The organism is Clostridium magnum DSM 2767, assembly GCF_001623875.1.
Lineage (GTDB): Bacteria > Bacillota > Clostridia > Clostridiales > Clostridiaceae > Clostridium_AM > Clostridium_AM magnum.
This window is the reverse complement of the sequence record NZ_LWAE01000009.1, coordinates 115343-173013: the sequence shown is the minus strand read 5'-3', so window position 1 is coordinate 173013 and position 57671 is coordinate 115343. Positions and strand designations below refer to the sequence as shown.

Annotated in this window: 44 protein-coding genes, 4 pseudogenes and 1 riboswitch (2 of these 49 running past the window's edge); of the genes and pseudogenes, 36 read left to right on the top strand and 12 right to left on the bottom strand. The window is 29.9% G+C overall.

Annotated features, from left to right (window positions below; all coding sequences use genetic code 11):
* Positions 1–118, bottom strand: the 5' end (the start) of a protein-coding gene (locus CLMAG_RS25545) for a hypothetical protein (RefSeq protein ID WP_066629452.1). The gene continues 1124 nt to the left of window position 1, outside the view; only the first 118 of its 1242 coding nucleotides appear in the window; its start codon is at positions 116–118; its stop codon lies beyond the left edge, outside the window.
* 457 nt (positions 119–575) lie between these two features.
* A complete protein-coding gene (locus CLMAG_RS25540) occupies positions 576–1778 on the bottom strand; it encodes a pyridoxal phosphate-dependent aminotransferase (RefSeq protein WP_066629449.1) in 1203 nt (400 codons plus the stop codon).
* 323 nt (positions 1779–2101) lie between these two features.
* Here CLMAG_RS25540 and CLMAG_RS25535 point away from each other — a divergent pair.
* The 4 genes and pseudogenes from CLMAG_RS25535 (at position 2102) to pepF (ending at position 8283) form a co-directional block, all read left to right on the top strand.
* A pseudogene (locus CLMAG_RS25535) lies at positions 2102–5349 on the top strand (DEAD/DEAH box helicase).
* Positions 5350–5427: 78 nt separating this feature from the next.
* A complete protein-coding gene (locus CLMAG_RS25530; protein WP_066629445.1) occupies positions 5428–6042 on the top strand; it encodes a site-2 protease family protein in 615 nt (204 codons plus the stop codon).
* 152 nt (positions 6043–6194) lie between these two features.
* Complete coding sequence (locus CLMAG_RS25525) at positions 6195–6356, top strand: zinc-ribbon domain-containing protein (protein ID WP_066629432.1); 162 nt, start codon at positions 6195–6197, stop codon at positions 6354–6356.
* Positions 6357–6489: 133 nt separating this feature from the next.
* Positions 6490–8283, top strand: coding sequence for an oligoendopeptidase F (pepF, locus tag CLMAG_RS25520; RefSeq protein WP_066629429.1), 1794 nt, complete (start codon positions 6490–6492; stop codon positions 8281–8283).
* 18 nt (positions 8284–8301) lie between these two features.
* Here the strand turns inward: pepF and CLMAG_RS25515 are convergent, their stop codons facing one another.
* The gene (locus CLMAG_RS25515) at positions 8302–9138 is read right to left on the bottom strand and encodes a DL-endopeptidase inhibitor IseA family protein (protein ID WP_066629426.1); all 837 of its coding nucleotides are present in this window, start codon (positions 9136–9138) and stop codon (positions 8302–8304) included.
* Between the two features lie 305 nt (positions 9139–9443).
* Between CLMAG_RS25515 and CLMAG_RS25510 the strand changes: the two genes are divergently transcribed.
* The gene (locus tag CLMAG_RS25510; protein ID WP_066629423.1) at positions 9444–10469 is read left to right on the top strand and encodes a C40 family peptidase; all 1026 of its coding nucleotides are present in this window, start codon (positions 9444–9446) and stop codon (positions 10467–10469) included.
* A 117-nt stretch (positions 10470–10586) separates the two neighbouring features.
* Here CLMAG_RS25510 and CLMAG_RS25505 read toward each other — a convergent pair whose 3' ends face one another.
* A complete protein-coding gene (locus CLMAG_RS25505) occupies positions 10587–10904 on the bottom strand; it encodes a hypothetical protein (RefSeq protein WP_066629420.1) in 318 nt (105 codons plus the stop codon).
* A gap of 128 nt (positions 10905–11032) precedes the next feature.
* Here CLMAG_RS25505 and CLMAG_RS32020 point away from each other — a divergent pair, with 128 nt between their 5' ends.
* Positions 11033–11170, top strand: coding sequence for a hypothetical protein (locus CLMAG_RS32020; RefSeq protein ID WP_139264212.1), 138 nt, complete (start codon positions 11033–11035; stop codon positions 11168–11170).
* Positions 11171–11282: 112 nt separating this feature from the next.
* On the opposite strand, the gene CLMAG_RS25500 is transcribed toward CLMAG_RS32020, so the two are convergent.
* Positions 11283–12074 carry a polysaccharide deacetylase family protein gene (locus CLMAG_RS25500; RefSeq protein WP_066629523.1) on the bottom strand — a complete coding sequence of 264 codons (792 nt, stop codon included), beginning with the start codon at positions 12072–12074 and terminating at the stop codon, positions 11283–11285.
* A 196-nt stretch (positions 12075–12270) separates the two neighbouring features.
* On the opposite strand from CLMAG_RS25500, the gene cwlD reads away from it, so the two are divergent.
* Positions 12271–13011, top strand: coding sequence for an N-acetylmuramoyl-L-alanine amidase CwlD (gene cwlD / locus CLMAG_RS25495; protein ID WP_242873134.1), 741 nt, complete (start codon positions 12271–12273; stop codon positions 13009–13011).
* A gap of 362 nt (positions 13012–13373) precedes the next feature.
* Here cwlD and CLMAG_RS25490 read toward each other — a convergent pair whose 3' ends face one another.
* Positions 13374–14147, bottom strand: coding sequence for a LysM peptidoglycan-binding domain-containing protein (locus CLMAG_RS25490; protein WP_066629414.1), 774 nt, complete (start codon positions 14145–14147; stop codon positions 13374–13376).
* A 4-nt stretch (positions 14148–14151) separates the two neighbouring features.
* A riboswitch (cyclic di-AMP (ydaO/yuaA leader) is annotated at positions 14152–14279 on the bottom strand.
* A 168-nt stretch (positions 14280–14447) separates the two neighbouring features.
* On the opposite strand from CLMAG_RS25490, the gene CLMAG_RS25480 reads away from it, so the two are divergent.
* The 6 genes from CLMAG_RS25480 to CLMAG_RS25455 all read left to right on the top strand — a co-directional run bounded on the left by CLMAG_RS25480 (position 14448) and on the right by CLMAG_RS25455 (position 21288).
* Positions 14448–15158 carry an SIMPL domain-containing protein gene (locus CLMAG_RS25480; RefSeq protein WP_066629410.1) on the top strand — a complete coding sequence of 237 codons (711 nt, stop codon included), beginning with the start codon at positions 14448–14450 and terminating at the stop codon, positions 15156–15158.
* Positions 15159–15536: 378 nt separating this feature from the next.
* Positions 15537–16367 carry a YitT family protein gene (locus tag CLMAG_RS25475; protein WP_066629409.1) on the top strand — a complete coding sequence of 277 codons (831 nt, stop codon included), beginning with the start codon at positions 15537–15539 and terminating at the stop codon, positions 16365–16367.
* A gap of 26 nt (positions 16368–16393) precedes the next feature.
* Positions 16394–17245: a GNAT family N-acetyltransferase gene (locus tag CLMAG_RS25470; RefSeq protein WP_066629408.1), complete on the top strand. Its 852-nt coding sequence runs from the start codon at positions 16394–16396 to the stop codon at positions 17243–17245.
* A gap of 31 nt (positions 17246–17276) precedes the next feature.
* Complete coding sequence (locus CLMAG_RS25465) at positions 17277–19016, top strand: ABC transporter ATP-binding protein (protein WP_066629406.1); 1740 nt, start codon at positions 17277–17279, stop codon at positions 19014–19016.
* Between the two features lie 191 nt (positions 19017–19207).
* Entirely contained in the window at positions 19208–20521 is a 1314-nt protein-coding gene (locus CLMAG_RS25460; protein WP_066629397.1) for a M48 family metallopeptidase, read from the top strand.
* Between the two features lie 71 nt (positions 20522–20592).
* A complete protein-coding gene (locus CLMAG_RS25455) occupies positions 20593–21288 on the top strand; it encodes a metallophosphoesterase family protein (RefSeq protein ID WP_066629394.1) in 696 nt (231 codons plus the stop codon).
* A 93-nt stretch (positions 21289–21381) separates the two neighbouring features.
* On the opposite strand, the gene CLMAG_RS25450 is transcribed toward CLMAG_RS25455, so the two are convergent.
* From CLMAG_RS25450 to CLMAG_RS25440, 3 genes are all read right to left on the bottom strand, one after another.
* A complete protein-coding gene (locus CLMAG_RS25450; protein ID WP_066629391.1) occupies positions 21382–22503 on the bottom strand; it encodes a DegT/DnrJ/EryC1/StrS family aminotransferase in 1122 nt (373 codons plus the stop codon).
* 31 nt (positions 22504–22534) lie between these two features.
* Complete coding sequence (locus tag CLMAG_RS25445; protein ID WP_066629389.1) at positions 22535–23713, bottom strand: DegT/DnrJ/EryC1/StrS family aminotransferase; 1179 nt, start codon at positions 23711–23713, stop codon at positions 22535–22537.
* Between the two features lie 266 nt (positions 23714–23979).
* Positions 23980–25179 (bottom strand): MerR family transcriptional regulator, encoded by a 1200-nt coding sequence (locus CLMAG_RS25440; RefSeq protein WP_066629387.1) that lies wholly within the window; start codon positions 25177–25179, stop codon positions 23980–23982.
* Positions 25180–25346: 167 nt separating this feature from the next.
* On the opposite strand from CLMAG_RS25440, the gene CLMAG_RS32685 reads away from it, so the two are divergent.
* Positions 25347–25508, top strand: coding sequence for a hypothetical protein (locus CLMAG_RS32685; protein ID WP_161487032.1), 162 nt, complete (start codon positions 25347–25349; stop codon positions 25506–25508).
* 93 nt (positions 25509–25601) lie between these two features.
* Positions 25602–26186: a UbiX family flavin prenyltransferase gene (locus CLMAG_RS25435; protein ID WP_242873136.1), complete on the top strand. Its 585-nt coding sequence runs from the start codon at positions 25602–25604 to the stop codon at positions 26184–26186.
* Between the two features lie 130 nt (positions 26187–26316).
* On the opposite strand, the gene CLMAG_RS25430 is transcribed toward CLMAG_RS25435, so the two are convergent.
* Entirely contained in the window at positions 26317–27183 is an 867-nt protein-coding gene (locus tag CLMAG_RS25430; RefSeq protein WP_066629378.1) for a 50S ribosomal protein L11 methyltransferase, read from the bottom strand.
* 231 nt (positions 27184–27414) lie between these two features.
* On the opposite strand from CLMAG_RS25430, the gene CLMAG_RS25425 reads away from it, so the two are divergent.
* The 8 genes and pseudogenes from CLMAG_RS25425 (at position 27415) to CLMAG_RS25390 (ending at position 41580) form a co-directional block, all read left to right on the top strand.
* Positions 27415–30528, top strand: coding sequence for an efflux RND transporter permease subunit (locus CLMAG_RS25425; RefSeq protein WP_066629374.1), 3114 nt, complete (start codon positions 27415–27417; stop codon positions 30526–30528).
* Between the two features lies 1 nt (position 30529).
* On the top strand, positions 30530–31747 hold the full coding sequence (locus CLMAG_RS25420) for an efflux RND transporter periplasmic adaptor subunit (RefSeq protein WP_066629372.1): 1218 nt from the start codon (positions 30530–30532) through the stop codon (positions 31745–31747).
* A 279-nt stretch (positions 31748–32026) separates the two neighbouring features.
* Positions 32027–32362: pseudogene (locus CLMAG_RS25415) on the top strand (toprim domain-containing protein); the annotation flags it as partial.
* A gap of 390 nt (positions 32363–32752) precedes the next feature.
* Positions 32753–34183, top strand: coding sequence for a tyrosine-type recombinase/integrase (locus CLMAG_RS25410; RefSeq protein ID WP_066629366.1), 1431 nt, complete (start codon positions 32753–32755; stop codon positions 34181–34183).
* A gap of 23 nt (positions 34184–34206) precedes the next feature.
* The gene (locus CLMAG_RS25405; RefSeq protein WP_066629364.1) at positions 34207–36615 is read left to right on the top strand and encodes a tyrosine-type recombinase/integrase; all 2409 of its coding nucleotides are present in this window, start codon (positions 34207–34209) and stop codon (positions 36613–36615) included.
* The gene (locus CLMAG_RS25400; RefSeq protein WP_066629361.1) at positions 36615–38681 is read left to right on the top strand and encodes a P-loop NTPase family protein; all 2067 of its coding nucleotides are present in this window, start codon (positions 36615–36617) and stop codon (positions 38679–38681) included. The genes CLMAG_RS25405 and CLMAG_RS25400 overlap by 1 nt, the downstream gene beginning before the upstream one ends.
* Positions 38669–39217 carry a hypothetical protein gene (locus CLMAG_RS25395; RefSeq protein WP_066629359.1) on the top strand — a complete coding sequence of 183 codons (549 nt, stop codon included), beginning with the start codon at positions 38669–38671 and terminating at the stop codon, positions 39215–39217. Before CLMAG_RS25400 ends, CLMAG_RS25395 begins: the two co-directional genes overlap by 13 nt.
* Positions 39218–39393: 176 nt before the next feature.
* Positions 39394–41580: a DNA topoisomerase III gene (locus CLMAG_RS25390; RefSeq protein WP_066629357.1), complete on the top strand. Its 2187-nt coding sequence runs from the start codon at positions 39394–39396 to the stop codon at positions 41578–41580.
* 89 nt (positions 41581–41669) lie between these two features.
* Here the strand turns inward: CLMAG_RS25390 and CLMAG_RS25385 are convergent, their stop codons facing one another.
* Entirely contained in the window at positions 41670–41891 is a 222-nt protein-coding gene (locus tag CLMAG_RS25385) for a helix-turn-helix domain-containing protein (protein ID WP_066629355.1), read from the bottom strand.
* A 133-nt stretch (positions 41892–42024) separates the two neighbouring features.
* Between CLMAG_RS25385 and CLMAG_RS25380 the strand changes: the two genes are divergently transcribed.
* The 8 genes and pseudogenes from CLMAG_RS25380 to CLMAG_RS25350 all read left to right on the top strand — a co-directional run.
* Entirely contained in the window at positions 42025–42744 is a 720-nt protein-coding gene (locus CLMAG_RS25380) for a topoisomerase DNA-binding C4 zinc finger domain-containing protein (protein ID WP_066629354.1), read from the top strand.
* 324 nt (positions 42745–43068) lie between these two features.
* A complete protein-coding gene (locus tag CLMAG_RS32680) occupies positions 43069–43209 on the top strand; it encodes a hypothetical protein (RefSeq protein WP_161487031.1) in 141 nt (46 codons plus the stop codon).
* A 270-nt stretch (positions 43210–43479) separates the two neighbouring features.
* Positions 43480–43818 (top strand): hypothetical protein, encoded by a 339-nt coding sequence (locus tag CLMAG_RS25375; protein WP_066629353.1) that lies wholly within the window; start codon positions 43480–43482, stop codon positions 43816–43818.
* A 224-nt stretch (positions 43819–44042) separates the two neighbouring features.
* Positions 44043–44285, top strand: coding sequence for a type II toxin-antitoxin system MqsA family antitoxin (locus CLMAG_RS25370; protein WP_066629352.1), 243 nt, complete (start codon positions 44043–44045; stop codon positions 44283–44285).
* A 26-nt stretch (positions 44286–44311) separates the two neighbouring features.
* A complete protein-coding gene (locus tag CLMAG_RS25365) occupies positions 44312–44557 on the top strand; it encodes a helix-turn-helix transcriptional regulator (RefSeq protein ID WP_083595801.1) in 246 nt (81 codons plus the stop codon).
* Between the two features lie 567 nt (positions 44558–45124).
* On the top strand, positions 45125–47425 hold the full coding sequence (locus CLMAG_RS25360; protein WP_066629351.1) for an AAA family ATPase: 2301 nt from the start codon (positions 45125–45127) through the stop codon (positions 47423–47425).
* Complete coding sequence (locus CLMAG_RS25355; RefSeq protein WP_201787674.1) at positions 47425–49344, top strand: UvrD-helicase domain-containing protein; 1920 nt, start codon at positions 47425–47427, stop codon at positions 49342–49344. The genes CLMAG_RS25360 and CLMAG_RS25355 overlap by 1 nt, the downstream gene beginning before the upstream one ends.
* A gap of 673 nt (positions 49345–50017) precedes the next feature.
* Positions 50018–51880, top strand: a pseudogene (locus CLMAG_RS25350) (DNA topoisomerase III); the annotation flags it as partial.
* 41 nt (positions 51881–51921) lie between these two features.
* Here the strand turns inward: CLMAG_RS25350 and CLMAG_RS25345 are convergent.
* Positions 51922–52155, bottom strand: coding sequence for a helix-turn-helix domain-containing protein (locus CLMAG_RS25345; RefSeq protein ID WP_066629349.1), 234 nt, complete (start codon positions 52153–52155; stop codon positions 51922–51924).
* A 121-nt stretch (positions 52156–52276) separates the two neighbouring features.
* Between CLMAG_RS25345 and CLMAG_RS25340 the strand changes: the two genes are divergently transcribed.
* The 5 genes and pseudogenes from CLMAG_RS25340 to CLMAG_RS25320 form a co-directional block, all read left to right on the top strand.
* Positions 52277–53920, top strand: coding sequence for an ATP-binding protein (locus tag CLMAG_RS25340; protein WP_066629346.1), 1644 nt, complete (start codon positions 52277–52279; stop codon positions 53918–53920).
* Between the two features lie 102 nt (positions 53921–54022).
* Positions 54023–54235: pseudogene (locus tag CLMAG_RS25335) on the top strand (PD-(D/E)XK nuclease family transposase); the annotation flags it as partial.
* A 1343-nt stretch (positions 54236–55578) separates the two neighbouring features.
* Positions 55579–56184: a recombinase family protein gene (locus CLMAG_RS25330; RefSeq protein ID WP_066629342.1), complete on the top strand. Its 606-nt coding sequence runs from the start codon at positions 55579–55581 to the stop codon at positions 56182–56184.
* A gap of 235 nt (positions 56185–56419) precedes the next feature.
* Positions 56420–57388 (top strand): Hachiman antiphage defense system protein HamA, encoded by a 969-nt coding sequence (locus tag CLMAG_RS25325; protein WP_066629340.1) that lies wholly within the window; start codon positions 56420–56422, stop codon positions 57386–57388.
* Positions 57363–57671: the start of a DEAD/DEAH box helicase gene (locus tag CLMAG_RS25320; protein ID WP_066629330.1), read on the top strand. The gene runs 1770 nt beyond the window's last position; 309 of the gene's 2079 nt are visible here — the first part of the coding sequence; the start codon lies at positions 57363–57365; its stop codon lies beyond the right edge, outside the window. The genes CLMAG_RS25325 and CLMAG_RS25320 overlap by 26 nt, the downstream gene beginning before the upstream one ends.

Below are 57671 nucleotides of genomic sequence, written 5' to 3'. Positions count from 1 at the left end.
AATCTTTTAATTGGTCATAGCCATTTTTAGATACTACCTCAGCCAAAGCTGTTGTAGCAAACATTGTAGTGCCTAAAGCAAAACTTATAAACATAGCTGTTTTTTTCTTAAACTTCATTTTGAATAATCTCCTTTTGATTCTTATTTTTATATGAAAGCCTTTCATAATACTATTTTAAAGGGTAGCTCTCTATTTTCTCTAAACTAATTATAAACAAAATATAAATTTTTTACAGGATATGTGGAGAAATAAAAAAATCAATTTTTAAATTATACTTTGAGCTGACTCTATTTTCTAAATTACGTAGTTTTCTATATAATAAGAAAACGTGCTAGTTTATTAGCACGTTTTCTTGTTATAGTTTTTAAGTTTTATCCGATGACTATCCGCTCTAATACTCCCATCTTTATACGAAACTCCTCATCCTATCGTCAGAGGAGTAAGCGATTCGCACCAAATCATAGATTTGGGCTCTCTGCTTAACTGTACGTCACGAGCGGTTATGTCCCTGGATTCGTTCAACTAAGAATCAGATAGAGTTTGAAACTCCATCTGATTCAAGTTTTCACTTCATCTAAAGCACTCTACCTGGATACTGCTTAAGTGCTTCCTCTAGAATTTTCATTGATTTTATTAGATCTTCTGCTTTTAGAGCATAAGCTATTCTAACTTCATTTACTCCTCTGCCTGGTGTTGCATAGAAGCCTTCTGCTGGAGCCATCATTAAAGTCTCTCCATCTATATCGAATTCTTCTAAAAGCCAGATTACAAACTTCTCTGAATTGTCAACAGGAAGTTTTACTATGTAATAAAATGCTCCTTCAGGTTTTCTACATACAACGCCTTCCATGTTGTTAAGAGCATCGAAAACAATATCTCTTCTTTTCTTATACTCTTCGTTAACTTCTTCAAGGTAACTTTGAGGAGTTTTATATAATGCAGCTGAACCTATTTGTTCTAATTCAGGAACAGATAATCTTGCCTGACAAAGCTTATATAACTGAGCCATAAAATCTTTGTTCTTACTTAAAACAGCACCAATTCTAGCACCACAAGCGCTATATCTCTTGGATACACTGTCTATTATTATAACTCTATCTTTAACATCTGCTTTTGCTTTAGATGCAAAGCTCTCATATTCAAGACCATCATATACGAATTCCCTATAAACTTCATCAGAAATTATAAATAAGTCTTTTTCTTTAGCAACAGCTGCTAAAACATCTAATTCTTCTTTAGTATAAGTTACTCCAGTTGGGTTTGCTGGATTTGAAATTAAAAGAACTTTTGTTTTAGGAGTAATAACTTTTTCAATTTCTGCTTTTGATGGAAGATGGAATCCGTCTTCTATTTTAGTGCTTATAGGTACAACATTTATTTCTAGTACCTGAAACATGCTGTTATAGTTTGCATAGAATGGCTCAGGAACTACTATTTCATCACCCTTATCTAGTAGTGTCATAAGAGTAAAGAGTAGAGCTTCACTTCCTCCATTCATAATTAAAACTTCATCCTTTGAAAAGTCGATGTCATAATTTTTATAATATTGAATCATAGCATCAATTAATTCTGGAATTCCGTTTGATGGAGAGTAAGTTAAAATATCTCCGCTAAAATTTTTTACAGCTTCGAAAAATAATTCAGGTGTTTTTATATCCGGTTGACCTATATTTAAATGATACACTTTTTTGCCTTTTGCCTTAGCTCCGTTAGCATAAGGTATAAGTTTTCTTACTGGAGAAGTTTCCATTGACATAATTCTGTTAGAAAATTTCATTTGTATGTTGCCCCCTATTCAATTTTTATATAATTGTCCTTTATGCAATTATATAAATAATTAAATTCATTTGCAATATGTTGAAGAAATATCAGAATTGTCAATAAAAAGAATTGCGGCAATTTAGCTGGTTTCAATTGAAAAAATTATATTTTTAGTATATACAAATTGATAAAAATTTCAGCTGAATTATAATTATAAGAGGATTATAGGCCATAGCCGATTTTCTAATTATAATATGTTTTAGTTACAGTTGCATCTATAATTGAAATTTATGCTATAATAAAAGGATTGAAAAACTTAAATTATTAGGGAGAAATACGTTGAGAGAAGATAGGTTATTACAAATATTTAATGAAGAAACTAGTGGTAAAAACTATGCTAAAGGTCAAAGGGTTCTTAATAATGATTTAGTCTCTTCTCTAGACATTACTAGTGAAGAGACTTTAATATGTATAAATGGTAATGTTATTTCCGAAAATCTTTTTAATGAGTATAATACAAGAATTGAGATGGATTCAAAGAAAAAAAGTATTTTTTCAACCTTTTGCAGCTGTTCAGATTATGAGAATAATGAATTTAAAAAAAGGAATTATTGTTGCAAGCATCTGGTTGCAACCTATTATAAAGCATTAGAGAAGCTTATTAAACATCCTCTTTTAATAGGAGAAGAAGAGGATGAAGAACAGTCGATATTTAAAAATAAAAGTAATGTGCTATACATGCTTTTAGGTGATGAAAAAGACAAGGAAGAAATAAAAATAGAGGTTTATATAAATAAAAACCAATGGAATGATAATATTACAACTGAGTTTAAAATAGGGCTTAATTCTATGAGTTCTAGCAATCTCTATATTTTAAAGGATATTAATCATTTTTTAGCAGCTTATTATAATAATGTACCTATAAATTATAGTAAAAATTTCACTTTTCATACGAAAAATCAAAGATTAAGTACAAAGGATAAACGGCTTATAAATTTTATTGAGATGCTAAAGGAGATGGAGGGAAAATACAAATATTCTAGCAGTGGTAGAGATGGGGTTGTAAATGGAAAGTACATAAATATTCCTAAATATCTAGTTAGAGAGTTTTGTGAAACTATAAGAGATCACAGAGCCTATTTAAATGAAGGATTTTTCTATAGACCTGTGGAAACAGAGATTTTAGACCAGGCTCCACCTATAGATTTTGATCTAAAGGTTATAAAGGATAACTATGTGCTTAAATCATCAGGGGAATGCCAACAGTTTTAGGTGCAAAGAATAATGTTTTTCTGTATGGTACAATTATATATCTTCCAGAATATCAATTTTGTTATAAGATAAGCCCGTACCTTCAGGTGTTTAATGAGGCCAAGGTGGTGACTATTTCAAATTTAGAGGAAGAAAATGTATTGAGGAGACTAATTCCAGATTTAAATTTTCTATCAAACAATGTTACGTTATCTAAGGCCATAAAAGACAAAATAGTAATAGATAAATGTCATTTTAGCTTCTATTTTGATAAGGAAGATAATAATATTACATTAACTTTGAAGGTCAAATATGGAGCTTTTGAGTTTAACGTATTTCAAGATTATAAAGAAAAGATTGTTTACAGGGATACTAGGAAGGAAGCACAAGTTATTGCAGAGCTAAGAGCATTAGGCTTTGAAGAAATAAAATACAAATTTTATCTTATAAAGGAAGATGATTATATATTTAGATTTTTTAAAAAGGAAGTAGATAAGCTTCGGGAAATGGGAGAAGTTTATTATTCAGAAAACTTCAAAGGAATAAAATCTATTGGTGCTAAGGGTATCAAAGGAGATATTAGAGCAGGTAAATATGATTATTTCCAGATGAATTTTAAAATAGGAGATATTCCACCACAGGAAACTGCGGATATATTAAGAGCCTTTAGAGATAACATTAAATATTATAAATTAAAAAATGGAGAATACCTTGACTTAGAAGAATTGGAACTCAATAGATTTTTAAAGCTTTTAAATGTAGTTTCTTCTGAAGATATAAATGATAATCATATTGAAATAGCTAAAAATAAAGGAGCCTTTCTTGATAATTATTTAGACGAAAATAATATTAGATATATAAAAGGAAAAACAGCATTAAAAGAGATAAAAGATAAGTTTAGGAATATAGAAAAGCTGAAGTATAAAGAGCCACAGGACTTAAAGGGTAACTTAAGAGGATATCAAAAGATAGGATACAGTTGGTTTAAAACTTTAGATTATTTGGGTTTTGGTGGCATTTTAGGTGATGAAATGGGTCTTGGAAAAACCCTTCAAACCATTACCTTTATATTATCTAATAAAGGAAGTAAGTCCTTAATTGTAGCGCCAACATCACTAATATATAACTGGATAAGTGAATTTGAGAAGTTCGCACCTACGGTATCTATAGCTGCTGTTAACGGATCAAAGGAAGATAGAGAAGAGATAATTAAGAATATAGGAAATTATGATGTTATTATAACCACCTATAATCTATTAAAAAGAGATTTAGAAAGCTATAATAACATAGACTTTGATTACTGCATATTAGATGAAGCACAAAATATAAAAAATCCAAATTCTCAAAATGCCATTGCTGTAAAAGATATAAAGGCAAAGAGAAGGTTTGCTTTATCCGGTACACCGATAGAAAACTCTCTTATGGAGTTATGGTCAATATTTGACTTTATAATGCCAGGATATCTATACGATGAAAAGAGGTTTAGTGTAAGGTATCATAAGAAGCTTAGGGAAAGCCCAGAGGTGTTAGAAGAACTAAATAAACTTATAAAACCCTTTATTCTCAGAAGAAGAAAAAAAGATGTTATAAAGGAATTGCCGGATAAGATAGAGAAAACATTGGTGGTTACATTAGATGATGAGCAGAAGAAAGTTTATAGTACCTATGCAAGTTACGTAGTGGAGCTTATTGAAAAGAAGGTAAAGGATTATGAGTTTCAAAATAGCAAAATAGAAATACTCTCTTATATAACTAAGCTAAGACAACTGTGTTTAGATCCGTCTGTATTAATGAAGGATTATAACGGTGGCAGCGGAAAAATAGAGGCGCTTGTAGAACTTCTTAATAAGAGTATAAACGGAGGGCATAGAATACTAATTTTTTCTCAATTTACATCTGTACTTAAGAATATTGGAAAGAGAATTAGCCAAGAAGGGATCTCCTTGAGTTATTTGGATGGTTCTATACCTTCAGAGAAAAGAATGAATATGGTAAAAGCCTTTAATAAAGGAGAAAACTCTGTATTTTTAATAAGTTTAAAGGCTGGAGGAACAGGATTAAATTTAACATCGGCAGATATAGTAATCCATTTTGATCCTTGGTGGAATCCAGCAGTAGAGGAGCAAGCCACAGACAGGGCACATAGAATAGGTCAAGAAAATGTAGTAGAGGTTATAAAAATAATAGCTAAGGATACAATCGAAGAAAAAATTGTAGCACTTCAAGAAGAGAAGAAAAAACTTATAGCGGGATTAATGGGAGATGAACTGTCTAATGGAGAAGTTTTTTCAGGATTAACAGAGGAAGAGATATTTGGATTATTCCAAATAGACTAAAAACAATAGTTAAAACTCATAAAATGAAAGCCATAAACATAAATATATGGTGTATGACTTTCATAGGAGGTAGCCTTTGTGAACTTCATCAGAGTTTTAGCTATTATGTATATATCATTGGCGCTGCATGAATTTGGACATTATATTGCCAGCAAAATATTTAATTTAAAGGTTAGGGAGTGCTGCGTTGGCACAGGACCTTATATATTAAAATTTTGTTTTAAAGAAACAAAGATCTATTTGAGAGTAGTTCCAATCGGAGGCTATGTAGGAACTGATGAAGAGGAATTAAATAAGGTAAATTTAGTACAGTATTGGATTATAATATTAGCAGGTATCTTAATGAATTATATGGTATGCCTTATATCTATGTATATACAAGCTTATAGAGGCATATCTTATTCCTTTAAAGTATTGATTGAATCAATAAGAAACTTTTTATCTGTAACTTCATTAAGTAGTCATTATTTACAAGGAAATATGAAGAATTTTATAGATAGTGTAAATAACATATTGATTGGTCTTAGTATATGGGAAATTCTTTTTTGTGTAAATGGGGCACTATTAATAGTTAATTTGGTTCCAATACCATTTCTAGATGGTGGTCAAGTTTTAACTATTACATCAAAAAGCATATTAGCAAAAATGAAAAATTGCTCATTGAATACAATATTTCTTAAAGATGAAAAATAATATGGACTAAAGTAAAATATTATGATATACTAATTCAGTAATAAATAGTAAGGGATTTAATATCATAAAAAACATTCTCCGCTTTTTAGTTTGGAAAATGCTTTGATTGTGAATTGTTAGATACCCAATTTAAAAAACGGAGGTACGTTTAAATGGCAGATAAGACTTTAACTTGTAAAGATTGTGGTAAGGAATTCGTATTCACAGAAGGAGAACAGGCTTTCTACAAAGAAAAAGGTTTCGAAAATGAACCACAAAGATGCCCAGATTGCAGAAGAGCAAGAAAACAACAAAGAAATAATAAGAGATACTAATCAGTATTTTCTATAGCTACTAGCTTTGCTAGTAGCTATTTTTGTTTTTGTGGTATAATAAATAAAGTAAATTATGGGAAAACTTCTTTTAGAAAATTAAACAAAATCTAATAAGTTAGGAGAGATTGTTACTATGTCAGAAGTTAAGGCTTTAAAAAGTAGAAATGAAGTAGAGAAAAAATATAAATGGAATGTTGAAAAAATATATGCAGATAACGATAAATGGGAAAATGATTTCAATGAGCTAAAGGGTATGGTGCCGCAGTTATCAAGCTATGTTGGAAAACTTAATAATGGAAAGGAACTTCTAGAATATCTAAAACTAGAAGAAAAGGTATCAAGACTTGCTGGAAAACTGGCAGTTTATGCTCATTTGAGAAGCGATGAGGATACTGCAAATCCAACATTTCAGGCTCTAAGAGATAAAATATATACCTATTTTGCTGAAATACAAAGTATTCAAGCTTTTTTCGTTCCAGAGATATTAAGTCTTTCAGAGGGAACTATTGAAAAAGAAGTAGAAAGGGTACCTGAGCTTAAAATGTATAAATTTTTACTTGAGGATATTCTAAGAAAGAAGCCTCATACCTTAACAAAGGAAAAAGAAGAACTTATAGCTGGAGTATCAGATTGTCTTCAAGCACCTGATAAAATATTTAGTATGCTTTCAGATGCAGATATGACTTTTCCTACCATCAAAGATGAAAATAATAATGATATAGAGCTAACGGAGGCCAACTATGGAAGGTTCATACAATCAAAGGATAGAAGAGTGAGAAAGGATGCATTTAAAGCATTATTTAATACTTACAAAAATTATAAGAATACCTTTGGAGCATCATTAACCTCCTCCATTAAAAACTTTGTATTCATATCTAAAGTTAGAAATTATAGCAGTGCTTTAGAATGTTCCTTAAAGCCTAATAATATTCCACTTGAGGTATACCATAATACTGTAGACACTATTAATAAAAATATAGAAGCGTTGCATAGATATGTTAAAATAAAAAAGAAGCTTTTAGGATTAGATGAGATTCATATGTATGATTTATATGTTCCCATAATAGATAGTCCTGCTATAAGTATAGAATTTGAAGAAGCACTAAAAACTGTAAAGGAAGGATTAAAACCTTTAGGTGAAGAATATTTAAATATTTTTGAAGAAGGGGTAAAGGAAGGCTGGATAGATATTTATCCTAATAAAGGTAAGAGAGGCGGCGCATATTCTTCCGGTGACTATGATACTATGCCTTATGTGCTTTTGAATTATGATAACAAATTAAATGATGTATCTACATTAGCTCATGAAATGGGGCATTCTATTCACTCCTATTATTCAAGAAAAACTCAGCCATATGTTTATGCTGACTATTCTCTCTTTGTTGCAGAGGTTGCTTCAACTACAAATGAGAATCTGTTGATTAATTACTTAATTAATAAGGAACAGGATAAAAATAAAAGACTTTACCTTATAAATCAGCAGCTAGAGCAAATTAGGACTACAGTATTTAGGCAGGTTATGTTTGCTGAGTTCGAAAAGGTAACTCATGAAAATATGGAAAAGGGAATACCTCTTACCTCAGAAGATCTATCAAAGATTTGGCATGAATTAAATGTGAAGTATTTTGGTCCAGAAATGATTGTAGATGAAGAAATAGATATTGAATGGGCGAGAATTCCACACTTCTATAGAGATTTTTATGTTTACCAATATGCCACAGGTTATGCAGCAGCTAACTCTTTTGCCCACGAAATACTTGAAAAGGGTGAAACAGCAGTGGAGCTTTATAAAGGATTCTTAAAGAGTGGTTCAAGTGAGTATCCTATAAATGTTCTTAAAAAAGCAGGGGTTGATATGACTACGCCTAAACCATTAGAGGACACTATAAGAAGGTTTAATCAGTTGTTGGATATGATAGAGAAATAAGTAATGGGGCTTGCCCCATTACTCAAAATTGCTATTGTAGTCTACAAGCCATCTGCCATCTTCATATTTAAGTTTATAAGTAGAGTAGTAATGTTTTGGATTAGGCTTATTGTCTATTGAGTAATTATTTTTATTGAAATAATCACAGGTAAATTGGAGTGTATTACTATCTAGATATTGTTTATTGATTAGGGCAATAGACTTCCAATCGGTGCTTTCCCCCCAGTCACCACAAAGTTCAGCATAACTATTATTTACGTATCTAGTTCCTAAATAGTTCATCATTACTTTACTCATTTTATCGGTATAGTAGTTTCTTAAGAATTTATAGACTCTTTCTTCGCTGTTAAATTCATCTGTAAAGGCAAGGTAGGCTTTACCATCTGAATTTAAAATTTTATCATTTTTTCGTGAATAGCACATCTTAATAGTGTTATCTTCTACGTTTTTCAAAACATCTTTTATTTCATTATCCGTTAAGTACTTCTTTATACTAAAATTAATGTTTTTTTCCTCATTCAAATGCTTATTTTCTACTGAATGAAGATTCGAAGTTATTTTTAATTTATAAGACTCATCTATGTTATATCCTGTTGATGGAGGACTAATTAAAATGGATTTGGTGTCTTTACCTAGGGATAAAGTTACAGGAACTAAATTTCCTTTACTATCTAATACTGATATAGAGCTTTGGGTCAATTTGTCAAAGTTGATTTTTTCATTAAACTTTATTGTCCATATCTTGAAGGGATCGGAAGATACTATATCTTTTATGGAAGCCCCATGAACATCATTATATATTGGCAAAAGAAAAAAACATATTGCAATTAAAAATTTAACGTTTTTTTTCAGCACAATAAAAACCTCCTTAGTAAGTAAATATAATTTATTATATTGTTAAAAGATAATTAATATGTTTGAAAGTTAGTTTCTGCTATAATATATAAGGGCAGATGCTTTAGCCAGTGATTACCATATAAAACATTATTTTTGATACAGAGTTTGCACAAAAGATATGTTATAATAATTGAGGTTATTATATGTAATATAAAGTAAAATATTTGTGATATGTTTTTAAGAATTGATATATACATTAAAAGGGGTATTTTAAAGGCATAAAAATATAGAATCTTTATTAAAAGAATGAAAGGGAGATGTTGATGAATAGAAGAGTAGGGGTTATTGCAGCAGCATTAGCTTTTAATTTTATGTTTAGTTTAACTGTATTAGCCGCTCCTGATACTAATAATAGTAACCAAACCGTTCAGGTTAACGGTGGGATAGAGGCTCAAATTCAAAACTTAGAAAGCAGTATAGAAAAATTAGATAGCCAAATAGAACAAACATTAAAAAATATAGATGAAAATAATAATGGAATAACTAAAACTGAAAATGATATAAAAAAGTTACAAGATCAGATAAATTATGCAGAGAACGATATAAAAGATCACAAAAGCGTGTTAAACAAGAGAGCTAGGGCATTTTATATTAATGGCATTAATGGATATATGGAGATGATAATGGACTCCAAAAATTTTGATGATTTTATATCAAGAGTAGATTCTATTAAAAGAATTATGAGTTATGATGAAGATATTATGAATGATTTAAGCAAAAAAAAGCAAGAGATAGTTGAACAGAAAGAAAAACTGCAGCAGGAAAATAAGAATCTGTTAGCATTGAAGGCAGACAATGAAAAAAAATTAGCCAAGCTTAATGAAGATAAAGAGAATCAGAAAAAATTAATTGAACAGCTAAAAATAACCGCATTAAATGATCAGTTAAAAGGAAAGCTTGCCAGTCTAAATATATCTTTGGAGTCTTTGCCATCTAAAGATAACGAGATTATTAGTTATTCATATAAGTTTTTGGGTATACCTTATTTATGGGGAGGAACTACGCCTAGTGGCTTTGATTGTTCTGGTTTTGTTCAATATGTTTATGCAAATTTTGGCGTTGGAATTGGAAGAACAACTTATGATCAGATAAAAGATGGAAGAGAAATACCAGTAAACCAGCTTCAACCTGGTGACTTAGTATTTTTTGGAACCTCCAGTGATCCACATCATGTAGGTATGTATATAGGTAACGGAATGTATATACATGCACCCCATACTGGAGATGTAATTAAAGTTTCACAGTTATCAAATCGGGGTGATTACTTAACTGCCAGGAGAGTTAAATAACATATAGAAAATAAGCACTAGTAGAGGTACTGGTGCTTATTATTAGAGTATTTAATGAATACAAGATCTACTTCAAGCTCACCAGGAATAACTGGTGAGCTTGAATTTTACATGATATTAATCCCAGTCATCGTAGTATGAGTAGATAAATGGAAAGATGTATGGGTAGATATATGGTCTTGGATAATAATATGGATATCTGCGTCTACGCCTACGTCTTCTACGACGTCTTTGTCTGTATCCTGGATCGTCATCAAATTCATCTAAATCATCATCGTATTCATCTGAGTCGTCCCATTCACTCCTCATAGACATTGAATCGTTGCATAGGGGACAATAATACATAGGATAAGTAGGGTAATTGACATTTGTATCCTGAGAGTAGTCTTCTACTACTTCCTCAGTATTGTCAGTGTTATAGTCAATTGTACTCATTTCATGCCTCCATAAAATTTACTACACTATCATATTATGAAGAACAAGAAAAAGTGTTAACAAAAATTAAAAAAGTATATACATAAAAAGTTTACTTACACATATGCTAACCATTAGAGGTGATATTAATGGTTAACAAACATAAAGTAAAGGATAAGCAATATGCAAAGTTAGGAATAAGAAAAAATTCAAATGGGGATTTTGAATATATAAACCCCAATGATAAGAATAAATCAAAATATAAACCAGTTAGAAATGAGTCTTAGTTGAAGCTAAGCTCTTTTTTTCTTTCTTAGCAGTCTAAAATTACACATTTAGCAGGCATTTGTTTAAGATAAAGTGAAAAAGATTAACTTTCTTTAAAGTGATAGGTCTTAATTATTTGCTAGTCATGATATCCCAAATGCTTTTTAGTGTTCTTTTTGATGGTGGGAAATAAAGCTCCGGGGTATCTTCTGTAATTGGTTTGAATATATAACCTTGCTGCTTATAATAGTCTATTATTTCTGGTAAGGCTTTGCAAGTATTCTTGTGCATATAGTCACAATGCATTAGTAAAATAATAGGAGAAATTGAATCATTGTCTGCAGTAGCTTCTTTGAAGAGTTTATTGGAAGATAAATTAGGATTAATTCCGTCAGACACCTGAAGATTCCAATCATATATTTTAAAATTTTCATCGTGCAATCTGCAGAGAAATTCATTATTTAGATGTTTTCTACTTCCGCCTGGAAATCTAATAATATTTGGGTTAACACCAGTAATGTTATTAATTTCATCACTACAATGCTTCATTTCTTTAATAAAATTATCATTATTATTGTATATACGCTTAAATTTATGAGTATAGGTATGTAAACCAATACTATGGCCTTCTTTATGAATCCTCTTTACAGTATCTTCAAATCCTACAATTTGATTTCCTATGAGAAAAAAGGTTGCCTTTACGTCTTTTTCTTTTAGAGTATCCAAAATTTTATTTGTAGTAACACTAGGCCCATCATCAAAGGTTAAGTAAATGATTTTCTTCTCTATATTTTGTTGATTTGTCAAAGATATATTTGTGCACATTTTACCAAATGAAGGGGTAACTATTTTCTCACACATAGTCTGTGTGAGAATTAAAGCTATAACTAGAAAGACTAAGGGATATGAAAATTTTTTCAATATACACTTCAATAAACTCACCTCTAATTAATAAAAAATAAAGTATATCCTGCAGTAAACTGTAGAACATGTCTAATTTAGTGTTCTCATAACCTATGGGTTTAATAGCTTGAAAATTTTACAATTGCTTACCATACCAAATAAAAAATACAAACCTACATAAAATACTCCATATAAGTTTATGTTGGAGGTGCAGCTTGTGTTTAAAATTAAAAAAATTGTATTAAGTATTCTTTTAATATCTATAGCAATAGTACTTGTATTACTAAAAGACATTAATTATCAATCAATAAGTTGTATGACACCTGTTCAAGCAGATGATGAAAAAATTATATTAATCGACCCAGGACATGGAGGTATTGATGGGGGAGCTGAATCTAAAAGAGGTACCATTGAGAAAGATATTAATTTAAGTATAAGTCTTAAGCTTAGAGATAGCTTGAATAAGTTAGGTTACACTGTTCTCATGACCAGAGAGGAAGATAAAGGTCTTTATACCGAAAGTGGAAGTATGAATAAGAAAAAAATTGAAGACTTAAATAATAGGTGTAAAATTAAACGAGAATCTAATTGTGATATTTTTGTAAGTATTCATCAAAACTTCTTTGATGAAAGCTATTATAGTGGTGCGCAGGTTTGGTATTCAAAAAATGAAGATAGCGGAAGACTAGCCCATATTATTCAACAAAATTTTAAAAAAGATTTAAATAATAAAAATAAAAGAGTAGAAAAATTAGGTAACTCATATAAGGTGTTAAGATGTTATTGCTCTATACCTTCAGTAATCGTGGAATGTGGCTTTTTAACAAACCCCCAAGAGGAGAGAGAACTAATGAAAGATGAGTATCAGGATAAGATAGCAGAATCTTTATCTAAATCTATTGAAGAATATTTTCAGGAGGTCAATAAAACTAGGGCCATTTGGAAATTTAAATTCTAATATCTTGGCAAAAGGTTAGCACAACATTTGTGGTACTGCATATAATATTATTAAACGAGGGATAAAAATAAGAAAAGTGCTAGTACTAATTTTATTGAAATAAAGGGGCGGGGGAAAACCTCTGCCCTTAATTTATTATATAGTTTAAATATAAACTGAATTACAAAATTCAGTAACATTGTACAAGCCTTATCATATAATAATATTAAACAAAGGATAAAAATAAAGAAATTACCGGTATATTTTTTTATTGTAAATTATAGGGCAAAGGTGTCATTTAACCTTTGCTCTTTTTTAATTTAGTAGCTTCTGAAAAAGAAAGGGGGCTGCTGGATAAAATTCTATCCAGCAACCCCTGTATTTTAATAAAAAGAGAACACCATTCTATCTACTCTAAGAGCAACAGTTTTAGACCAAAGCCATTTGTTAGTTGTACTATCATCGAAGTAGTATAGAGCTCCATTAGTAGGATCAGCCCCTCTTATGGCCTCTAAAGCTGCTTTTCTATCCTCATCAGTTGCAGGTTTGTTAATCATTCCATTAACAACTGGTGTAAACTGATGATAGCCTCCGTCTACTTGATATATTACCTTAGTAATTGTATTAGGAAAACGAGAATCTTGAACTCTATTTACAACAACTGCGCCAACTGCAACTTTAGCACTGTAAGGTTGACCTTCTGCTTCTGCTTTTATTAATCTTGCAAGCAAATCTACTTCTGAATCTGTATATGAAACAACTGCACTAGGTACAGGTGTAGATTGTCCATTATTAGCAGATGAACTAGGAATGTATAGTGTTTGTCCTGAATAAATTGCGTTATCCCATTTGTTATTCAATTGTCTCAATGAATATAGGGATACGCCAAATTTCTGTGATATTAAATAAAGGCTGTCCCCATTTTGAACAGTGTATGGTTTACTTGGGATATTTAATGTTTGACCAGGATATATCATAATACTTGAAAGATTATTATTTTGTATTATTGTATTTACGCTGGTATTAAAGGTTTTACCTATCTGGTACAAAGAATCACCAGGAGCAACTGTATAGCTAGCAGCTTGTACAGATTGCATTGAAAGAAACGTTAAAGGCATAGCCAGTAACAAAGATTTTAATTTTTTAAATTTAAGCATTTATTTTTTCCTCCTCTTTTGCCTCCGAGGTTAGTTGACGGGTTCGGGTTGAGGTCCCCTACTTTATAAAAAAGATTCACCCCTATAATAAGATCCCCCGTACTCCATGTGGAGATTCGGCTTGTTTTCAAGTGTAATTCTAACAGGCATTCTAGGTCAGTTCTATAGCAGATTAGAGGTAAAACTGGATTTATTATGGCGTAGAGTTATAATAATGAATAATCTTTGTAACATTTTGCAAAAAGAATCATATTATAAAAGGGAGCTTTGTTTAATATTTACAACAAAGGGGGAAAGTGTATGATTTATGTATCACCATTTGCATCTAGATGCGATTGTAACTCTCAATATCCATATTCTTATAACTTTAGATCAAATACAAGTAATTACCAAATGAACATAAGTGGAAAAGGAAGTGTTATGGTTACTCCTGATATAGCTACGGTTTCATTAGGAGTTATAACAGAAAATAAAGAACTAAAGGTTGCTCAGGAAGAGAATGCTGTAAAGTCAACACAAGTGGTTAATAGCTTAATTAATAGTGGAATTGAGGAAAAAGATATAAAAACTGAAGCTTATACAATAAATCCAGAATATGATTATATTGAGGGTAAACAAGTCTTTAGAGGATATAGGGTTACACATACTTTTAAGGTTATAATAAAAAATCTAAAAAAGGTTGGGGAAATAATTGATTCTGCAGTTGCCAGTGGAGCTAATACAGTTAGCAATATTAATTTTACTATTTCAAACCCTTCAATATACTATAAAAAGGCATTAAATCTTGCAATTGATGATGCAGTAAGAAAGGCAGAAAGTATGGAATCCAGTTTGAAAATTACCATTAATAGAATACCTATTAGCATCGTTGAAGAGGGGCAAAGCTATACTCCTATAGCCGAAAAGGTATTGTATAGCGCGCCTGCTGCAGTTACACCAATAAAAGAAGGACAAATTGAAATTATTGCAAATATAAAAGCAGTTTTCATTTATTGGCCAAAAGCTGTCTAACTCTATACTAGATTTAAACTGTATATTGAATTCGTTTTGTCATCTTCTACATGAAAATCTTTGTTTTATTGCAAAAAAATGATATTATAAAGTAAGGTTGTTAAATAAAGTCCGCAGACTTTATTTAAGAATCTTACTTTCAATGTAAAAGTGTATTAGGTGATTGAAGCAAGATCTTAATTCAGATGGGGATTCTTTTACCCCATCTGAATTTTAGAGCTGCGAATGCATGGCTTACTTGGCGTTGAACTCCCACTTGAAGAAGTGGGAGACTTACGCCAAGTTAGTCAGGTTAAACTTCAAAGGTTTTGGAAGGACAAGTACTTTCAACAGTATTGATCTAATATTTGAAGTTTTATTATCAGGGAGGTTTAAAATATGAAAAACAAATTATTAAATTTAGCGATGATTGTATGTGGAATTTTTCTGTTTTCTTTTGCTTTAAATGTATTTTTTTCTCCTTATCATATTGTACCAGGAGGAGTTTCGGGACTCGCAATAGTTCTTGAATACATAACACACGTAAGAAAATCAATTATAATAGGTGTTCTTAATATACCGATTTTTTTATTAGGTCTACTTATACTAGGTAAAAAATTTGTTGCTAATACAGTACTTGGTGTTTTTTTAGTTCCAGTATTTGTTGAATTGACTAGTTCCATTGGAATCATAACAAAAGATGTATTATTGGCAACAATATTAGGTGGTGTTACTGCTGGAGTTGGAATAGGTATGTTACTGACTAATCAAGCATCACTAGGAGGTACTGATACAATAGCTAAAATGATATCTAAATATATACCTAAGCCTGTTGGTAAAATAATGATGTCCATGGATCTTTTAATAGTTTTATCTACACTTTTGGTATTTGGAATAGAAGAAACATTATATGGGATTGTGGCTGTATATATAATTTGCAGAGTCCTTGATATATATATAAAAGGATTTAAAGATTCTAAAACAGTATTTATAATATCAGATAAAATTGAGGATATTAATAAATCTATTTTAGTAGAACTGAATGGAAGAACAACAAAGCTTGAGACTAGAGGTGGGTATACAAACAAAGAAAGCATAGTTTTGATGTGTATTGTTAGTAATAGTGAACTAATCAAGTTAAAACAGATTGTAAAGAATATTGATGAAGATGCACTGGTTCTAGTTCAGGATTCCTATGAAGTTTACGGCAAAGGCTTTGGACTAGCATAATTAAAGAATAAAAAGGGGAAATGAAGATGATAAGCTATAAAAGATGTTCGGAAATAGATGTAGACTTAGTTTATGATGCTTTTCAAATTGGTTTTTCTGATTACATTATAAAAGTCCAAATGCCAAAAGAACTTTTTATAAATAGATTTTTCCATACAGAGGGAAATAGTCTTGAGAGATCTTTTATTGCCCTGTACAAAAATAAAGCTATTGGAATCGTTCTTGGTGGAATTAAGCAGTATGAAGGGATAAAGACAATGAGATGTGGAACTTTGGCTATAGATCCTCAGCACAGGGGAAAAGGTATAGGACAAAGATTAATGAAGCTTCATAGGGAAGAAGCTATAAAACACAAATGTAAGCAATTATTTTTAGAGGTTATTAAAGGAAACGACAGAGCCATAAGCTTTTATAAAAAAATAGGATATGAAAATATTTTCAATTTAACATATTTTTCACTTAGTACATTTGATGTCCTTGACAAAAGCAATAAGTTAGGGGTTAATATAAAACAAACAGATATAAAAGAACTAAAACTAGTAAGAGAAAAAATAAAGGATATACATGTCAATTGGCAAAATGATATTGAGTATATTGAAAAATCCAAGGGTCAAATAACATTGGCTGCATATATTAAGGAAAAGATAGCTGGTATTATTAGTATAAATGAAAATACTAGAATCAATTTTTTATGGGTGGAAAATGGATTAAGACATAATAGAATAGGTACAAATCTAATTGCTAGAGCAGTGAAGGAGCTAAATCTTTCTAAGGTAACAATAGGTTTTCCTAATAATGCTTCAATACAAGGCTTCGTTAACTATATGGGATTTAAGAGAGAGGCCATTGCTCAATACGAAATGTATTATACTTTATAACGTATCCTAAAAGGAAGGAGACTTTTAACTAATGAAAATTTTACAGAAATTTATAAGTTATTATAAGCCATATAAAGGAATGTTCTATATGGATATGTTTTGTGCATTTATGCTATCACTTATAGATCTAGCTTTTCCTGTTATGGTAAGCTTTATGGTAAATAACATATATACAAGAAGTCAGAGTGAGATATTAAAGTATGTAATCTTAATCGGGACAGGTCTATTTTTGATGTATATAGTCAGATATTTTTGCCAATATTATATAACTTCTTGGGGACATATTATGGGTGCAAGAATGGAGGCAGATATGAGAAGTGACATATTTAGTCACTTGCAGAGATTGTCTTTTTCTTATTATGACAACACAAATACGGGAAAACTTATGTCTAGGATAGTTACGGACTTGTTTGACATATCAGAACTTGCCCACCATGGACCAGAGGATTTATTTATATCCCTACTTAAGATAATAGGTTCTTTTGTGATACTTATGAGTATAGATGCTAGGATAACGACCATATTGTTTTTAATAACGCTCTTCATGATATATTCTTCCTATTTTTATAATAAAAAAATGAAATCAGTGTTTAAAAACAATAGAGAAAAAATAGCTAGTGTAAATGCTCAAATTCAAGATAGTCTTTCAGGGATAAGAGTTGTGAAATCATTTTCAAATGAGCACATAGAAAATAAGAAATTTGAAAAGGGAAATGATGCTTTTCTGAAGACAAAGGAGAATAGTTATGCTATCATGGGAAAATTCTTCAGTATGAATGGATTTTTTCAAGGAATTTTGTACCTTTCAGTAGTGATTTTGGGAGGAATATTTATAAGCAATGGAAATTTTCAGGCTAAGGATCTTATGGTTTATATTCTATATATAAACATTTTTCTGAATCCTATAGACAAGCTTGTAAACTTTACAGAGCAATATCAAAGGGGAATAACAGGTTTTGAAAGATTCCTAGAAGTTATAAATACTCATCCAGATATTGTAGATAAAAAGGATGCGATAGACTTAAAAGCTCCAAAGGGAGAAATTACTCTTGAGAATGTGTCATTTAGCTACGATAATAAAAATTCAGTTCTTGAAAATATTAGCATAAATATAAAAGCAGGAAAAACAGTCGCTATTGTAGGCCCTTCAGGAAGTGGTAAAACTACTTTCTGCAGTATAATACCAAGATTTTACGAAGTAGATAAAGGATCCGTAAAGATAGATGGTATTGATATTAGGGATATCAAGATAAAATCACTGAGAAGTAACATAGGAATAGTCCAACAAGATGTATATATGTTTGCAGGAACAATTAAAGAAAACATTGCCTATGGTAATCCAAAGGCTACAGATGAACAGATAATTGAAGCAGCTAAAATGGCAAATGCCCATGAATTTATAATGGGACTTGAAGAGGGGTACGATACTTATGTAGGTGAGAGAGGAGTCAAGCTATCAGGTGGGCAAAAGCAAAGAATATCAATAGCTAGAGTTTTCCTAAAGAATCCTCAGATATTAATTTTGGATGAGGCTACATCTGCCCTTGATAATGAGAGCGAGAGATTAATACAAAGATCACTAGAGCTTCTTTCAAAGAATCGCACAACTATTGTAATAGCTCATAGATTAAGTACTATAAGGAATGCAGATGAAATAATTGTGCTTACTGATGAAGGGATAAAAGAAAGAGGAAATCACGATGAACTTATAAACAGTAAAGGGGAGTATATGCGCCTTTACAATATGCAGTTTGAGCAAGCCTTAGTATAGAAGTTATAAAAGAATATAAAACTTGAACACAATATAATAAGTACATTTTAACACCTGCCTGTAAGCAGCTTCAATAGCTGCCTACAGGCAGGTGTGCTTTTTTCTTAATATAGAAAACTGCAGATGGATAAACAACGAAGTGTCTACATATATTATAATATAGTTAATTAGCAAGGTTTGGGGGGATAATAATGAAAAAAGAACTTTCAGCATCAATAATTATATTTATAATAATAATGATAGGGTTTATATTTAGTGTAAGAGTCTCAGAACAACAAAATAATAAGTATTTGAGAGAGAAATATGTTCAATCTACTGAAATTAAGGAAAATACAGCCACAACTATAGCTGCACCTTCGGAAAAAGCCATTGATTACCAACAAAAAAAGGTGATTATATGGGTTACCAGTATCATTTTAGGAATGGTAGTTCCAGCATTTTTTTTGTTTTCAGGACTTTCCGTTGGAATAAGGAATTGGGCACAAAGTAGAAGTAAGATTGCCTTTATAGCGTTTATATTATATTTTATTGTTTACTATTCTATAATTACTCTGATAAGTTTACCGCTTGATTACTATAGTAGCTTTGTACTTAAACATGCTTATGGACTTTCAAATCAAAGTTTTGGAAAGTGGATTGGAGATTTCCTTAAGAGTTTTGCAATAGCAATTGCTGTAGGGTCAGCTCTAATTTATATACCTTATGCATTAATAAAAAGATCTCCTGGGTATTGGTGGCTATATTTTGGTTTGTTATTAATTCCGGTTTTATTCTTTATAACCTTTATATCGCCAGTATATATTGATCCCATTTTTAATAAATACGAAAAAGTTCAAGATACAAAACTTGAAGCAAGAATATATGATTTAATAGATAAAACGGATATTAAAAATGTTAAGGTCTATCAAGTGAATAAGAGTGTAGATACAAAGGAAATGAATGCATACATGACAGGTGTTCTGAACACTAAAAGAATAGTTCTTTGGGATACTACAATTAAAAATCTTACGGATAGAGAAACTCTTGCTGTAGTAGCACATGAAATGGGGCATTATCTAATGGGGCATGTGTGGAAGGCTATTGTGCTGGGGGGGATACTGAATGTATTTATATTTTACTTAATAAATAAGATAGCACTTTGGGTAATTAATAAATCTGGAGGGACTTTTGGCATTACAAAGCTTCATGATATAGCATCACTGCCTCTATTAATGCTGCTATTAAGTATAGTTATGTTTATAGTAACTCCAACTATAAATGCTTATTCTAGATATACAGAAACAGAAGCGGATAGATTTGAGCTTGAACTTACAAAGGATAACGAAGCATCTATGTCATCAATGATAAAGCTTCATCAAACCAGCTTAGCACTGCCAACACCAGGTATTGTATATAAGCTTTGGAATTATGATCATCCTACCTTTGAAGAAAGGGTGGACTTTGCAAAAAACTATAAACCTTGGGAAGAAGGAAAAGCTTTAAAATATGAAAAATATATTAAGTAATTTATAATGGGGTTTTGTCCATATTATGGTATAATTGTCATGTGAAAAATCTACAGAATGGAGGAAAAAACATGAAAATAGCTGTAATATCAGATATTCATGGAAATTTAGAAGCACTAAAGAAGGCAATTGAGGATATTGAGAAAAAAGAAGCAGATACCATAGTTTGCCTAGGAGATCTTGTAGGATATGGACCATATCCAAATGAAGTTATAAAGTTTATAAGAGATAGAAAAATATTAAATATACTTGGAAACTATGATGCCGCAGTTTTAGAAGAGAAGTTTAATTATATAAGAGATAACGATGTTAACAAATTCTCTATGCCCTGGGCTGCAAAGGAACTAAAAGAAGAAAACCGTTCATACTTAAGATCTCTTCCAAGACAAATAGTTTTGCAGTTTGAAAACAGAAAACTATACTTTGTTCACGGAAGCACCAGATCTATAAATGAATACCTAAAAGAAGGTTCAAAAGAGATAGAAGATGTAATGGCAGAATTTGATGGAGATATATTAGTTTGCGCACATACCCATATACCTTATAAAAAATTCTTTGGTAATAAGCTTTTATTAAATGACGGAAGTGTAGGAAAACCTAAGATTGGAAGACCAAACGGTACTTACCTAATTATTGATATTCAGAAAGATAGTACCGAAACTGAAATAATTGAATTTACCTATGACTACGAAAAAACAGCAAAGGCTATGGAGGAAAAAGGGATACACAAAAGTTGTATTGCCAACATAAGAACTGGAGTGGAGTAACTATAAAGTTAAATTTTTTATAGATACTTACAACAGAAAGCGGGCTTATCCCGTAGGATAAGTCCGCTTTCTGTCGTGTTTATCTATATAAATTTACTTTCTGTAGAATTTCTTTATTGTTTCACAAACAAAATCTACTTCTTCTTCTGTTATTTCAGGATAAATTGGAAGGGCAAGTATTTCGCTTGAAATCTTCTCTGAAACAGGGAAGTCACCTTTCTTATGTCCTAGATAACTGAAGCATTTTTGTAAATGTAATGGTATTGGGTAGTATATGCTGTAGCCTATTTCATTTTCTTTTAAGAAGTCAGCTAGTTCATCTCTTTTTTCTGCTAGTATATTAAATACATAGTATACTGGCTTTTGATCGCCCTTAATCTTAGGGAATCTTACATATTCACAATCAGATAATTTATCCATATACCAATTAGCAATAGTTTCTCTCTTTTTAATAGCTTCATCTATGTATTTTAGTTTAACAGAAAGTACAGCAGCTTGAATTGAATCAAGTCTCGAATTATATCCTATGTAATCATAGTGATATTTTTTAGAGGCTCCGTGAACTCTAAACATTTTAGTCTTTTGAGCTAAATCATCATTATTAGTAACTATCATACCGCCGTCACCATAGGCACCTAAGGTTTTTGTAGGGAAGAAGGAAAATATACCAAAGTCACCAATAGTACCAGAATGTTTATAGGAATCTCCATTACCTTTCCATCTCATACCAAAGGCCTCAGCAGCATCTTCTAAAACTCTTAAGTCATTCTTAGATGCTATTTCCATTATCTTATCCATGTTGTTCATTTGAGAGAAAAGATGTATTGGTATTATTCCAGCTGTATTTGAAGTTATCTTTTCTTCTAGTTTACTTGTATTTATTTCAAAAGTTTCTTCATCAATATCTACAAAAACAGGTTTTGCATTATGCTTTGCAATACAGGATGTTGAAGCTAGGAATGTAAAAGGTGAAGTAATAACTTCTTTACCATCTGTAAAACCTAGTATGTGAGAAGCAATTACTAAAGCGTCTGTACCAGAAGCTACTCCGATAGCGTGTTTAGCTCCAGTATAGTTTTTAATTTCTTCTTCAAACTTTGTAACATTTGGGCCTAGTATAAAGCTTCCTTTTTCTATAACGTCGAATATTGCCTTATCAAATTCAGCTTTCTTCTCATTATACTCTCTTTGGGAAGTATAAAAATTAACTTTCATAAATTTTACCTCTCTTATTCAACAAATTTAATTAACCTCTAACTTGTTCTACTGCCTTAATAAGCTCTTTAACCACATATTCTGCATCTTCTAATGTAAGAAGAGAGTAAAGTGGCACAGAAATTTCATTTGCATATTGTGCATAGGCATTTGGATAATCTTCAATTTTATATCCAAGATTCTTGTAAAGAGTAAACATTGGCAAAGGAATAAAGTGAACATTAGTAGCTATATCTTTATCTGCTAATATCTTTATAACCTCAGCCCTTTGTTCTTCATTGAAGTCTTTAACACGTAGTAGATATAAGTGATATGAAGTTACAGTATCACCTTCTTTTTCAAATGGAAGTATAGCCCAATCTTTTTCTCCTAAATATTTAGAGTAAATGTCAAATATTGCTTTACGCTTTACTAGCATTTCTTCATATCTTGCTAATTGTACAAGACCAATAGCAGAAGCCATATCTGTAAGGTTGCATTTGTATCCATCTGTTACTATATCGTACTGCCAAGCTCCCGCTTTCATTTTTGAAAGAGCATCCTTTGATTGACCATGTAGAGATGCTAGTTTAAATTCTTTATATAAATCTTCTCTGCCTTTAAAGTTATTATTTCCAAAGCTTAAAGCACCACCTTCTGCAGTTGTAAAGTTTTTAACTGCATGGAAGGAGAATATGTGAAAATCAGCCTGGCCGCCAACTCTTTTACCTTTATATTTTGCACCAAAAGAATGAGATGAGTCAGATACAAAAATTATATCTTCACGGTTTTTAGCTTTTAAAATAGCACGGACTGCATCATAATCTACAGGTACGCCAGCAATATCTACAGTATAAATTGCCTTTGTTTTAGGTGTTATAGCTTCTGCTAATTTGTCTATGTCTATTAGAAAAGTATCTTTCTTTACATCTACGAATGTTGGTTTGATACCTCTATGTAAGCATATGCTAGCAGTAGCTGTATAAGTATAAGGAGTAGTTATAACTTCATCTCCTTCTTTTATATCAAAAACTTTTAATACAAGCTCTAATCCTGCAGTGGCACTGTTTAGAGCTACTGCTTTACTAGTTTCTAAGTATTCAGCAAGTTTAATTTCAAACTCGGCAGTTTTAGGACCAGAAGTGATCCAACCTGATTTTAAAACCTCAACAACTGCATCGATTTCAGCTTGAGTAATATCTGGTGGTGAAAATGGAATTTTTTTATTCATAAAAAATCAATCCTTTCATTCTTCAATTTATCCGATGACTACCCGCTCTAATACTCCCATCTTCTTCAAAGTGAGAGTAAAGAGCGGCTACGTCCCTGGATTCGTTCAACTAAGAATCAGGTGGAGGTTAAATGCCTAAATGGCATTTAACGGGCAAAGCCCCGGGTCGTAGACGAAACCCCATCTGATTCAAGTTTACACTTCATAAAATATATGTAAAGTGATTTTTTCAGTATAAGGCTATGTAAGGTTTTATACTGAAAAAATCACTTTCTTGCTTCAAAAAAACCTGTGTCCTTAGTTATATATATTCCTCCAGATTTGTTTATCTCTTCTTCTAAAAAGCCTACAAGCTTCTGCAGATTGGCTTCGGTTAAAAAGTCTTTTGTGTTTCCTGGCATGGAAAATATATAATCTACGAGAGGCATTGCATTTGTGACATTCAAATTATCATTATATCTTTTTAGTTTTACCTCTTTGAACCATTTTGAAACCTGCTTAAGGCCATTTTCAAGCTGAAAGCTTTCAGTAGCATTCCAGCTTTCGGAAGTTATACTCTCAGAGTTAAATTTAGCGATTATATCTCTCATTTCCTTCATATGATTCCTTCCTACAGTAGAGGCATAAAAATATCCATTTGGTTTTAGAATTCTTCTTATTTCAGAAAAAGTTTTTTCTTTATCTGATACATGATAGATCATATTGTTGGCAATTACTAAATCAAAGGTACAATCTTCAAAGGGTATGCTCTGAGCATCTACCAGTTTAAATTTAAACCTTTCAGACTTGTTTCCCAAATTCTTTTTGGCATCTTTAAGCATTCCTTGGGAGGAGTCTGTTAATGTAATTCTCCAATCTTCTCGAATCCTATTAAAGTTTTTATACCATAGGCTGCCATCGCCACAGCCTAGTTCCAGTATAGAAGCTTTATCAGGAAGATTAAGCTGATCAAAAAACCAGTTCATCCATCCTTGTTTATTGGTACTGAAAAGTTCATGAATTCTTATTCTCGCCTTTAAATTTGAGGCGTTTTCATATTGCTCTATCCATTTCTTATCTATATTGATTACGTTGATTATATTTATGAACTTATCCCAATTTAAAGTATGATTGTTATCAAGCATATGAACAGCTTCGTCAATGGCCTTTATAACCATTTGAATATGATGAATTTTTTCTTTCATTATTTCTTTTTGTATTTCAAGAGGCTTTTTTAAATCATTATCGCTTAAATCATATTTCATTATATTTGCTATATCCTCTAAGGAAAGTCCTATGAATTTTAAGGTTAAAATCTTTTGAAGTATTCCGAAGTCCTCTTTACTATACAGTCTGTGTCCAGATTCATTATAAGAACTTGGCTTCAATAAATCTATTTTGTCGTAATATCTTAATGTTCTTAAAGTAACACCAGCTTTGTCAGCAAATTCACCAATGGTGAACAATGAATTTTCCTTTTCAGACATAATATCACCTCTGCACAAATTATTTTAACACATGACGTAAGGTAAGGTGCAATAGTTTTTTTGTTCAAGGATGTTAATTTTACATTAATTTTAATCACAATTATAACTTTCTCCAAGTACAATGAAACTATAGAAATATATTACTTAGGAGGATAAGGAGGGATTTTATGAGTTGTTATAGAAAGGGCTGTAGATGTTGTAAATACAGATATTTTGGTTGTTGTGACTTGTGTAATATACTTGGTTTAGGACCAGATTCAGAATTGCTTTTAATAATAGTTATAGGGAAGTTTTGGTGTAAATATAGGGGATTTAAAAATATGTTTTAACTGACTAATGTATAAGCTTCACTTCATGCATTAGACTAAAATTATAATCATAGATTTATTATATAGATAAATACTCTAATATTGAGGTGATGAATTATTAAAAAATATATAGTTGGAATTACTGGGGCAAGTGGAAGTATATATGGAATAAGACTGTTACAAGAATTATTGAAAAAGAATATGGAGGTACACCTGATTATAAGTGACAATGGAAAGAAAATTATACAAGATGAAATTGGTAAAACTGCTGATAACATTATTGATGAATTAAAAGATAACTACAGTAATCTTACAACACATGATATTAATAATATGGCATCATCTATAGCTAGTGGGTTCTTCAAAATCAATGGTATGATTATAATGCCCTGTTCAATGGCAACACTTGCTGAAATTGCCATGGGCATATCTAAAAATCTCTTAGGAAGAAGTGCAGAGGTTTGTCTTAAAGAAAGAAGAAAGCTAATTATAGTTCCAAGGGAAACTCCATTAAACAATATACATTTAAGAAATATGCTTTATTTGAGCGAAGCAGGAGCTGAAATTCTTCCGGCTATGCCGGGATTTTATCATAAGCCTGAAACCATTAATGATATGGTAGATTTTATTGTAGGGAAAGTATTAGAGAATCTAAATATAAGAAATAATTTACTAAAAAACTTCAGCGAAGATCAGTAAGTGGATTTGCTACTAATGAAGTGGGACTTGAATCAGATGAGGGATAAATGCAATTTAGGCATTTATCCCTCATCTGATTCTTAGGTGAACGAAGAATTGTTTTGTTCTTACCTAATATTAAGTTAATAATCTACAATTTTGATAAAAGAGCAGAACACCATTCATTAGTTTGCTTTTTTTCTTTCAGTTTATATCCGTATTTTGTGATTTTATCTAATACATTTTCAAAGCTCCATTCAACAAGACCTGATACTAGTAGCATTCCATCTTCTTTAATATGTGAGTTTATAAAATCCATGAAACTTAGTGTTTCTTCACCACCGATATTTATAAAAATATAGTCATACAGTTCATCAAATTGAACTTCCCCTGTAAGAGCGTCACCAACGGCAACTCGGATATTAGTCAGTTCGTTTAATGAAGCATTAAATTCTACTTCCTCGTGTACGTCCCTCAAATCTAGAGCAGTAACTTTTTCTGAACTTTTAATTGCGGCAGCTATGGACAGTATTCCTGAACCAGTGCCTATATCTAAGACATTTTTATTCTTAAAATCTTCATTTAATATTAATCTTAGACAGTCTTGTGTAGTTTCATGAAGACCTGTGCCGAAAGCCCCTTGAGATACAAAGTTAATTTTATTTTTTCCTTCTTCATTATAGCTAGGATCAGCTATTAACCATCCGTTATTTAAATCTATTGGATCAAAGGAAGTCTCAAATTTAATATTATCAAGCTTTTTCACTTCAATAGGATCTACCATAAGATACTCTTTTATTATATCTACATGTCTATTTAATTCTTCCTCTTCATCACTTTCTACTATTATCTTTAGGTCTACTATTTCATCCTTCTTCTCATAATAGCCGTAGCCATATTCTGTTGTTGTAATTGCAATGGGAGTTTCATAAAAGACATTATATACATCTGCTAATTGAAGTTTTTCAATTGCGCTATCTACATCTTCAATTTTATATTTAAGTATAATTTCGTACATTTGTTGATTAGCCTCCTGGTTACTAATTTGCTAGCAACAGTTTATCATAGAATGTTTTTAAAGTCTATTATTCACTAAAATGAATACTTTTTCATGGATTAAAAAGTTATACTGTGAAAAATTATGAATAAATAGTAAAATTATTAAACTTATTTAAAATATTTGTTGATATATTTATAAGTATAATTTACGATATAATTTATGAGAACTAAATATCAAGGAGGTTAAAAAATGAGCGTAACCGAAATATCAGTAAAAAGGCCTGCTGCTATCACCATGGTAATAGTATTGCTGGTTGGTCTGGGGATATTGGGCTATACAAAGCTAGGGGCAGATTTATTGCCATCCATGACTATACCTGTTATTACTGTATCAACTTCATACAGTGGTGCTAGTGCAGATGACGTAAAAAAAGATATTGTAAAACCTATGGAGGATGCCGTTTCTGGAATAGCTGGAGTTGACACTATTAACTCTACATCTAGAGAAGGCAGTGGAACTGTTATAATTCAGTTTAAACAAGATGCCGATATGAACACAGCATTTCTAGATGTTCAAAAGTCGGTGTCTAAGGCTCAAGGGAAGCTGCCCAGCGACGCGGGGACTCCAGTTATCAGTAAAATAGATACTAATGCTATGTCTGTAATGACACTTGCCCTTTCAGGAACTGCTTCTTTTGATGAAATATATAACCAAGCAGATAAAATAAAAACAGAACTAGAAAAAGTGCCTGGTGTAGGACAAGTATCCCTTGGGGGTGCAGATAAAAAGGAATTAATGATAAAACTTGATAAAACTGCAATTGAGTATTATGGAATAACTATTAACTCAATATTAAGTAGACTGAAAAGTGATAACGTTAGTATGCCTGCCGGACAAATTAAGCAGGATAAGATAAGTCAGTCAATCAGAGTTGTTGGAGAGTTTCAGAATATTGATGAAGTAAAGAATGTACTTATATCAACTAATAATGGAGGTAAAGTACGTTTAGGAGAAATAGCTGATATTAAATTAGAATATCCAGAGGCTACTTCATTAACCAAGTTGAATAGTAAAAAAACTATATCTCTTGATATTCAAAAGCAGAGTGATGCAAATGTAGTTGAAGTTGTAAACAATATAAAAGATAAAATGACTGAATTAGAAAAAACTATGCCGAAAAACATGAACATAATAACTGCAAGTGATACTACTGTATTTATAAAAAACTCATTAAGTGAAATAAATCACAGCGTTATAGAAGGTATTATAACAACCGCAATAGTTTTATTATTCTTCCTTAAGAGTTGGAGATCTTCTTTAGTAGTTTTAGTTGCTATACCTACATCACTTATTTCTACATTCTTCATGATGTATGAATTAAAGTTTACATTAAATATGATGAGTTTGATGGCATTGTCCTTATGTATAGGTATTCTGGTAGATGATTCTATAGTTGTACTAGAAAATATACAAAGGCATTTGGCGCAAGGGAAAAATCCTATAAGAGCTGCTATTGAAGGAAGAAAAGAAATCGGAATGGCAGCAGTGGCAATTACTCTTTGCGATGTAGTTGTATTTTTACCAATTGCCTTTATGTCTGGTGTAATAGGGCAGTATTTTAAACAGTTTGGGTTAACTATAGTTTTTGCAACTTTGTTCTCGTTGTTTGTATCCTTTACTATTACACCTATGCTTGCTTCTCGCCTTCTTAAACATAATAAAGATAAGAAAGAGACGAATTCAAAGCGTAAGAATAATTTTATTGGAAAAATATCTGGGAAAGTTAACAAATTTATGGAATCTGCCAATGAGTCCTATAAAAAATCCCTTGTTTGGTCTTTAAATAATAGACTTAAAGTAGTAAGTGGTTTAATCGCATGTATTATTGCAAGTGTGGCACTGGTTCCATTAGGATTTATAGGTACAGAATTTATGTCAAACTCTGACCAAAGTGCTTTTTCAATTTCAATGTCACTTACTCCAGGAACAAACTTAAAACAAACAGATGAGAAAGCCGCACAAGTTGATAATTATTTAAAAACTATTAAAGAAGTTAAGTACTATTATACACAAGTAAGTGAAGCCTCAGTAAGAATTAATGTTACATTAGTACCTAAAGAAGAGCGTCAAAAAAGCCAAACTCAACTTGCATCGCAAGTACGTAGCTGGGGAAAGAAGCAGCTTACTGGTGTAAGGTTTACTGTGTCTGAGTCTCAAATGGGAGGCGGCGGAGGCGGTGGAGGCGGCTCAAGCTCTGCCATAAATATTAAGATAACCGGTGATAACGCAGATACATTAAAAGATTTATCTAAAAAGGTTGAAGAGGAAATTAAATCTGTTAAAGGTACTGTAGATATAACTAATTCATTAGATGCAAATGACAGCGAGCTTAGAGTTAAAATTGATAGGCTTGCAGCAGCTCAATATGGAGTATCTGCTTCAGATGTGGCATCAGCTCTTAGAACTGGTATACAGGGATCAGCAGCTGGTACATATAGAGGAGATGATGATGAGTATGATATGACCTTAAAATTCATGGATGGACAAATAAAAAGTGCATCTGATATAGGAGGTATAAAAATACAAAATTCTTCTTCACAACAAATTTCATTAGATCAAGTTGCATCTATAGTAGATGCGGATAGTCCTAAATCTATCAGAAGAGAAAACAGACAGGATATAGTTACAGTATCTGCAAGTCTTGATGGTAGAGATTTAGGAAGTGTTAACAACGATATTAGAGCTAAAATTGCCGCAATGTCTATTCCGGTAGGATATTCAGTATCCTATGGGGGAAGCCAAAAACAAATGGCTGATACCTTTGGGACTTTAGCAAAAGCTATAATTGCATCTATAGTTCTTGTATATATGATACTGGTAGTATTATATGAATCCTTCTTAACTCCTCTTGTAAGAATGCTAGCATTACCTTGTGCTGTAATAGGAGCTTTAGGCATTTTAGCCATAACAGGAAACAGTTTAAATATGATGTCTTTGATAGGGTTTATAATGCTAGATGGATTAGCCTCTAAGAATGGTACACTGTTAATTGACTATACCAATACTCTTATGAAACAGGGAATGAACTTAAAAGAAGCTTTAATTGAAGCTGGTACAACTAGATTAAGACCAATTATTATGACTTCTTTAACAATGGTTGTTGGGATGCTGCCATCTGCATTAGCTTTAGGTGAAGGAAGTGAAACTAGAGCAGGTATGGCATGGGTTATAATAGGCGGAATGATAACATCTACAATACTATCACCTATTATTCTTCCTGTAGTCTACACAATGATGGATGATTTTAAGCATAAAATTTTTAAAAATCGTAATAAGAAATCATATGTTACGGAGGTAAATTAATATGAAGTTCAATAAATTCAATAAGAAGTGGATTATCTTAATTGTAATTGTAGCACTTGTAGGTGTAGGCATAGCTAAACATGGAAAAAAGAAAGTTCCTCAAGTAAATAAGGAAGTTCCAAATGTTAAGGTGCAAAAGATAGCTACACAAAATATATCTTCAGAAGTTCAATATGCTAGTAAATTGGAAGGAGTTCAATCAGTAACTGTAAGTCCTAAAAGTTCGGGGAAGGTTGCAACAGTAAATGTTAATGTTGGTGATAAAGTAACTGCTGGTCAGGTACTATTTACACTTGATACATCTGAACTTTCAGCAACTCTGCAGAGTCAACAGGCTGCTCTTAATGTATCAAGGGCTAATGTAAATGACTCAATACTAAAATACCAGCAGAGTGTGGAAAAGGCACAAATTACTTATAATGATGCAAGTAGCAATTATGAGAAACAACAAAAGTTATATGATGCAGGAGCTATATCTAAGCAGGAATTAGATAAAGCAAAACTGACTCTTGATACTGCTTCTTTAGAACTGAAAAATGCTCAAGATAACTTGAATCTTTTACAGCAAAATTCAGGATCAACACAAGCGGTGGCAGCGGTAGCACAGTCACAAGCTAACCTTAATTCTACACAAGTGCAAATAAGTAATGCAACTATTGCATCACCTATATCTGGAGTGGTTTCAGCTAAAAATGTGGATGTAGGGTCCATTGCTTCAGGAACCTCAGGAACTGTCACTATAATAGATATATCATCCTTAAAAGCGCAAATAACTGTGCCTGACAAAGTTATTGGAAAACTTCAAATTGGACAGACTGTACCAGTTGTTGTTAGTGCAGCAGGAGATGAAACTATCAACGGTGTTATAGATACTATAAGTCCAGATGTAGATTCAAAAAATAATTCATATATAGTTAAAGTTAAAATAGATAATTCCAATGGAAACTTAAAGGCTGGTATGTTTGCAAAGGTATCAATACCAGATCAACAAAAGGACAATGCTACAATAGTTCCAAATGAAGCACTTAAAGTGGAAAATGGAGTTAAATATATATATACAGTAGAGTCAAGTAAGATTAAAAGGGTTGTTGTACAAACAGGTATAGCTAATGATAAGGTTACTGAAATAACAACAGATACTGTAAAAGCTGGAACTGAAATTGTTACGGAAGGACAAAGTCTTTTAACTGATGGGGAAAAGGTTAATATAGTCAAGTAACTTACAGACACCTACGACCGAAAGTTGACTTATCCTGCAGGATATAATACCAATCTTCAGTACGTTAAATATTTAAATCTACCTTCAAATTGGTATTACGCCCCTCCGAATAAGTCAACTTTCTGTTATAGTTGTATAAAACTTGTTAACTTGTAATAGAACACAGTATACTGTATAATAAAAATGTAATATTAAAGATGAACTAGGGATTAAAAGGATAGAGGTATTGGCTATCCTTATTTTTATGTTTACCTAGTATAGATATGGAAGGGATTAAATATGGGAAAAATATTAGTTTTAGCAGAAAAGCCATCTGTTGCTAGAGAAATTGCTAGGGTTTTAAGATGTGGCAAAAAAGGCAACGGATATATAGAAGGAGATAAGTATATTGTAACTTGGGCACTTGGACACTTAGTTACATTAGCAGATCCAGAGGTTTATGATGATAAATATAAAAGTTGGAAGTTAGAAGATTTGCCAATGCTGCCTAAACATCTAAAGCTTGTAGTTATAAAGCAAAGTGGCAAACAATTTAATGCAGTTAAGGAGCAACTAAATAGAAAAGATGTAACGGAAATCGTAATTGCTACAGATGCTGGTCGTGAAGATATGCTTACTTAGATAAATGAGTAATAATACTAGCATATTCAATACAGTATTTATTAGTTCATAAATTTTTAAGTATATACTTACTTAACAAAATGTGTAGTAGTATTAGTAGAAGCAATATTTAATTAATGAAAGTCAATATCAATTCAGTACAGGAAGAATTGTTGAAATATTTGAAATTTTATGTTAGTATCTATTTTAAACTACATGAAGTTTAATGTAGTATTATAAGACTAGTGTTTAAAAGCAAAGTTGGATTTTTGCAAATTTTTATTGTAAATCCAGCTTTTTTTGTTTTATAAAAGGTTTGATTAATTATGTAATGAGGAATAAGCCTTAGCAAAATTATAATAAAGAAAAAAATGAAGAGAATTATTAGTAATTAGAGGGACTTATATGAAGATAGTGAAGGAAGTAAAAGGGTGTTTTCGTAGTAAAAATTATGAGATTTATATAGACAAAAAATTAATACATACTGTGAGCATAACTATAATTAGCAAGAAATACAAAGAGTTTCAATATGTATTTTTACTTGATTCTGATGGTAAAGTTATAGATGATGTTTTTGAATTCTTAAATGATTATTGTAAGAATGAACAAGTAACTGCAAGAGAACAGACTGCAAGTGCATTAAAAGTATTATATTCTTTTTGTGAGGTTATTTTAAAGAAAATAAAAGAATTCAATTTAACTGATGTTAACAATCTATCTAAATTTATACTTGGTCAAAGTATAGAGGGAAATGTAGAAAGTCACATATTAACAACCAGTCGTGATATTTCAACTCACGATCAGTATTTTGATAATATTAGAAAATTTTTAAATTACATTAATATTGATAATGAAGTTTTTTTTGGAAAAATTAAGGTGACTGCAACAGATAATAGTGAAAAAAGTAAGGATGTGGAGAAATATTTAACTAATCTAGGAAAATCAAAAGCTGGATATATGCAAGTTCCTTCTTATATTTCTTTAAATGAATATCACAAAATTATTAAGCAGATTGAAAAAGGTAATAACAGATATAAACTAAGAAATATATTAATTGTAAATCTCATGTACATCTTAGGATTAAGATTGGGAGAAGTCTTAGGGATAACGTTAGAAGATATTAAAGCTCACCCCAACAATAGTGAAGCTGGGATTATTTGCTTAAGAAATAGAGTAAGTGATAGAAAAGATCAGCATGCAAAAACATGTATGAAGGTATTTTCAAGAGATGACTATGGAACTAAACGATACAAATCAGAAAAGAAGGGAGGATATCAAAGTATAACAATTCCTACTTTATTAATGAAACAGATTAAAGAATATATAAATGAATCAAGGGAGTTAATTGATGATGTGATAGATAAATTACCAAAGGAAAGAATTGATACACTAATAAATAATATTAAAGCTGATTGCGTTGAGGAGAATACAAGAGAAAATTATTATTTGTTTTTAGGTAAGAATTTTACGCCACTAACGCAAGGGGGGTGGAGTAAAGCTCTTAAACAAATATTTTTAGGCGTAGGAATAACTACTGATAAAGGTGTGAGAGAAGAAAATTTAAGTCACAGATTTAGGCATGGGTTTGCTATGTTCCTGTTAGAAGTTATTGAAAAAGATATTTTTTATATTAAAAGAAAAATGAGACACAAAAGCATACAATCTACATTAATATACCTTAAACCAACACAGGAATCAATATTACAGGATACGGAAATGATTATAAATTCAGTTTGCAAAAAATACGATATTAGTCGGGAAGAAAAGCTAAATCCGGGCGAATTATTGGATGAGTCAGAAAATATTATAAAATCAATAGAAATTCATAAAAGTTAATTAATATTATAGAAAGGGTTATCATGAAAAAAGACTTAAGTGTTGAAAGAGATTTTTATAAGAAAATTGTAAGAGTTACTAAGCTAATAGTTAACGATTGTCAGTTAAATGCTGCCTTACTTGAATTTATAGATACGGAGTTTTTAGCAAATGAATTTATGGAATTAAGATCAATTGATAGGAGAGTCGGATGGATTTTCTTAATTATAAATCTAAAAAATAAAAGTATTAATGATTTAGACTGGGGGTTAATTTGTAATTTACATAATGTCAATTTAAATGAAGAATTCTACAGAGATGTAGAGGGGTTGGGGATTGTTAAAGAAAATATAAATAGTTGTTACTATAGTATAGGTGGCAGAACTGGATGGGAAAGTTTATATGATCTTTTAAATAGATTTTATTTATATTTAGTTTATAACATTAAATATAATAATAGTAATAACATTATGCAAATAAAAGACTATCAGCACTTATTAATTGAAACAAGGAATTCTTATACTCCGAGATTAAATGGAGACAAAAAGTATAACGAAATATATAAAACTATTCTGAATAATTTCCCATTAAATTCAAAAAAAGAACACATAACTCAAGTTGAATATAAAACTATAAATGGTACAAAAAAAATTAATTTTAATACGAATACAGTTAACAAGTTTATAAAGAGCTTACTGATAGAGTTCTTATCAACTTTTACTAAAGCTGATGATATAACTAGAAAGGATTTAAGAATATTATTATATTATTTTGTTGAAAGTATGCACAAGGAAATACCACAAAAATATGAAGAATTTAATGAGAATATCTTTAAGATACAATACAGATTTTATAAAAACCTAGGAAAAGAACTAAAAGAATATCAAGTCTTATGCTCTGATAGGAGGTTAAAAGAATTACTAGTTGCTTTTTATCGCTATCTAACTAGAATGGTCAAAGAAAAATATGGATTAGATATTTTTACACTACGGTTTATACAAGTAATTAATTTAAAAAGCTTCTATAAGTTTTATGAAAATGGATTTCAATTTGTTTATCATAATAAACTTGAGGTTCCACCTATAGGATATAAATTTTGCATTTTACCTTCGATACAGACTTTGAATAATAGTAATTCTGACAATGATAAATTAATGACCGTTAATTTAGAACTTATAAATGGCCGATATAAAGAAGATGTTAAGGAATTTATTTGGTATGCTGATGGATATACAAGAAATTTGGTTGGATACTTATATAAATTAGAAGAATTTTTGGAAATGAAAGTTACTTATGATGAATTAAACAATAATGTTGTTAAAATATTTTCTAACTCACGTGAGGAATTTGAAGATGATTTCATTTTGGAATATAGAAGTCAAATTGAACTAGATTGTACTACAAATGGTCATTTAAAGGGCACATTAAAAATTATAAGAAAATTTCTCAAATATTATAAAAAAAAATATAATGTATGTAAAAGGGTCTTAGATATTTTAAATCTAAAAGGGTTGGGGAAATTTGAGGGTGGAAAACCAATTAAAGATAAAGATTGTATTTCAATTTACGAGGAATTTGAAAAATTAGAAGGGCAAATTTATAATGGAAGATTATATACCATTGTTTTCGAGATATTTCTATGTTCAAATCTAAGAATTGGAGAAATATTGAATTTAAAATATGACTGTTTAGATAGAGACACATCTACAATTAAGTATTTTTCAAAAATAGGTAAGGGTAAATTGGTTAAGAAAAAAATAAATAAACAAATTATAATATTATTAGAAGAAGCAATAGATCTGACAAAACCGCACGCTAAAGGAAATGATTTGGTATCGAAATATATTTTTACAGAACCTTATTGTGCAATACATAAAACTAATAAAAGAATAGACTTTTACGATTATTTTAAATCCATTGTAGAAAACATAAAAGAAAAGTTGGAGATTAAGGATTATACACCATATAATATTCGACATACATTTATAAACAATGTATTTAACGAAGGTATAAAAAATGGATTGTCACTTTTAAAGATGGCTGCTATTACTGGAAATAGTTATAAAACATGTAGGATTCATTACTTAGATCGGAATGCTGTTGAATTATATGTAGAAACTTTAGCAAAAGTAACAATTACTGATGTAGATATTTTAGGAAATATACTGATACATGATGAAAATAAATATAGTAAAGTGGTAAAGGGAGAGCTAGGCAAATGTAATAAAGAACATTGCGTTTTTGATATGGCTGAATGTTTTTTGTGCAACCATTTTTTTACTTTTATAAATAGAATTCCTGCCTTTGAGAAAAGGATATTAAGCATAAATACTGAAATTGAAAATTCTTCAAATCAGATTCAAATAGAAGAATTAATTACAGAAAAAAAATTAGTAGCTAAATATCTATCTGAAATGATTAAGTTATCTCAGGAGAAAGGAAGAAATAATTAATGAAAAATGCTATATTTATAAAATATTTGGATCAAAGTGCTAGAAGAGAATTTAATAAATTAAAAAAAATAAAAAAAGAAGAGAGAGAACTGTATAATTTTAAAATTTCCACAAGTATTTGGTTTAAGGACATGATTTGGAATTTTAATTATGCAAATGAAAAAAATCGAATAGCATACAAATATAGGTTTGATTATAACAAAATACCTGCTCCATATCAATTTTACGTAAAAGCTACTATTTTAAATAAGTTACTTTCTTCAGAAAATAGAATAACAGGTGCTTATGACATTTATGCACATCTAAAAACTATAACAAGAGCGTTATATTTTAACAATATTACTGATATAAGATTAGTAAGTTTAAATGAAGTAAAGAATTATATAAATAGCAAATTCGTGAAATGTGGAGATTCACATATAGCAGTGTTAGTAGTAGACTTTAAAAAATTTATTGAAGCAATAGATGAATTTGAAGAATACAATTACGAGGATATTCTTGGATTTTTAAATAATACTATAAATAAATGTTGGAAAAGTAGACCGCAAAAAGCTGAAAATGATTATATTCCATTTATATTTTTAAATCAAATTGTTTCGCTTGCAATAAGGGATATTGATAATGAAAATTTAAAAATGGATGATAGAATTGTTGCAAGCTTAATAGTTTTAATGGCTGAAACTGGAATGAGAGCAGAAGAGGTCACACTAGTGGAAACAAATAAATTAGATTCTGTTGAGGTGAATGGTAAAGAAATATGCTATTTAAAATTCTTAACCTTTAAAACTCAACAAAACGAATATGAAGGACGAGAAACATATACATGGCTAACTGAAAAGGCATTAAAGGCTTATAGAATGTGTGAAAGTTTCGTAAACACAATTGTTGATAATTTAAGTGAAGAATCAAGGCTGAGAATACTTATATCACTACATAATAAGGAAAAATTAAAACAGAGATTTAGAATTAAACAACTTAGAGAAATGGCATCTAAAATTGATGATAATGAGGTTAAGCAACTTGAAAAAGAGATGAGGAGGTATCTTTTCATTAGTGATAAATATGGAACTCAGAAGAGAGGTTCTGAATTGTTTAGAGAAAATATAGAAAAATTCTTTGTAAGGCATGAAGGAGATTTTGATATTGAAAATATCAAGCCACATGAATTGGGGTATATTAAACAATTTAATATTTCAAGTAAAGCAAAGTATGAAAAGTTTTTTTCAGTTGAACAGAGGAAAAAAGTTCAGTATGAAGAGGTAAAAGATAAGAAATATTTATATGTAAATCCTCATATGTTCAGAGTAACTGTATGTACAAAGTTATTTTTACAAGGTGTCCATATAGATTTTATCATTAAACATATGAATCACCTAGAGGAGGATATGTCATTATATTATTATAAAAGCGAAAAATTTGTAGATGAGCTAGAGGAAGGCGCAGAAATATTATCAGGGATGTTAAATAAAGAAGGAGTAATAATAACTAACCCAGATTTAACAAATGATAGCTTTATAAAAACAGTAGTGTCCGATAAAAATATAAGAGAAAAAATTGAAAAAATCAACAGTTTTCTAGAGAAAAGTGAAAAAAATAATCATTTAAATATAAAAGATAATTTCAAAAATACTATAAGAAAATTAGAGAAAACTGACACACCAATTGTTGAAAATGAGTTTGGTGTATGTGTTAAGAGTGTTATTTTTGGCATTTGCGAAAAAAGAAAGTATTTTAGTACTCTTTCAGATAACTACTTTATAGGAATACAATTACCAACCTATAGGTATATTCATTATTCCTATGAGAGATTTAGACAAAAGGTAGAGGGGATAGAGCATAATAGAAAAATTGCAGAAAAGGACGATAGATATTCAGTAGAATATGAGAGAGAAAAAAAAGTCTTGGCAGCATTTATAAAGAAAACATTAAATACTGAAATTAATTTGTTAGATAAAGATATTCAAGATTATGGGATAGAAATGGTAATTGAAAAACATCCAGATTTAAAATCAATTATAGAGAATCTTGAAAAAATAAGAAAGGAAATACAACTATGGATGCTATAGAAATGAATAGTTTAAGAAAAAATATCGATCTAAAATTGAAAAACTATGGGTTATCTTTATTTGATGAATTAGATAATAAGTCACAAGAACGTTTGATTCAGATTGAGGAGTTTATTATTAAAAATCGCGAGGAAGTTGAAAACTATATATTACAAGCTAAGAAGTTAAAATTGAGTATTAGCAGTGTTGCAGATTCACAAGACACTAAGTTTACAAGAAAAACAGTATACAACGACGCCATATTAAAGAAGTTTTTAGAGAAATCTATAGAAGATGAGCCTGATTATTTCAATGAAATGAAACTTAAAAAACTTACTGAAAAATTAGGTGCTTTAAAAGAACAATATGATAAAGTAATTAATAATATCTTAGATGTAAAGATATTGGATTTAACTATAAAGGAATATAAAAAGGAAATAAATAGATTATGTGATATAAATCAAGGATTAAATTCGGTATTATCAGAAAAAGAAAGAACTATTCAATATTTAAAAAGTAATAATAAGCATGTATTAGATAATATAAATTTTAGATGATAGTAATTTATTATATAAATAATTGATTATTTTTTCATAAACTTGTCAAGATGCTTATATGAAATATATAATAGATAGAGAAACCAATTAATAAGTATTTAAAATAAGGATAGAGATTAAATTTATCTATCCTTATTTTTATGCTAGTATAACTTATGGAAGGAAGTTAAATAAGTATGGGAAAAATATTAGTTTTAGCAGAAAAGCCGTCTGTAGCTAGGGAAATTGCAAGAGTTTTAAAATGTAGTAAAAAAGGTAATGGATATATAGAAGGAGATAAGTATATTGTAACGTGGGCACTTGGCCATTTAGTTACTTTAGCTGATCCAGAAGTTTATGATGATAAATATAAAAGTTGGAAGTTAGAAGATTTACCAATGCTACCTAAGCACTTAAAACTTGTAGTTATTAAGCAAAGTGGTAAACAATTTAATGCAGTTAAAGAACAATTAAATAGGAAAGATGTAATAGAAATAGTGATTGCCACTGACGCCGGGCGCGAGGGGGAACTAGTGGCAAGATGGATATTAGATAAAGTAAGAGTAAATAAGCCTATAAAAAGACTTTGGATTTCTTCACAAACAGATAAAGCTATCAGTGAAGGATTCAGAAATCTAAAGCCTTCAGCACAATATGATAATTTATACAAAGCAGCACAATGTAGAGCAGAAGCGGATTGGGTTGTAGGACTAAATGTTACAAGAGCTCTTACCTGTAAACATAATGCACAGCTTACAGCAGGACGTGTACAATCAGCAACCTTGGCTATGATAGTTAATCGTGAAGAGGAAATAAAAAACTTTAAGCCAAAGGATTATTTTGTAATTAGTGCAAAGGCAAAAGGTTTTACACTTCAATGGAGAGATAAAAATAATAATAGTAATATTTTTGATGAAGATAAGGCAAACAAAATCTTAGCAGCTACTAAAGGAAAAGAAGGCAATGTAGTGGATGTCACAGAAAGTTACAAGAAGCAGCATGCTCCTGCACTTTACGATTTAACTGAGCTGCAGAGAGATGCCAATAGAATCTTTGGATATTCAGCGAAACAGACATTATCCATAATGCAAAGATTATATGAAAACTATAAAATATTAACTTATCCGAGAACAGATTCAAGATATATTTCTACAGATATAGTGGCTACTTTACCAGAGCGTTTGAAAGCAATTTCTATAGGAAACTATAGGGCCTGTGCAAGTGAAATATTAAAAGGTAAGATAAATGGTCATAAAGGTTTTGTAGACAACAGTAAGGTAAGTGACCACCATGCAATTATTCCAACAGAAGAAACAGTTAAGCTATCCCTTTTAAGTAATGAAGAAAAAAATGTTTACGACTTAGTAGTCAAAAGGTTCTTATCTGTTATGCTTCCTCCTTTTGAATATCTACAAACTACTATAACTGCAGATATTAATGGAGAAACCTTCGTAGCAAAGGGTAATGTTATAAAAGCAAAGGGCTGGAAAAAGGTGTACGACAGAGCTAGCGATTTAACTGAGGATGAGGACGAAAAGGAAAGTCAGGAATTACCTGTGATAAAAAAAGGTGATAAATTAAATATTACAGCAGTTGAAAGTAAAAAACTAAAAACTAAGCCGCCAGCAAGATTTAACGAAGGAACTTTGTTATCTGCTATGGAAAAACCACAGAAATATATTAGTATAGATAAAATACATGCTAAAACACTTGGAGAAACTGGAGGAATAGGAACAGTTGCTACAAGGGCAGATATAATAGAAAAGCTGTTCAACATGTTCTATCTAGAGAAAAACGGAAAAGAAATCATTCCAACTTCAAAAGGAAAACAACTTATAGAACTAGTACCTGACGAGCTTAAATCTCCATTGTTAACAGCAGAATGGGAATTGGAACTGGAGCTTATAAGTAAAGGAAAAAAAGACCCTAGAGCATTCACAGATAGAATGAGGAAATATGCAGCAGAGCTAGTTGATGATGTTAAGGGAAGTAGTGATAAATTCAAACATGATAATTTAAGTGGTACAAAATGCCCCGAGTGCGGCAAATACATGCTTGAAGTTAAAGGTAAACAGGGCAGAATGCTTGTATGCCAGGATAGGGAATGTGGCCATAGAGAAAATTTAGCAAGATTAACTAATGCAAGATGTCCTAATTGTCATAAGAAGCTTGAGATTAGAGGGCATGGAGAAGGACAAATATATGTTTGTACAACTTGTACCTTTAGAGAAAAAGCAGCCTCTTTTAATAAGAGATTTGATAATAAGGAAGGTAAGAATAGTAAGAGAGATGTAGCAAATTACATGAAAAAAATGAAAAAAGAAAGTGAAGCGCCAATGAATTCTGCCTTGGCAGATGCTTTGGCTAAATTGAATTTGAAATAGCAACTAAAATAGATAGTCAGTAATGAGTTTAATTTACTTATTACTGACTTGTTTTATATTAAAAATAAATATAAAAGTACAAATGAAATTTATTTTTTAAATAAATCATCAATAGAAACTTTAAGGGCTGTAGAAATGGCTTTAATTTCATAATCTACTATTTCTCTAGAACTATTTTCAATTTTAGAAATCATAGGCCTATCAATATCAACACCTAAAACATTAAGTCTAGCTGTAAGATCTTCCTGTGTTATACCAGCTTTAACTCTAAGTTCTTTTATTTTCTTTCCAATAATATTTCTATTGCGCATATAATCCACCCTTATTTTACTAGATTAGTATGAATAAATTTTAATAGAAAGAAAACAATAAAATGTGTGGTAAATACACAATTGTCAAATATGTAAATTTATTTACATAAAATTTTAATAGGAGATAGTAAAAATGGTTGTAAATAATACGGAAGAAAATAAGGTGTGCCCTAATTGTAAAAATACCATGGTGTTAAAAGAAGGAAAATACGGTTTGTTTTGGGGGTGCTCTAAATATCCTAAGTGTAAGGGAAGTATAGATGCTACTCAAACTAGAACTAAAACTAAACAGTTGGAGTTAATAAATATAGATTATTTCAAATTACTTGAAAGAGGAGATATAGAAAAGATTATTTACGAATGCGGAAGCAGTAATGAAAATGCTAATGATTTAATACAAGAATATATAGGTAGTTATAAAGAGTTTGTGGGAAATAATAATCTTTGCTATAAAGTTTTAGAATATTTACATAAGAAACATAGATATATAGATATTTCAAAGTTTACTTATGTAATTTATTTAGTCAGAGGAGAAGTACCTGAAAACTTTAGATATTGGATAAATAGCTTAGATTATAGTAATAATTATTATGAAAAAAACATACAAAGTGCAATTGTAAAAAATTGGAATGATAGTTTGTTTAATGTATTAAATTTGAAATATATTGATCAAGAAGTTTTTATAGGTAGCATTGAGGATGGAGGAGGAAAGGTTGATATTTTGGCATCAGATACTAGTGATAATATGGATGTGTTGATTGAAATTAAAGGACCTAAAAATAAGGCTAGAAATGCTTGGGGACAATTGAGCGCTTATATTAAAATATATGAAAATTTCATAATAAGTATGTAAAACCAATGATAATATCTAAAGGATACTCTTCAGGTATATATGATGATGCATTTCTACTAGTCGGATATACTATAGAAGGTAATAAAATAGCATTTATACCATGGAAGACTTAAATACCATTATATGAGATTAGAAACATAATAATAATTATACTATAATAATTGTTTTAAACTTTTCAATATAAGTTTGAGGTGTCTTAAAATATACACTTAAAATGGGTTTTAATTTAGTAAAACTTGAATAGTTCTCTAATTGATTTAAGGATTATATTAATTTTAAAAAGCACTGGGAGAGATATGAGAAATAGAGAGCTAACTGATAAAATTGAAAAAATTAGAAGATGAACTAAATAATTCTATAGGAATAAATAGACAAACTGTAGCAGTGATTATAGATAAGTCTCAAGAGGTTAATCAATATCTGAATATGTATAAAAAATCAAAACTAAGATTCCCAGAAAATTAATATAAAGAATAAACATGTTTTAAAATAGATGTAAAAATGATATTAAAATAGAAGTTGAAAATGAAGCTAATATATAGAATGCATCGTATATTAGCTTTAATTATTGAGGGACTAAATAAATTAAATATCTAAGTATTAAATAAAAATGAATAATTAGGTGAGAGTGAAAGGAAGTAAACCCATAGGTTGACAAAATGCAAAAAATTATATAAAATTATAATGTAGAGTTGTCTCTACGTCAGTAATATATTAAGAAAGGATGATCTAAATATGGTTTCGTCTCAAGACATTACAAACTGTATAAGAGAAGGCACTAAAAAGACACTATGGACCCAACATGCTTTAGACAAATGTGATATTTATGGATTTGATGAAGAAAACATACTTGACGAATTTATAAGAATCGGAGAGTGTATCCAATTTCATTATTGGGAAGGATATGGAGAAAAGATATGCATATTTGTAGACAGTGAAACAAATGGTAGATATCATGTAATAATAATTCATGAGGAATCAAATGATAATATTATAATTAAGACAGTCTATAAACCAGATCGAAGATTTAAAGAAGATGGAAGAACGGTTTCAGATCCAAATAGAATATTATAAATTAATAGTAATAATAAATTAAAAAGTAATTGATGGAAATTAATAAAAATAAGTATATATGATTTATGATAAATATATCTAAAAGTGATTAAATTAAATTATATTAGATTAAAATATGATAATAACAAATGTAGAGGAAGATCACCAACTTCTTCTACATTGATAAAAAATACAAAATAAAATTTTAAATATTATATCGATATTTTAAGGAGGTTGCAAATCTTATGAATTGCACATTTTGTGACACCAACAAAATTAAGGAAACAACAACTAATTACGAACGAAATATTAAGGGCGTTAAATACATTATAAGAAATGTTCCAGCTCTATTTTGTGAAACCTGTGGTGACTATTATTTTGATGATAAAATAGTAAAGTTTATTAAAAATGAATTTATCAAAAAAGAAAATAATCAAGAAGATAAATTTGTAAGAATTACTAATTATGAAGATTTAAAGAATATGTAAAGGGCTTAGTATTGATAGAGAATAATTTGAAAAAATACAGAAAAAGGTTAAGTATAACTCAACAAATGATCGCTAATGAACTAGGTGTCACTAAACAGTATATAAGTAAAATAGAGCGAGGGGAAGATACACCCAACATTGATTTATGTTATAGAATAAAAAAATATTTTGAGAATAGTGCATTTGAAAAGTCTAATGGAACTCAGTGTATAAATTTAAAAATTGAAGATTTGTTTTATGAAACAAATGATGTTGATATCATGAATATATAAATATTAAATTAGAGCTAATATGAAAGAGGCGATAAATCTCTATTCATATTAGCTCTTTTACTATATTGAATAATAATAGTATTGTTTTATAGATTTGAATAGTAACAATCAAGTGTTTTAGCAAAATTAGTATGAGGATAGTTAGCATCGATAGAAGCTATATATCAAACGATATGAGAAAAGAGTTATTTATTAGCAAGCTTATGGCAAGATGACTTATAGAACTTGTTTTTATAATAATGTAATTATGAAATTGTAATTTTATGAAGGAATTACAAAGTTTGTGTTGAATTACTTTACATGGAGGCAAAGTTTAAGATAGTCAGTTAGTTGTAAAATAACTATTTTGCATTTTTGGAATGATACGGATAATCTTAGTCTTAGATAGCTAATTGGTCGTAGTATAGTGGTATATATTCATAAATTTCAAATTTAATAAGTTAAATGTAAGCATTAAAACGTAAACAAGTTAGATCTATTTAAAAATAATTAAGATTGTTTTATATCAATTTATTAAAAATATTACAAAAGAACATGATCTTATTGGTGAGGAGATGTGTGAAACATATGATAATTAAATTATTGGAAATACAAAATTTTAGAAAGTTACAATCATGTAGAATTGAACTAGATAAAGAAAAAACAGTATTTATAGGTGCAAACAATAGTGGAAAAACATCAGCTATGGATGCTTTGGTGAAATTTTTAATTAATAGAAATAAATTCTCAATTAATGATTTTACATTATCAAATTGGAATGTTTTAAATACAATAGGGGAGAAATGGGTAAATGACAATCGACTAGAAGAATTAACTATCGATAAATTTCGAGGGATACTTCCTGCTTTGGATATTTGGATAAGTGTATCTAATGATGAAATACACTATGTAACTCATTTAATTCCAACATTAGATTGGACAGGTGGATTAATTGGTGTACGTTTATTATTAGAGGCAAAAAATATTGAAATTTTATATAAGGAATACCTTTTAGCTTATAAAGCAGCAAAAGATACAGTGCCCACCTGTGAAGATGGCGATGTAAAAGAAAAACAACTTAATCTATGGCCTTCAAATTTGTGTGAATACATTTCGAAGAAGATAGAAAGTCAGTTTGTTGTAAATGCTTACATTCTTGATCCGTTAAAATTAATTAATGCAGATGGAGCAGAAGATGTTACTCCACAAAAATTATCCGAAAATGCGGAACCATATGAAGGTAATCCTTTAAAAGGTCTAATTAGAATTGACAACATAAACGCACAAAGAGGTTTTTCAGATCCAGAGGTTAATATTGAAGATGTAGAAAATGAAAACTCAATTGAAAGGGCTAGTAGAGGAAAGTTATCTATACAATTAAGAAAATATTATAACAAACATTTAGATCCAATGAAGTTGCCAGATCCAGAAGATATAGAAGCATTATATGCTATAAAAAATGCCCAAGATGCATTTGACCAAAAATTAAAGCAAGGGTTTAAGGATGCATTAGAAGAATTAGAGAGTTTGGGGTATCCTGGAGTTGCCAATCCCAAAATTTCAATTTCTACTAAAATAAATCCATTGGATGGATTAAAACATAATTCTGCAGTTCAATATGCTGTTTTAGATGATGAAAGAAGTCCTAAATTACCAGAACAATATAACGGACTTGGCTATCAAAACTTAATATCTATGGTATTTAAGTTAATGAGTTTCCGTGATGAGTGGATGCAAGTAGGCAAAGAGGCAAAAAGAAATAATATGGATTTAAATGATTATTTTATTCCACCACTTCATCTAGTTTTTGTAGAAGAACCAGAAGCACATCTTCATGCACAAGTACAGCAAGTTTTTATTCGTAAAGCTTATGATGTTTTACGAAATCACAAATCTCTGAAAGAACAAAAAAATTTTTGTACACAATTAATTGTTAGTACTCATTCAAGTCATATAGCACATGAGGTTTCTTTCGCTAATTTGAGATATTTTAGAAGAATACCTTCGCAAAGTACCGAAAAGACACCAATGACTGTTGTAATAAATTTATCTGATGTTTTTGGAGAAGGTACTAATACAGATAAATTCGTAGAACGATATTTAAAAACTACACATTGTGATTTGTTTTTTGCTGATGCTGCTATTTTAATTGAAGGTTCTGCTGAAAGAATTATGGTTCCTCATTTTATTAAATATCATTATCCTAAGCTTTATCAAAGTTATATAACTTTATTGGAAATTGGAGGAAGCCATGCGCATAGGCTACGCCCATTGGTAGAGAAATTAGGTATGACTTGCCTTATTATCACGGATTTAGATGCAGGAAAAGCGGATGGTCATCATAAATCGGCAATTCCTGAGCGAAATAAAGGATTAGTAACTAATAATTCAACATTAAAAACTTGGATACCAGAAAAGATGAAAATAGATGAATTGTTAGATTTATCATCTCAAAATAAAGTTAAAAAGTATGATAACTTTTTTTCGATAAGAGTTGCATATCAAGCTCCTATAATGCTGAAATTAGAGTCTAAGGAAGAAGAGTTTATATTTAATACATTTGAAGATGCTTTGGTGTGTAACAATATTCAACTATTCAAAAATATTAGTGAAACTAGTGGGTGGATAGAAGAATTCAAAAATGCAATTAATTCAAATACTTCAGTGGATGAACTTAAAAAAGCTTTTTTTGATATAATTAGGGGAAGTAGCTCAAAAAAAGCAGCATTTGCACTAGATCTTCTGCATGCAACAGACCCCGAAAAATATAATCCGCCTTCATATATAGAGGAGGGGTTAGACTGGTTGGAAACCGAAATATGTATAAGGCAAAAGGAATTTGATATTGATATGGGAAAACTTGAATCAACTATGATGGAGGAAGTATAATGCAACACATAGAAATAGTGACAGATAATAATCGAGATAATCATGTAGATGATGAAATTCTCGAATATTTAAATCCAAAGAAACCAAAGAGTTTTTTCCTTTTTGCAGGTGCAGGTTCTGGAAAAACCAGAAGTTTAGTCAATGTTTTAAATCAATTTAGTTTGTGCTACGGATACGAATTAAGAAGTCATAGACAGCAGATAGCAATAATCACATATACTAATGCTGCTTGTGATGAGATAAGGAGAAGACTTAATTATAATGCACTTTATTCAATTACTACAATTCATAGTTTTATATGGGAGTTGATTAAGCCTTTTCAAAACGACATAAGAGAATGGATTAAAAGTGAATTAATCAAGGATATTTCTGAATTGAAAACTCAGTTACAAAATGGAAGAAGTGGTACGAAAGCAGCAAGAGACCGTGAAAAAAAGCTTGAGAGCAAAACTAAACGATTAAACAATTTGGATAAAATAAGAAAGTTTAGTTATAATCCAAATGGAGATAATAAAAGCAAGGATTCGTTGAATCATAGTGAAGTAATAGGCATAGGAGCATACTTTATTTCTGAAAAACCTTTGATGCAAATGATTTTAATGAAAAAATATCCATTTGTTTTAATTGATGAAAGCCAAGATACAAATAAAGAATTAATTGAAGCTTTTTTTAAGATGCAAAACAATCGTTGCGATAAATTTGCACTTGGTTTATTTGGGGATACAATGCAACGTATATACTTTGACGGAAAAACTGACTTGGGAACAAATATTCCTGAGAACTGGGGAAAGCCGGAAAAAGTAATGAATCATCGTTGTTGCAAAAGAGTTGTTAAATTAATTAATAAAATTAGAGAAACGGTTGATGGTAAGGAACAAGTGTCTAGATCAGATAAAACAGATGGATTTGTTAGAATCTTTATAGCAAGCTGTAATGAAGATAAAGAAAAAATTGAAAAAGAAATAGCAGAAAAAATGTCTATTATCTGTAGTGATGAGAAGTGGGCTGGAGATAAGTATGATTATAAAATGTTAACATTAGAACATCAAATGGCTGCTAGAAGATTAGGTTTTTCAAACCTATTTGAGACTTTATATGCTGTTGATTCTTTAAAAACAGGTATATTAGATGGTTCTTTGCCAGGAATGCAATTTTTTACTAGAATCATAGTACCTTTATTTAGGGCAAATAAAATAAATGATAAGTTTAGCATTGCAAAAATAATACGCCAATATTCACCTCTTTTACAAACAAAGAAGATGAAGGATGAAAAAGAAAATCAATTATTGTTAATCCAAAAAGCACAAGAAGGGGTAGATAAATTATTATCTCTTTGGAAAAACGACCAAGGCACTAATGGTATAGAAATATTAAAATGTATAATGCAAAGTGAATTGTTTATAATCCCTGATAATCTATACTCGATAGTTAGTAGAAATATTGAAAAAAACGAAGATACTAAAGAATCAAGTCAGAATGAAGTAACTGATGCTTGGGAAAAAGCACTTTTGATTTCTTTTAACGAAATTGTGAAGTATGATGAATATATTAGTAATAAAACTAGTTTTGCAACTCATCAAGGTGTTAAGGGACTAGAATTTTCAAGAGTTATGGTTGTTATTGACGATAATGAATCAAAAGGCTTTATGTTTAGTTATGATAAATTATTTGGTGTTAAGCAAAAAACAGATACAGATTTAAAGAATGAACGAGAGGGAAAAGATACAAGCATAACAAGAACACAAAGGTTGTTTTATGTAACATGTAGCCGTGCAGAAGAAAGTTTAGCTATTGTTGTTTATTCCCAAACTCCTGATTTGGTTAAAGAAACGGTGTTAGATGCGAAGTGGTTTGAAGAAAAAGAAATATTCATTCGTACAGACGGCATTTGGATAAATGCCGCAAATGTTAACCATTAAAATATTGTCATTTTGTTATAGTAAAGTATAACTGGAAGTAGCAATAAATTTTTGATGATATAAAAAAGAATTACTCTAAATTAAATTTGAAGTATATGATAAAATTATGGTAAGTAAATATCACTTATTAAAACTTCTGAAGGATAACAAATTTAGTATCAAGTTTATTCTATATAATCAAAATGGAAGTAGAATTAAAAACTCTTATACACTGAAGATAAAACAATAATTAAACATTATAAGCCTAGTATTTCAATAGTTTTGATGAAGTTTAGCAATTGATGATACTGTTTAGTTAAGGTTTTAGAGTTCGCACAAGAAGTAAATGTTTCAAGTAAGAGACATTTATTCTTTTTTGTTTTCGATGTTGATAACAACTTAACTGTTCTAATCCGTAGAAGATATTGGAAAACAGTAAGATTGTCTATAGAGAGGGATGATTTTAATTTTATTAAATTTATGTTAGCAAATGAATTGTATATTACCACAAACTTTATAACATAGTGTGTAAAATTTCAAGCTATTATTGTAATATCTATAAAAACAATAATCAGAAAGATGTTAATTATGGAATTCTAGGTGTGTAAAAATAAAAAAGCGTTTTTTATGATTACGAAGGCTTATATTTCAATGGTTCAATATACTTTACACAATAATCTAAGTAAGCATATGTGAAGGTGAATTGGTTGCAAGATGGATATTTGATAAAGTAAGAGTAAATAAGCCAATAAAAAGACTTTGGATTTCGTCACAAACAGATAAGGCTATTCTAGAAGGTTTCAGAAATCTAAAACCTTCATCACAATACGATAATTTATATAAGGCTGCACAATGTAGAGCAGAGGCCGATTAGGTTGTGGGTCTAAATATTACAAGAGCACTTACTTGTAAGCATAATGCACAACTTACAGCTGGACGCGTACAGTCTGCGACCTTGTCAATGATAGTTAATCGTGAAGAAGAAATAAAGAATTTTAAGCCTAAAGATTATTTTATAATAAATGCAAAGGCAAAAGGATTTACTCTTCAGTGGAGAGATAAAAATAATAATAGTAATATTTTTGATGAAGATAAGGTAAATAAAGTTCTATCGGCTACTAAGGGAAAAGAAGGGAATGTGGTTGAAGTTACGGAAAGCTATAAAAAGCAGCATGCACCAGCCCTTTATGACTTAACTGAACTACAGAGAGATGCTAATAGGATCTTTGGATATTCAGCTAAACAAACCTTATCTATAATGCAGAGACTATATGAAAATTACAAAATATTAACTTATCCTAGAACGGACTCAAGATATATTTCTACAGATATAGTAGCTACTCTGCCAGAGCGTTTAAAAGCGGTTTCTATAGGTAGTTATAGATCAGCTGCAAGCGAAATATTAAAAGGCAAGATAAATAGCCATAAAGGTTTTGTAGATAACAGCAAAGTAAGTGATCATCATGCTATAATTCCTACAGAGGAAACAGTGAAGTTATCACTTTTAAGTAATGAAGAGAAAAATGTTTATGACTTAGTAGTAAAAAGATTTTTAGCTGTTATGCTACCACCTTTTGAATACTTGCAAACTACTATATTTGCAGATATTAATGGAGAAAGCTTCATTGCAAAAGGTAATGTTATTAAATCAAAGGGATGGAAAATGGTATATGACAGAGCTAGTGATTTAACTGAAGATGAGGACGAAAAAGAAAGCCAAGAATTACCGGTGATAAAAAAAGGTGACAAACTAAATATAGCATCAGTAGAAAGCAAAAAGCTAAAAACTAAGCCACCAGCAAGATTTAACGAAGGTACTTTATTATCTGCTATGGAAAAACCACAAAAGTATATAAATATAGATAAAGCACATGCTAAAACCCTTGGAGAAACTGGAGGAATAGGAACAGTAGCTACCAGAGCTGATATTATAGAAAAGATATTTAACATGTTTTATGTGGAAAAAAATGGAAAAGAGATTATTCCAACTTCAAAAGGGAAACAACTTATAGAATTAGTACCTGATGAACTTAAATCTCCATTGTTAACAGCAGAATGGGAAATGGAATTAGATCTTATTAGTAAAGGAAAAAGAGATCCTAGAGTATTTATAGATAGAATGAGGAACTATGCGGCGGAGCTTGTTCAGGATGTTAAGGGAAGTAGTGATAAGTTTAAACATGATAACCTTACTGGTAAAAAGTGTCCTGATTGTGGAAAATATATGCTTGAAGTTAAGGGTAAACAGGGTAGAATGCTTGTATGTCAGGATAGAGCCTGTGGACACAGAGAAAATTTAGCTAGGTTAACTAATGCAAGATGCCCACAGTGTCATAAGAAACTTGAGCTTAGAGGACAAGGCGAAGGACAAATTTATGTTTGTACAACTTGTACCTTCAGAGAAAAAGCAGCATCTTTTAATAAGAGATTTGATAATAAAGAAGGTAAGAACAGCAAGAAAGATGTGGCAAACTATATGAAAAAGATTAAGCAAGAGAGTGAAGCACCAATGAATTCTGCATTGGCGGATGCTTTGGCTAAGTTGAATTTAAAATAATAAGAAATAACCCAAGGTATATCAAAGTCATACACCTTGGGTTATTTTGATTGAGATTCATGAAATAACTCTTCTATAGTTACCCCTAACGCATTAGCAATTGCTTTAATTTCAAAATCTGAAATCTCTCTAGATTGAGTTTCGATCTTTGATATCATAGTTCTATCAATGTCAATTCCTTGAACATTTAATCTTGCAGTTAATTGTTCCTGAGTTATTCCCTTAAGTTTTCGTATTAAGTTAATTTTCTTTCCGATGATATTTCTATTATCCAAATTAATCAGCCTCGATTTTTAAATATTATGTATTGATTTTATAGGAAAGAAAATACTATAATGTGCGATTATCGCACAATGCAGTATTTTTTTGAAAAATATTTGAAAGTGAGTGTAGCATATGGAAAGATATAAGCCTTTAGTAAAAGATGTTTCTATCTATAAGGAAATTGCACAGAACATTGTAAATCCACTAGAAATATTAAGGGAGGCTATTAGTAATTGTCATGATGCCGAAGCAAAAAATATATCAATACTTGTGTATAGAAATAAAAGTAGTAATTTTACAATAGAAATACAGGATGATGGAAAAGGCATGAAAATAGATGATATACATAGATTTTTTAATCTTGGGGACTCAAATAAAACCACTGTAGGAATAGGTGAAAAGGGCTTAGGTACTAAAATTTATTTTAAAAGTAAAAAGATAACGTTATGTACACAAACAAAAGATAACGAAGCATATAAAGTAGTAATGAAAAGTCCTTGGGAATCTTTATGTGATAGTGTATTGCCAGAATATATTGTCGAGAGAAATGAAGTTAAGTTAGGTAATGTTGGAACATCAATTATGATTGAAGATTATGTTATAGATAACCCCGAAAAATATTTCAATTTTGAAACTATAAAAGATTATATACTTTGGTTTACAGCAGCAGGGAGTTTTAAAACTTATTTTGCAAATTATACAGAATTACATAAGTATATTAATAATATGCAGATAGCACCAAGGATTTTTATAGAAGATAGAATATTAGATTTAAAAGAAGAAATTGCAGGAGTGCATCAATTTTCTCAACCACAAGAAAATCCAAAAGAAGATTGTGGAGAAACTATTTATAAAAGGTCTATTAATTATTGTAGGCATTTTGGACCATACCACAGAGCAACTAATATAGATGGGTCGTATGTATCTTTTCAGATTTATGGAACGATATCAGGAGTAAATTGCAGAAAAAATATAGCGAAATTAAGACAAGGAGAAACGTTGAAATCTAGGTTTGGAATATATTTATCTAAAGATTTTATTCCTTTTACTAAGAAAGTAAATTTAATTACAGATCCTAATTTTCATCATTATCATTTATTGATTAACTCTCAAGCATTTGAATTAACTGCCGATAGGAATAATATATCTAATGCTGATGATGCAAAGGTTAAATGGGTATTTGATGAAGCTAAGAAAATAATAAATGAAAATATAATCCCTTTAGCTAGTGATGGATATTTTAGGATAAGAAGGTCTGAGGAAACAGAATACATAATAAAAGAAAAGCATAGAAAAATTCTAGAAAGGCTAGAGTCTTTTAATACTATAGATAACTTGGGTATAAGTGAACTTCCTATCATAAAAAAACCTGATAATGAATCTCAAGTGACATTATTATTTGCAACTATAATGTCTAATGAAAAGACTAAACATTTAATAAAATACATAAGTAAAATAGGGCACTATTCTCATCAAGCTACTACAGATATGATTTGCTTAGATTATGATAATAATAAAATTTTAGTAGAGGTAGAGTATAAATTAAGTAATATATTTAAGCATGATCATCCATATAAGACATTTGATTATGTAGTATGTTGGTCTGTTGATTTGGAGATAAACGAAAAGAAAAAAATAAGTGATGGAAATGTCTTGTGTTTAACAAAAGAAAATGATGAATGGTTATTGAAGTACGGAACACAAAAAATAATTCCAATAATAGAATTAGGAAAAATAATTAATAATTTAAAAAGTGTCAATAAAGAAATTATTTGAAAAATGTTTTATTGTTAACGTAGAGTGTAGTTTTTTTATTCAATGTTATCAATAAATAAATTTATACAGAACAGTGAATGAGTTTTTGAAACAAAAGCTTTATACTGCATCTATTTATTAAAGTTCAATATGGATGATGGGGAGGATTACTTACATGAAGTTCAATTTAAAAATCAAAGAAATAATGCTGTTAACGATAATATCACTAGCTTTTATATAGAGACTGAAAAGTTTAATAAAGTAGAGGATAAATTAATTACAAATCTTGATAAGTGGATTTACTTTATAAAGAATTTAGAGATAGTGTGTTTCTAAAAGTATTTGAGAAAGCTAAAGTATAGAGATGAGAATGAGAATTTTAACAATCATGTTGGTAGTAAGATGATATTGTTAGGGGGAGTGCAGCCTCTTTATATAGATACTCGTAGTATCCATATATTACTTTTCAATACATGACACAAATATGCCTATTATTTTCAGTAATTTAAATTATATTTTAGAATTAAAAAAATAATAATGGGTAAGAGTAACTAACTGATTATAAGCTCTTACCCATTATTTTATTAATTTATGTGAAACTTATGGCATATCCATATCTATTAAAAGATTGTATCTCTTGTTAATAGATATGGGGTTGATTGGATCCTGACCCTATTCTTATTTTTTTGAAAGGTATAGGATTACCAAAGCAACTAGGATTAAACTCATAAATGCTAATATAGCATAAAACAATGTATTCCTATTTGCCATAAGTCTCACCTCCTATGACTTATTATAAAATGATATTTACATATTTAAGTGTATAACAATAAAGATTAAAATGAAAGAGTTATTTAAAACTTTGCTTTGTATTTTTATATACTATTTTATTTATTAATTTTGTTATTATATTAAAGTGATATGCAAAACACTGAGTATATGTTGTTCAGGCACTGATTTTACTAGTTTTATGCTCAAAACGAAGATTAGATATTTTTAGAATCTAAATAAAATTTAAAGTTACGTTTGTATTTTGTATATACAACCTTTGTATGAATGCTTCTAGGAATGAAGACAGCTTTAATCTAAAATATTTATTAATTTTTAAAATATAATTTATACTAATAGCCAACGGTGTAGTTATATTCTTTTAAATTTTAATTTACAGTCATTAATTATTTTATATTGAAAAAAGCCACTATATCCTCATGGAGCTGCCGTAATCCATTGTTAATACTATTTTTTATATAGAATTGATTTAATAAAGAATTTTAAATAAACCTTTGTCTGTAAATTAAAATCTATATAGGTACATAATTATCAAGTATTTTGTAGGTATTGGCAATCGGAAGCTATCTTAGTAGTTGAAATTGTATATTTTAAAATCTCTTTACTATATATCCATGCTTATTTATTAGTATTTAATTTAAAATAAAAATTAATAAAATTATATTCTTCAACAACTAAAAAAGTTAGTAATGTATTTTTCTCTTTCTATCTTTAAATACTAAGTTTATATATTTTAAAAAGTATACTTTTTGAAATATACATTATTTTTTAATTTATGTGTTTCAAATATACCACAAATTGATATAAGGGATATTTCAATTATATTGTTGTATTTTTGAAGCATATATCATAAAATTAATATATAAGTTATGGATTAGGTGGTATATTTTATGAGAAATTTTTTTTATGGCAGAGTAAGTACAAAGGATCAGAATCCAGAAAGACAAATAGATGCTGCAAAGGAGCTCAATATAGGTGAAGAATATATCTTTATAGATAAAGCAAGTGGGAAAGATTTTAAGCGTCCAGAATATCAATTATTAAAGCGTATGCTTAGAGAAGGTGATATACTGTACATAAAATCACTTGATAGATTAGGTAGAAATAAACAGATGATATTAGATGAGTGGCAGGATTTAATAAAAATCAAAAAAATAGACATAGTCGTTCTAGATATGCCACTACTTGATACGACTAAATATAAAGATATGAATGGTTTAGAAACATTAGTTACTGATTTAGTTTTGCAATTGTTAAGTTATATGGCTAAAGATGAAAGAGTAAGAATAAAACAACGTCAAGAAGAAGGAATAAGGATTGCACTTAACAAAGGAGTTAAATTTGGTAGGAGAAAAATAGAATTACCAATTGAGTTTGAAACGGTATATAAAAAATGGAAGGAAGAAAAAATAACAGCAGTACAAGCCATGAAAATGCTAAATATGAAAAGAAATACTTTTTATAGACGCGTTAAGGAGTTTGAAGCAAATATATAATTTTTAATTTATATCTAGGAAAATAATTAAGGTAGCAATAGTTGCTGCCTTTTGTCTTTTTTAGAAATAAATAACTTGGATTATGTTAGAAATGAAGGAATTTAACATAATTTGTAGAAGTTATTTTATATTAAAAATAATTAAGCTGTAATATACTTAATATCTATCATTGTAGGTATGAAAAGTATAAAAGATAATATAGGCTTTTAAAAATCAACTTTTAGGAGAGGGAAAAGTGGTGAAGGTAATTAAATCTACAGTACCAATTAAAAAAGATAGATATGATGACTTTGATGTGTATAGCTATAGTGATAGGTATTCATTTATTCATATTGAGTTAAAAGATACGCAGAAGTTTTATGAAAAGATATTTGAGTATTTTTTTGATCAGGATAGACTTATAAAGTACGCTGAGGGTAAAACTGGTATTAAGTTTAGTAGTACAAAAAGAGATTATACAACGCTATTTAGACATCTAAAATTATATATAGATGATTATAATGAAGCAAAAACTATTAGTGATTTAGAGGAAGATCTGAAAGAGATATTATTAGATGAGGATTTAATTGAGGATGAAGGCTCTGGAGTATTTTCCATTAGATTAGATAAGATAGGGAGGATGGGAGAGTACTTCTTTAGTTGCTTATTAAGCGAATATTTTAGATTTGATTGTATTATTCCAAAAGTTCATCTTACATCTGACCCTAATATGAGTGTATATGGAATAGATACTATGTATTACAATTCAGAAAATGATGAAATTCTTTTTGGAGAATCTAAATTTAGTAAGTCTCTGTCGAATGGCATTGGTCTAATTAATACATCATTGAAGACATATGAGCAGCAAATGAAAGATGAGTTTCTATGCATACTAAGTAGTAGATTTTTAAGCTCAAATTTAAATATATTTACAGAAAAGTATGGAGAATATGCGGAAGTATGCATTGATATTTATGAATTTATTCAAGAAGCTAAAATAAAATCTATAGGAATACCTATATTTATAGCACATGGGAATGAGAAGAAAAAAGAAGAGATAATAAATCAGTTATCTAAAATAAAGAAAATCAATTTTTGGGGAATACCAACGACGTATTATTGTATATCATTACCTGTTATTAGTAAGGCAAAATTAGTTTCAACAATTACTGTTAAGATAAGAGAGAGGATGCAGTACTATGAAAAGCAAAGAAAATGCAATTAAAGATGTTCAATTGCTTAGAGAAAGATATATTAGGAAACTTGATGAGGCTCAGAATAAGACACAGATGATAAGAGAGTTAGTAGATGACTTATATGCCTTGGATTTAACAGTATACTCCAAAGACTATTCATTAGATTCTGCTCTATATAGTGCTTTGGCTGAATCATATATAGATAATAAAATATCATTGCATCCAGGTCAATTATCAATATTAAACGAAATAGAAGAAAATGATGCACTAATAGTAAGTGCACCTACAAGTTTTGGAAAGACATTTTGTATA

Excerpts from the sequence above, each read along its gene's own strand:
- CLMAG_RS25490 (WP_066629414.1), bottom strand. The coding sequence starts at position 14,147 with ATGCTTAAATTTAAAAAATTAAAATCTTTGTTACTGGCTATGCCTTTA.
- CLMAG_RS25425 (WP_066629374.1), top strand. The coding sequence starts at position 27,415 with ATGAGCGTAACCGAAATATCAGTAAAAAGGCCTGCTGCTATCACCATG.
- CLMAG_RS25505 (WP_066629420.1), bottom strand. The coding sequence starts at position 10,904 with ATGAGTACAATTGACTATAACACTGACAATACTGAGGAAGTAGTAGAA.
- CLMAG_RS25330 (WP_066629342.1), top strand. The coding sequence starts at position 55,579 with ATGAGAAATTTTTTTTATGGCAGAGTAAGTACAAAGGATCAGAATCCA.
- CLMAG_RS25525 (WP_066629432.1), top strand. The coding sequence starts at position 6,195 with ATGGCAGATAAGACTTTAACTTGTAAAGATTGTGGTAAGGAATTCGTA.
- CLMAG_RS25400 (WP_066629361.1), top strand. The coding sequence starts at position 36,615 with ATGAAAAATGCTATATTTATAAAATATTTGGATCAAAGTGCTAGAAGA.
- CLMAG_RS25375 (WP_066629353.1), top strand. The coding sequence starts at position 43,480 with ATGGTTTCGTCTCAAGACATTACAAACTGTATAAGAGAAGGCACTAAA.
- CLMAG_RS32020 (WP_139264212.1), top strand. The coding sequence starts at position 11,033 with ATGGTTAACAAACATAAAGTAAAGGATAAGCAATATGCAAAGTTAGGA.
- CLMAG_RS25380 (WP_066629354.1), top strand. The coding sequence starts at position 42,025 with ATGGTTGTAAATAATACGGAAGAAAATAAGGTGTGCCCTAATTGTAAA.
- CLMAG_RS25410 (WP_066629366.1), top strand. The coding sequence starts at position 32,753 with ATGAAGATAGTGAAGGAAGTAAAAGGGTGTTTTCGTAGTAAAAATTAT.
- pepF (WP_066629429.1), top strand. The coding sequence starts at position 6,490 with ATGTCAGAAGTTAAGGCTTTAAAAAGTAGAAATGAAGTAGAGAAAAAA.
- CLMAG_RS25540 (WP_066629449.1), bottom strand. The coding sequence starts at position 1,778 with ATGAAATTTTCTAACAGAATTATGTCAATGGAAACTTCTCCAGTAAGA.
- CLMAG_RS25385 (WP_066629355.1), bottom strand. The coding sequence starts at position 41,891 with ATGCGCAATAGAAATATTATTGGAAAGAAAATAAAAGAACTTAGAGTT.
- CLMAG_RS25430 (WP_066629378.1), bottom strand. The coding sequence starts at position 27,183 with ATGTACGAAATTATACTTAAATATAAAATTGAAGATGTAGATAGCGCA.
- CLMAG_RS25510 (WP_066629423.1), top strand. The coding sequence starts at position 9,444 with ATGAATAGAAGAGTAGGGGTTATTGCAGCAGCATTAGCTTTTAATTTT.
- CLMAG_RS25450 (WP_066629391.1), bottom strand. The coding sequence starts at position 22,503 with ATGAAAGTTAATTTTTATACTTCCCAAAGAGAGTATAATGAGAAGAAA.
- CLMAG_RS25470 (WP_066629408.1), top strand. The coding sequence starts at position 16,394 with ATGATAAGCTATAAAAGATGTTCGGAAATAGATGTAGACTTAGTTTAT.
- CLMAG_RS25360 (WP_066629351.1), top strand. The coding sequence starts at position 45,125 with ATGATAATTAAATTATTGGAAATACAAAATTTTAGAAAGTTACAATCA.
- CLMAG_RS25480 (WP_066629410.1), top strand. The coding sequence starts at position 14,448 with ATGATTTATGTATCACCATTTGCATCTAGATGCGATTGTAACTCTCAA.
- CLMAG_RS25465 (WP_066629406.1), top strand. The coding sequence starts at position 17,277 with ATGAAAATTTTACAGAAATTTATAAGTTATTATAAGCCATATAAAGGA.
- CLMAG_RS25340 (WP_066629346.1), top strand. The coding sequence starts at position 52,277 with ATGGAAAGATATAAGCCTTTAGTAAAAGATGTTTCTATCTATAAGGAA.
- CLMAG_RS25420 (WP_066629372.1), top strand. The coding sequence starts at position 30,530 with ATGAAGTTCAATAAATTCAATAAGAAGTGGATTATCTTAATTGTAATT.
- CLMAG_RS25370 (WP_066629352.1), top strand. The coding sequence starts at position 44,043 with ATGAATTGCACATTTTGTGACACCAACAAAATTAAGGAAACAACAACT.
- CLMAG_RS25475 (WP_066629409.1), top strand. The coding sequence starts at position 15,537 with ATGAAAAACAAATTATTAAATTTAGCGATGATTGTATGTGGAATTTTT.
- CLMAG_RS25460 (WP_066629397.1), top strand. The coding sequence starts at position 19,208 with ATGAAAAAAGAACTTTCAGCATCAATAATTATATTTATAATAATAATG.
- CLMAG_RS25355 (WP_201787674.1), top strand. The coding sequence starts at position 47,425 with ATGCAACACATAGAAATAGTGACAGATAATAATCGAGATAATCATGTA.
- CLMAG_RS32685 (WP_161487032.1), top strand. The coding sequence starts at position 25,347 with ATGAGTTGTTATAGAAAGGGCTGTAGATGTTGTAAATACAGATATTTT.
- CLMAG_RS25440 (WP_066629387.1), bottom strand. The coding sequence starts at position 25,179 with ATGTCTGAAAAGGAAAATTCATTGTTCACCATTGGTGAATTTGCTGAC.
- CLMAG_RS25445 (WP_066629389.1), bottom strand. The coding sequence starts at position 23,713 with ATGAATAAAAAAATTCCATTTTCACCACCAGATATTACTCAAGCTGAA.
- CLMAG_RS25405 (WP_066629364.1), top strand. The coding sequence starts at position 34,207 with ATGAAAAAAGACTTAAGTGTTGAAAGAGATTTTTATAAGAAAATTGTA.
- CLMAG_RS25455 (WP_066629394.1), top strand. The coding sequence starts at position 20,593 with ATGAAAATAGCTGTAATATCAGATATTCATGGAAATTTAGAAGCACTA.
- CLMAG_RS25390 (WP_066629357.1), top strand. The coding sequence starts at position 39,394 with ATGGGAAAAATATTAGTTTTAGCAGAAAAGCCGTCTGTAGCTAGGGAA.
- CLMAG_RS25395 (WP_066629359.1), top strand. The coding sequence starts at position 38,669 with ATGGATGCTATAGAAATGAATAGTTTAAGAAAAAATATCGATCTAAAA.